Origin of the sequence: Paenibacillus sp. GCM10027630, from assembly GCF_042676305.1 — a bacterium.
GTDB lineage: Bacteria > Bacillota > Bacilli > Paenibacillales > NBRC-103111 > Paenibacillus_S.
This window is the reverse complement of the sequence record NZ_JBHTGY010000013.1, coordinates 57,672-115,342: the sequence shown is the minus strand read 5'-3', so window position 1 is coordinate 115,342 and position 57,671 is coordinate 57,672. Positions and strand designations below refer to the sequence as shown.

Below are 57,671 nucleotides of genomic sequence, written 5' to 3'. Positions count from 1 at the left end.
GCGAATCAAGTGATCAATAAATCCAATGAAATACCGCTTATGTTCTTTGGCGAACAACAATCTTTCGAGAATTGGCTTGACAACAATCATGACACTTCACCGGGAATCCGGTTGCAAATCGCGAAAAAAAATTCCGGCGTGGTTTCTGTATCCTATGATGAAGCACTTGAAATTACACTGTGTTACGGATGGGTTGACAGCCAGAAGGAAAAGTTGGATGAAAAAACGTGGGTTCAACGATTTACTCCGCGTAAGGCTAGGAGTATCTGGTCGAAAGTGAATAAAGAAAAAGCAGAGCTTCTTATCACAAATGGAAGAATGAAGCCCTCTGGATTCAAAGCGATTGAAGCTGCCAAAAAGAACGGACAATGGGATAAGGCCTATGAATCGCAAAGTATCGCCTCTTTACCTGAGGATTTTGCAATTGAACTGGAGCGTAATGTCAAGGCGAAGGCATTTTATGATACATTGGATAGACAAAATAAATATTCATTCCTTTTCAGAATCCATAATGCCAAGAAGCCAGAAACCCGGGCGAAACGAATTCAACAGTTTGTAACGATACTTGAAAAAGGCGAAAAAATTTATCCCTAATCAATCCTTATCGATTCTGAACTAAAGGGTAACGATAGTTCAATATCTATACCTTAAATTTAAGGGAGGTCACCGGCGGTTCACAGTGATCTACTTTATCTTGCGTCTTTTAATCCTTAGATTCTTGTATTTGAGTGATAGTGGTGCTCGCGGCGACTCCCTCGATGAGGCGCGCGAGAACGCAAAGGACCTAGTTATGATGGAGATCGAGCAAGGCCGGCAAAATCCCGGCGATACAGCGATTGTTGAAACGATTACATTCAGCGTCCCGCTTCAGAAGTAATGTAGCTCCAATCCCCCCGCCCCGGGAGATTGGGGCTTATTTTTTATTCCAACCGTGGGCATCGATCGTTCTATTTTTGTGAGTCTACTGACATCGTAGGAGCTTCTGTGTCATCCTCTTTTGCATATTCCATCATCAATGGAACTGCATCGTATAAGGAAGGGGCAATAAGATCAGCCGCCGCGGATGCGCCTTTGATAACATGTGGCGTTACTCCGTCTGACGGTGGTAACGCAAAGATGCCCTAGGAGTTAAGCTCTCACGAAACTGATGACATGCAAAAAGCCATTTGCTATGTCATTTATTATACGGACGGGATGGCCATGAAGTGGCGGTTTGACCGCGATGATTATTTTTCCACATCAAATGATTATGCTAATATCTGGTTTGCTTGTTTATCAAGCACTCTAAGAATTAAATCGTTATTATTTTCCCAAATAATGATTATATTCAGTTTCATATGGAACAAGGTTAATATTATATGGATGTTAATATCTTAATAAACGGATATTGACTGTAACGACCTTACCCCAATACATTTATCTTTGTAAGTGCTTTCATTATTGCTAAGAAGGGGGGTATGCAATTGCTCGTTATTTGTTATTGACAAAATTGAAAAAATCGATTGCAGAGAGGCTTTACACGAGCAGGCTTTCATTGAAGAAACGTACCTTTATGGTGTTTACAATGCTTGCCGTTTTTTCTCGAACGTGTTTACGTACCAACAGGCAGCCTCAGCTGGTGCACTGCGAAATGAATCACTACCTGGCTGAGTTTTTATTCTTGTGCCGCCAATTCGACAACAGCCATGGTGCCATACCGAAAGAGAACGCTTACAAAATATGAGTGAGGAGAATTTAAACTATGGTACGGCGAAAGATGAAAAAGAAAATCTTAGCAGGCTTATTAAGTGCTGCCATGATAGTCGGAAGTTTGACTGGGGGATTGATAACGGTGTCAGCGGCTGAACAGGAGGCCAACTTAAATGTTAAGAGTCAGGAGGCATTCGTTCCGGAAGCAGGGGACTCGCTTTTAGTGACAGCGAATAAGGACACATCATCGACAGTTACTGTGGCTGAATCGGTCTACGATGGGCTGGCTTTCCCCAGATACGCCTCGTTAGATCCGAATAGCGAGGAAGCAATTACCTTTGACGGCGCTACGGTAAGCTGGAACGGCAAAACCTGGACGCTGGGCGCCAACACAATCTTTTTGGATTGGCGCTTGACGGACGCGCAGCTGGCGGCGAGCAACGGCCACGCTTTCCGCTCCATACAGGATGCCAAATGGGGCACGACGCTTACGATGGGAACACCTGAAACAACCGACGACGTTGTCATCCCCAAGGGCCTTGTAAACGGCACGGAGGCCAGCCGTATGACGATTCTGACGGCCCCCGGCGTTTACTGGGTTGATAACCCGGACGATAATAACATTCGCCCGCTGCGTAACGCGAAGGACCCCGAAACTAATGATACCACTACAATGGGCAACGCCACGCCTATCGGTATGACGCTGACGACGAACTACCTTTATTTCTTCGGATTGAGCAGCGATTACAGCAAAGTGGTATACGCCTCCGCCCGCGGGCAGCAAGCGGGCGCAAACGGAAACTTCACGATGTTTAACCTTACGGGCACAGGCGGCGTGTGGACAGACAACGTCACATTCGCCAACTACACGAACATAGACTTGAACTTCCCGCTTAACAACAAAGCGCAGGCGTGGACAAGCGCGAACCCCACACTTGCCGCCAATATTCTCGGCCTTAAAGACGGCGGATTCAGCCGCCCTATGCGCAGCGAAACGAGGACGCAGGCTCAGCTGTTTATGGGCGCCAACGCTTCGGGCAGAGGCGGCATCTCTGTTAACAGCGCGTTTATGAGCCTCCACAATATGCTGGCCCTCGGCCAAGTCGTAATGATTAATTGCTATATCGTCGCGGGCGGCCATTCGGGCAACCCTTCTATCTATATGAATAGCGAACTGCACTTTTATATGACCCAATTCAACAGCGGCACCCAATTCTATAACAGCGATATCTATGTGGATCCGTTTGAGGTGAGCGTAAACGGCCTTGCCGCGGCGGATACATACATATCCGGGCTTAACGACGCGACTGACGTGAACAACGCGGTTATGGTTGATACGCGGATACATCGCGGCAATACGCTGCTTAACGGAACATCCGCGAACCCTGCGCCGCAAGGCGGTTTCAAAGCCCTGTTCAACTGGGCGGGCAAAGGACCTATGAACCCCGCCAGCCGTAATTACCAATCCAATGTGACGTTTGACGGCGCGCCTTACCTTGTGCAAGAAGCAATAACCCCGGGAGTCGCAATCAATATGACAGGCGACCTGCTTAAGGCGTATAAGCTTGAATCGAACGGTAAAGCTTACTACAACGTAAAAAATATCATAGGCACTACTAACTACACGGCGATTGCCGCTAAAATCGCGGAAGCCGCTTTAGTCGAGAGGAACAGCAACTTAAGGCAAGCTATGTATGATTCGCTTACCGGCGGCACGAACTATAACACAATCGCCACGAACGCTACGCTGACCCGCAGCGGCAGCGGAAACCTGCGTAAAGGCAGCGGCGCAAACGCGACGACCACGCTCACAGCCGCAGTGGCCACCGGGAAAACCAATCCCGGCGACTGGGAATTTTCCGCGTATTCCTATACCCACGAAGCGACGGGCATAAACAAGGCGACGAGCAAATTAATCACGGGCACGGATGTGATATCGCTCCAATCTACCGGCACAAACACAGCCACGGTCACGGCTAACTTAACAGGCGTTACGGACGATGTGAACCTGTATGTTATAGCAAGAAGCCCTTCCCTCGGAATCGCGCGCGGCATACCCCTGACTGTTGAGGCCGAATACCAAGCGACGCCTGTATTGGCTGCGGGGGTAAGTCTGCTTGACCCTGTGAACGGTGTAGCCAAAGTGAATTACACAATAACCGGCTTCACAGGCATGGGCGCGCAAGCGGGATTACTTGATAGAACCGTTGTTGACTGGTTCCGCGTCAACGCAGCCAACCCGGCGGTTAGAACCCCTGTAGCCGTCTCGCGTGACGGCAGCGGCCCCGTGAAGGATTATGCGGTAAACGAAGGCGACATAGGGTATTACTTGCAGGCCGAAATTTCGCCCAAATATAATCACAGCGAAGTCGGCGCCAAAACTACTTTGACTATGACTCGCGTAATCACGGCGGCGGACGTTAAGACCCGTTATTGGACCGACACAATCAAAGACGGCTTTACGGCCACAAGCGGCAAAGAAGTGATATGGTATGATCAGCCGCTTCTTGCCAATATTCCCACAGACAATCAAAATACGGCAATTCCCGGCACGATGATGATGGTGAACGGGTGGAGGAACGACGCGAAAGGCGGCAGCAACAACACCGTCACGTGGAATTTCTCCGGCATTGAACCGAAAGGCGGCGCAAGCGGAAACGCTGGACCCGCTGCAGCCACGTCTCGTTTGTTCTACGTGCCGCCCACCTATAGTGGCAAGTTCGGTGATATGATCGAGGAAGTAGGCCTTGTATCCAGCAAGGGCGGCTCCGGCTTCGGCAGCTCGCCAAGTTTCCTGGATATTTATATCAAAGCCGATACATTGAGCAACCCCGACCCCAACAGTTATATGAGGCAGAACAAAGATAATAGGGCTTATTCACCCGGTATTAAGAACGGGTACGGCTTGCGGATACAGCGCATGGACAATGCAGACGGGATTAGTAAATACGCACTGGCAGGCTCGAACACGGGCGGCGCCGGCGCCGGCACAAACGTGTTCCTTATGAAATTTAATAACGGCGAGGCATACGCCGACCCGGCAAGCTCACTCGGTACAGACTTCGGCACTAAGCTGGATCAAACTATTACCGACCTGCAAACCGGCGTAACTTACCCTAAAGGCCCCAGAGGCGCAATGACCAGTATTTATGATGGTATTGAGGGTATGGTTGACGACGTGCGCATAACGATAAGCATGATTCAAAAACCTGATGATCCGACCAAAGGCATTTTAAAGGCGATCGTCTATGCCAATGACGCGCAAGACGGCGTAACGCTTGGCGGCGAGGCTTATGGCTATATGAGCCACATAAAGCTGGAAGCGGAAGTTGACTGGAACGATTTCGGCGGCTTCGGCACCACATACGCCAGCAGCACCAACGCGCCTACCTCGCTTAACACCGCTAATATCAACTCCGCCATTTATACATCATGGAGGGCAGAGGCGGTTAAGGTAGTTGACGTGACCAACGTGACCAACGTGACCAACAGAAAGTCGAGTCGAAGCAGTGGGGGGAGCGCGACAACACCTGCGACGCCTACAGAACCAACGCCACCGATAGAAACGACGCCAACAGAAGCAGCACCATCGCAACCATCGACGAATCCTAGCACACAGCCGTCTTCTGAAGGTAAAAAATTCACCGATGTGGGCATAAATTATTCATGGGCAAAAGAAGCGATTGAGTTACTGGCTTCAAAGGGGATCATTCAAGGCACATCTGACACCACCTTTGATCCGGATAAAAAAATAACAAGAGCTGATTTTATCACCATGTTGGTTAGAGCGCTTGATATGAAAGCTGAGTTTAGCTCTAATTTCAACGATGTGAGCAGTAGTGATTATTATTACCAGGCTCTAGGTATTGCTAAACAACTTGGTATTGCCAGTGGAGTAGGGGATAACCTCTTTAATCCAAAACAAGAAATCTCCAGACAAGATATGATGGTACTGTGTGCAAGAGCGCTTCAATTATCAGAGAAGTTCAAGCTTACAGGAAATACCTCGGATCTTGCCAGCTATAGCGATAAAGGATCTGTTGCTTCTTACGCTGAAGAAGGTGTGGCTTCCATGGTGCATCAAGGAATTATAGAAGGAAATGGAGCTGGCCTCAATCCTCTCGGAAATGCTACAAGAGCGGAAACAGCGGTAATCATCTTTAGAATCCTTAAGAAATTGTAAAAAAGAAAGTTATAACTGTAAGATTAGTTATGAATAGGTGTTTCCATGGTTATGGAGGCTGTCCCACAAGGTTGGAAGGACCTGGGGCAGCCTCTTTGTCTATTTAAAAGTCTTCTTAAGATGTCCAGCACCTCAAAATATTCGAACTGGAGGTAACGGATGGGAATCGAATGGTAATTATTACAAGCTTGGTAAAAGTGACTGGGAAGCTTAAGGTTTAGTTCGTTAAAGTAACGGATAACGATAGTTCAATATAAAGGGTTCCGCATATTATACATGACTAATATGCGGAACCCTTTATTATGACTGAAATTTATAAATTTAGGTCTTGATAAACTAGGATAATTAAGTAGTAGAATGACGGCATCGCTAAACTAACGGGCAGTTTAACGCAAACAGGGGGTTGTTGTAACTTAGCAGCCGTTCTGTAAGGGTAGTTGAAATAGTTTAGAATTGTGTTGAGGACAGACAGACGTAATATAGTAAGAAGGAAACAAAATTTCCTAAAACAAAGGGAGGCAGGAGAACGTGTCGAACATGGACAAGGAGAACCAGGCTCTGGAGAAAGCGAAAATGGTGTATGAAACAGGCGAGATCATAAGAACCGATATCCTGGCGGGCCTGGATGCCGAGCGACGGTCGCTGGGCGTGCCGTCTGCCAGCGGTGACGTGGTCGTGGATCGCTCCACGGACGGATCGGAGTGCCGGATCGTGTTCGCCAGCCTACCGCCGGAGGAAACCGATAGCCTGATCCGCCGGGAGCTGGATGCCGCCGTCTCCGGCGGCTATAGCCTGGAGTGGAAGCACTACGGTCACGATACGCCAATCGACCTGCCCGAGCGGCTCGTCGCCGCCGGGTTCGAGGCCGAGGATGAGGAGGAAGTGTTGGTCCTGCCATTGGACGAGGCATCGCTGGCTGCCTTCGGTGACGGCGGCGAACACGAGATCAGGATCGTCCGAGAAGAGCGCGACCTGGTGGACTACGCCGAGGTGTCCCGCGAGATTGGCAGGCACAACGTGGAGGAGGAGCGGCGCGCGCTGGCCCTTAAGTTGAAGGAGAATCCGGACGAGATGAGCATCCACATTGCCTACGTTGACGGCGAGCCCGTCGCCTGTGGGCGGGTTTACTTCCGGCCCGGAGGGCCCTACGCCGAACTAGCCGGGGGTCGCACCAAGACCACACACCGGAGACGGGGACTGTTCACCGCGCTGGTCGCCTCGCGGTTGCAGGAAGCCCGTGATCGCGGCCGGACGCACGCCTTCGTCGACGCGCTGCCGACCTCCGCGCCGATCCTGCGCAAGCAGGGCTTCCAGTTCGTGACTCGGACGCAGCCGTTCGTGTTGGAGCAACCGCGGTGAGCGCCGATACTGATTGGGCAGAAAAGAGCGAGATGAAGATAACAAATACATCATTTTTAGAAGATCATCGGAACATGTTTCATCAAAATCAAGACCAGAATTAATTCAAGCAATTGGTGTGGATGGCACAAAAGGATATGTGCGAGCTACAGACTTGGAAACAAAAAGGCCCCAAACACCAGAGGAAGCAATTTCTAAACAACGTAGTATTGCTCCGGGAAGTGTTAAAGAAATTAAGTTATATGATGTGAATGGCGAAAAAGTAATTGGTTCATTCAATATATCTCTAAGGCCAGATGATGTGAAAGAATTTACGAAACCAGCTGATTCGAAAGAATCAACGAAATAAATCATTCATTGATGTAAGCGAGGGAAAGGTGTGAGGATATTTTCTCACACCTTTCCTACAAAATTCGTTCAAAGTCTAGAACTTTATTTTTTTGTTTCAGGATTACTATGTGCTACATTTTTTGGGTCAGTCTAAAACATATTTTTCATAACCTGAAGATTTACAAACGCGAAAACCGCGTTAAATCAACAATAGCGGTCTAACAATATATTTTAATTGGACAATTTTATTTTAATTAATTACATTAAGTGTTGTTCTTAAACATTGAAGGGTCCCGATGATGATTTCGATCTCATCGGGACCCTTTTTATAATGAGAGGTGAAATTTATAGGCAAGCTACAATGGGGATCGTATTAGATAGCATTTTAAATATACATAAAAATATTAAAGCGGATCTCAGTTGGTTAATGACAGGTAGTGAGCAAGATAACGTCCAAATGATCTCATCCTCAACTGAGCAATTAAAAAGAAATCACATTATTTGCGGCGTGATAATATGGAATTAGTGTATCAGTAGCCTGATAGATACATAACCTGATGGAAGAGGTGTTGAACATGCAAGACCGGAATTACACGATGGTGCAAGCAGGTCTGTTCGAGAAGCTGTTAAGCGTTACGGAAGCTCCTTCTAAGGGGAAACTTTTCTTGAAGGAGCCTCTTGGGTTAACCAGTATGGAGGTGTCGCTGAACCAGCTGCCTCCTGGGGGCGAGGTACCTTTCTATCACAAGCACAAAGAAAATGAGGAGTTGTACGTGTTTATTCGCGGTCAGGGGCAGGTTCAAGTTGACAGCGACATTCTCGAGGTGACAGAAGGAAGCTCCGTGCGCATCGCACCGCAAGGTGTGCGTACCCTGCGGAACACGTCCGAGACGGAGGATCTGTGCTTTATTGTCATCCAGGCCAAGGAACACAGCTTGACCCAATGGGTGATGACCGACGGCATTATTCTCGAAGAACCCGTGAAATGGTGATTTGAGCGAAGGGAACGAAGTCATTACCGAGCCGCTGACCTTAGGAACGGCACAAACCAGCTGTAACGGTTTTGCTGAACATGTTAGTACAAAGAACAACTAAACCATTGCCGGCAGAGAATGCTCTAGTTCGGACTGATTGAATCTATATACGTTATATTTTAGGGTTACCCCTTAGGTCGTTGAAGAACGGCTTGAGGGGTAGCCCTGTTTTATGATTCCAAGAAGATGAATAAAAGCTCTGTCTAGAATGATGCTGCATGCGAGGACAGAAAATTATGGTAATATTTATGTTGATAAATAGCAAAGCAATAACCATTCCTTTCCCTAAATATTGAGTATTTGGCTCGATGTGCCGGGGGTGGACGTAAGGGGACATTTTGGTGCTTAATCACTCAGCATTCGGTAAAAGTGTAGGAAGACAAACCATGTTAATACCTTTACTTTAGTAGGTTACAGACCCCATCTTGATGTTTATGAGCAGCGGCGAAAAATATTTTTGAAATTTGTTTGTGGTTATGTCGATTTCCCCGTTTGTGGTTCGTCGTCTTAATAGAAGGCGCGAAGTGTTACAATTGAAGGGGGCATACCTATGTATTCAGTAACTTCAAAAGACGGCACTAAAATCGCTTATGACAAAGTTGGTAAAGGGCGAGCACTTATATTGGTAGCAGGTGCTTTCAGCTATCGAAAATTCCCTGGACAGGTGCAGCTGGCTAATTTGTTGGCGGAGCACTTCATGGTATACAACTACGACCGTCGTGGTCGTGGTAATAGTGGGGACACAAAATCATATGATACAGCGCGTGAGATTGAAGACCTTACGGCAATGATTGACGAAGCGGGTGGATCGGCATATGTTTGGGGGTTGTCTTCTGGCGCGGTTCTTGCCCTACAGGCAGCGGCGAAAGGAGCTAACATTACGAAGCTGGCTCTACATGAACCTCCTTTTGTAGTCAATGCAGCGGATCGCAAGCCTCCTGAAGATTTCGTGCTGCACGTTACGAAGCTTATTGAAGTTAACCGCCGGGCCGAGGCTATCAAGTATTTTATGACTAAAGGTATGGGTGCCCCCTCAATCATTGTGAGCCTGATGCGTATGATGCCTGGTGTGTGGGCTAACCTCATGGCCGTTGCGCATACTCTCCCTTACGATGCGGCATTATTGGATGGCTTTTTGGAAGGAAAACCACTTCCAGCTAAACTCTGGGGCACAGTTATAGTGCCTACGCTGGTGCTTGAGGGCACCGAAAGTCCGACTGCACTACGACATGGCGCCCAGGCTCTGGCAAACGTGCTGCCCAATGCACAGCTGTTGAGTAAAAAGGGACTTGGACATACCAAGAAACTCGATGCAAAACGAATTTCGGCGGAGCTTGCAGCATTTTTTATGAGCAATCCCTAAGTAACTTTTTTGTTAGTCTATCGATTTATATACCATGGATTTGTCGAATACGTAGAAGTGGAGTTGCGGACGCGTTCATATCCATTAAGATTCATTAAAAAATAGGAGGAATACAAATGAGATTTATGATGATTGTGAAGGCTACAGCAGATTCTGAGGCGGGGGTTATGCCCAGTCAAGAGCTTATTAATGCAATGCAGAAATATAACGAGGAATTGGTGAAGGCCGGTGTTTTGCTCGCTGCCGACGGATTGCAGCCGAGCTCAAGCGGACTTCGGATTTCTTATCCGGAACCTGGAGGCAAACCGAAGCTTGTTGACGGGCCGTTCACGGAGGCCAAAGAAATAATTGCCGGTTATACGTTGATTGAGGTCAAATCCAGGGATGAAGCTATTGAATGGGCTCTACGCATGCCTGACCCTCATGGATTTGGTCAAGGGGAAATCGAACTCAGACAAGTATTCGAGATGGAAGACATAATGGTCAATCCCGAAACGCTTGCAAAGGAAGCGGAGCTTCGCAAACAAGTCGAGGAGCAGAAGAAGGCGTGAGTTTGTCCAATACCCATCGAACCATTAATACGATATGGAGAATAGAGTCAGCAAAGCTTATCGCGGGATTAACGAGAATGGTGCGGGATGTCGGTATTGCAGAGGATCTTGCACAAGATGCTTTGGTAATCGCCCTTGAACGGTGGCCGGAGAGCGGAATACCGGACAATCCGGGCGCCTGGTTGATGACGACGGCGAAGCGGCGTGCGATTGACAACATACGCAGAGCGAAGCGGCGCGATCAGAAGTACATAGAGATCGCACAGAGTATGGATTTATATACAGAGGACGACATAAATCAGGTTTTGGATGGGGAGATCAGTGACGATCTCCTTCGTCTGATCTTTATGACTTGTCATCCCGTACTATCGCAGGATGCCAGAGTCGCCTTGACGCTTCGCCTGTTATGCGGGCTCTCGACAGAGGAAATCGCGCGTTCCTTCCTCGCCGTCGAATCCACGATTGCTCAGCGGATTGTCCGTGCCAAGAGAACTCTTAACGCCGAAAAGGTTCCTTTCGAGATACCCGCCGGGGAGGAACTCAAGGACCGTCTGTCTGCGGTACTCGAGGTGATTTACCTTATGTTCAATGAAGGTTATTCAGCAACATCCGGAGCTCAATGGATCCGTCCGCTGCTGTGTCAGGAAGCGCTAAGACTGGGGCGTGTACTTGCCGAGATCGCCCCTCAAGAACCGGAGGTACACGGATTGGTTGCCCTCATGGAGATTCAATCCTCGAGGTTGAAAACAAGGGTGAATTCCAAGGGTGAGCCTATTCTACTCATGGATCAAAACCGGGCGCAATGGGATCATCTGCTAATCCGCCGCGGCTTGGCGGCACTGGAACGCAGCCGTAGGCTTGGAAGACCGCTAGGGCCATACTCGTTGCAGGCCGCGATTTCTGCGTGCCATGCGCAGGCACCCTCTGCAGACGAGACGGATTGGATTCGAATTTCCGCTCTTTACGAAGCGCTTTCGAGAGTATCTCCTTCGCCAATTGTCGAATTGAACCGGGCGGTCGCCATTTCCATGGCATTCGGTCCGGCTTATGGACTCCAGATTATCGACGAGCTGAATGCTGAGCCTGCTTTACAGGGTTATCATCTGCTGCCGAGTGTTCGCGGCGATTTTCTACTAAAGCTAGGGCGTAAGGATGAAGCCTGTATGGAATTTGAACGTGCCGCAGCTATGACCCGGAATAAACGTGAACAGGCGCTTTTGCTAAAACGTGCTGCTGAATGCAAGACTGAACCATTGTAAATTTTATAACCACCTTGTCGATTACTTGGTTTCCCATTCGTTGATTAAGTGAGGGAAGAGTAACGGCAGCCCATCCTGCCGCATGTCTTATTCCCACAAGGGGAGGAACGATAATGCGATTTTTGTTAATTATCAAGGCGACAGGGTATTCGGAGGCTGGAGTAAATCTCAGTCGAGAGCACAACGATGCAATGAAGAGTACAAGCAGCTTCTGGCCAAGAACGGTACGCTCCTTGCTGCAGAGAAGCTTCAGCCAAGCTCAACCGGAGTAAGGATCACGTATCCATCGCTCGGTGGAGAACTTGAAATACAGGCGGGGCCTTTTCCACATCAAGAGCTCATTTCCGAATATACCCTGATTGATGTGAATACGGAGAGTGAGGCACTGAGATGGGCGCTCTGTATGCCGGTTCCGGAAGGCCGGAGCGGGTTCGAAATCGAATTGAGGCGGCTCGAAGAGGAAAGCTCGGATGTTTTACGCGTACCAAGAAACCAGGCTATGGAAGCCGATTTGCAGGACCAGCTCGACATGTTCAATAAGATTGCCAAACCGTAATCTATCCATAAGGGGGAATATAAAATGAACCAAGAAATAACCGAATTTATTGAAGCTATAAAGGAACCTTGGCAGGCTGAACTGTCCGCTCAGCTTCGCGATAGAGTCCATCAGGCCATCCCGGATCCGCAATAGCTTTGCACTTTCACTTGAGGCCCCTTATTTCAATTTTTGGAAGGTAGAGGTATGGATTTGAACGTATGAAAGCAAGTAGGTTTCGATAGGCCTACGGTTCTTCGATTCGGTACAGATAGCCACTCAATGTATAGTATAGGGGGAAGTCTCTCTTGCAAGGGATGAGGATCCATCTAACATGAATCCCCCCTAAATAACGGAAAGTAGCCTTGAAAAATGTGCCATAGGTAATAATTTTTAACAATCTTATAAAGATATTAAACTCTATACCGTCCCGTTTCTACTTATAATGAAAGGGTTTACAGGATTTTGAAGCGGATAGGAAGTGATGAGCAGGTAGACAGTGAGATTATGACCGACGGAAGAATTCACTTTACTAGAAAAGGAGCCCGTATATGAGTGTTAAAGAGCTGAATAAGTATTTTAGAATGTTATGTCTATCAATTGTTTCTATAACTATGGTCTTAAGCGGCGCAATTTCCCCTGCATATGTGTATGCAACGGATACTGTTTTTACTCAAAAAGGTTCTGGCATTTTGGGGTGGCACGCCACACCGTACAGCTCGAGCTTTACCGAAGCGCGCATGAAATCAAATGCTGATTGGCTTGCAGCCAATTTCTTGGATTACGGATATGAATATATAAATGTCGATGGTTGGGTTGGCGATGCTACGAAGCATAACGCAAACGGGTATATTACTCATTATAAGAATGATTGGATGAATGATTGGAAATATTGGGCTGATTATGTGCATTCCAAAGGCTTGAAGTTGGGGATCTATTATAATCCTTCATGGCTTCATCAGGATATTGCCAATGACCCCGCTAATTTGAAGGTTGTAGGCACCAATATTCCTCTTAAAAGCATCATCAGGGATGATCCCAAATATATGCATCAAACGAGATATATGATCGATCCCGACACACCAGGCTCGAAGGAATACGTACAGGGAATGATCAAATATTACATTAGCCTAGGGGTAGATTTGCTTAAAATCGACTTCTTAAGGTATTACGAAAATGCATACGGACATGCGGCTGTGAAACAATTATATGATTGGATGAGGGAAGCCGCGGGCAATGATATCATTTTATATTATGCCAATACCAATAACGTAAATCACGCAGCTGATGAAGTAGTAACAGCCGATTTATTGAGAGCCAGCGAGGACTGGAGGACAGATACTACCCAACCAGGGGTGTGGTATCATACAAGCCTTCGTAATAGAGGCACGACTAGAGCGGATACATGGCCGCCAGCCTATAATCTATTCGACGGTCTCGTTTACTTATCCGATTTATCGGGGCCGGGCAAGGTTGTTCTGGATGGAGACTTTAGCGTAATGAGCTCGGGTGGTACGGATGCAGAAAAGAAAACAAGAATAAGTTTGTTAGCAATGGCTGGAAGCAGCATTTTTATAGGTGATAACTATCAAAATATGGCTAGTAATGATGGCTATTACAAAAATTTAGAAATTATTGATATGAATAAACGGGGTTTTGTAGGAAAACCGTTATCCAGAGATGTGAAGAGCCCATTAAGTCAAATATGGAAAGGTCAACTACCAGACGGTACGTGGGTCGTCGCTTTATTTAACAGGGAGGATACCGCACAAACGAGATCCATCGATTTCGCCAACGATTTGGGGCTTAGCGGCAGCTATCTGGTTAGTGATATGTGGTCTCATTCCATCATCGGAACCAAGACTTCATACAGTGAAAGCATTGAACCCCATGGCGTTAGACTCCTTAAAATATCGAAACTGTCGATGACACCGTATGGTTCGGTATTTTTTGGTTCGCAGCAAGTTACTTTGAACGCTGTTGATCCGCAGGCGGAAATACGTTATACGACAGATGGAAGCGAGCCGAATGCCAGCTCTTCCTTATATACGGGGAGCTTATCACTCAACCAATCCACGACATTGCGAGCAAAAATTATTAGTGGAACCGGGCAAGGCTATGAAGCGCAAGCGAGATTTATGGCTTCTAATTCGGATCCAATTCAGAGCATCGCATCGGGCATTACAAGCTTGACGGCTCCTGCCAAAGGCGCAACGAGTATAACGCTGCCGTCAGTGCCATCCGGATACACGATAAGAATCAAGAGCTCGGATCATACGAATGTCATTTCTACAGCCGGAACAATCACTCCTCCTTCCGCCAATACTACAGTGAATTTGGTACTGGAGGTAGCGCGGACAGCTGACGGTGTTACCAAGGATACCGGCACCATTTCGGTAATCGTACCGGGCACAAGTCAAGATTCAGGTTCATTTATCCTGTTTGAGGAGAAAGATTTTACATTATTAAATCCTTCCAATTTAGCAAAGAAGACCAATAAAGAAACCGCTGCAAGCGGGGGCGAGAATTTACAGATCACTTTTACAGCGCTCAAGGATCAATATGTTGAATTTACTGGAAATGTTCCAGCAGCCGGTACATACGAGGTCGTTTTTGGATATAAGAGAAATGATGCCAGAGGAATCTTTCAGACCTATGTGGATGGAGTGGCACTTGGCGCTCCAGTCGATCAATATGTGGCTACCGCTAATGCAGGCTATTTTTCCACTAGTCTTGGCAAACATACCTTTACTTCAGGAAATCATACTTTTAAATTTGAGATCGTAGGCAAAAACCCGGCAATGACGAAAACCAATGAATTTGTTATTGACTACATTAAATTAATTGCTGAACAAACCATTACGGAAATTCAACCGGTCAATGTCACCACAATACCCACAGTTGCTCCCGTATTGCCTTCAGTCGTAACCGCGGTATACAACGACAGCACTACTAAAGAGGTTCATGTAAAATGGGATAGTATCGCCCCAAGCCAGTATGCATCAGTAGGAAGCTTTACCGTACAGGGAGCCGTCTATAGCACAATGATTCCGGCAGTAGCCAACGTCACGGTAATGGAAGCGGACCCACAGACAATAGCCGATGCAATTACATCGATTCCTGCACCTGCAAAAGACGCCACACATTTGGTTATGCCAGTAGTACCAAAAGGATATACGATAGCAATTCAACAAACGTATGACCCATCCGTCATAGATGCCAATGGTACGATTTACCCGCCTGCTGCGGATACTGCCGTATCGCTGGTGTTTGAGGTAACTCGAACTTCCGACGGAGAGTCGGCAGCTACCGACATCATCGAAGTGATAGTACCGGCGAAAAGCGTAGTCGAGCAGACGGCAGCATCGGTTGCGGCTGGAATTACTTCGATTACAGCACCGGCGAAGGATGCTGGTGTGATAATGCTGCCAACCGTACCGGCAGGCTTTACGATAGCAATCAAAACTTCAAGCAACACAAGCGTTATTGGAACGAATGGGACGATTGTTCCTCCAACCGTACAAACAACAGTGAACCTAGTGTTGGAAGTAACAAGAACATCTGATGGTTCCAAAGCGAGCACTGCAGGAATTGCGGTAATAGTACCGGCCAAAAGTGTAGTCCAACAGACAGCAGCAGGAGTTGCAGCGACAATTACCGAGATTGCGGCACCCGCTAAGGATGTTACTGTGTTAACACTGCCGACGGTGCCCGAAGGCTTTGCTGTAGCTATCAAGACATCCAGCGATACGGGCATTATTGCACTTGATGGAACGATTGTTCCTCCAGTTGCAGATGCAACAGTGAATCTTGTATTGGAAGTAACGAGAACATCTGATAGTTCCAAAGCGAGCACTGCAAGCATTGCTGTGACTGTCGCTGCTAAGACCGTGGAAAGTCAACCTAATGTGCAGCATCGCAGCAATAAGGGCAGCAGTACTAGTTTGCCAGGCACTACTACCACTCCTGCCGCTAATAATGATGAACAACGAATAATCAAGGACGAAGAGCTGAAGCAATCGGTTTCGGATGGTAAAGTATCCATAACGGTTCCTTCTGCTGCCAAAGAAATCGTGCTTCCAGCCAAGATAGCTGATTGGATGGGAACCAATCCCTTGGTGATTCTAAAGGATAAGGTAAGCTTGAACATACCGACTGAGCTGATCCAACAGCTTACAAGTCTAGTACCTGAAGCCAATCGAACTGATGGCAGCATCGTATTGAAGGTTAGTCCGTTATCCGAAGCCGATGCACGAACAGTCATGGGACAAGCACTGAATGTCAGCCCAGCGGAGCTCAAACTTTCCGGGGAAGTATACAATCTGGGCATATCCTATGTGACCAAAGATGGTATAGCAACGAATTTAACCCAATTTAATCAGCCCATGACGATTCGTTTGAAAGTTGACCCTCTACTCAACACGAATTTGGCGGGGATCTACTACATTGCGGACAACGGCAAGATTGAATATGTCGGCGGAGAAGTTGTGAACGGAGAACTGGTCGCCGAAATTCATCATTTCAGTAAATATGCCGTTCTTGAATTTAAAAAGAGCTTTGCTGATGTACCTTCCAACCACTGGGCATTTAGCATTATACAAGAGTTAACGTCGAAGCATATTCTCGACAGCTCAGTGGCAAGCTTCGAGCCGGAGCGTACGGTTACTCGCGCTGAATTTACGGCGATGTTAGTGAGAGCGTTGAAACTGACCACACGCGGAGAGCTAAAGTTTACAGATGTACCTTCTAACGAATGGTATGCAGAACCCATTGCTATTGCGGTTAAATCAGGCATTGTTGCAGGTAAGAGCGAGCATACCTTCGCGCCCAATGCTCAAATTACACGTGAGGAAATGGTAGCGATGATTATGCGTGCCTATGAATCAATCAAGGGCCAACAGCTGGCAGGAGCCCATGTCACTTCGTTTGACGATGATTCGGAAATTGCCGATTGGGCCAAATCCGCTGTGAGAGCAGCCGCGTCGTTTCAATTAGTCAATGGGCGTGTACCGGGCCAATTCGTTCCCAAAGGCGTTTCATCCCGTGCGGAAGCCGCGGCAATTCTGAAAAGAATTTTGAAATAAACGTATAGGGTAATAAAACTATTTTTTTAATGAGTCGGGCATACTTTTTCATAAAACTGAACTAAGTCCATTGTGAGAGGGTGCCTCCTTAAGGGGCGCCTTCTTTCAAAATTATCCTGCAGATCGCATAAACGCTGCCACTATCTATATAAATAAATATGAAATTAAACAATCATATTAAAATATTATACGCCAAATGAACCTGCAAATCCTTATAATAGAACTATTACTGATAAAAGGGGGATTAGACATGCTACGCAAGACGAGGAAAACGGTTGCTTCGTTCCTGGCGTTATCGATGGTATTCTCGATGGCAACGACAGGATTAGCGGCAAATGCCGAGACAACAAAGACAATAGCGGCCTTAACTGACTCAACAGTAAAGGTAACATTCTCAGACATATCCAATCACTGGGCGTCCAAGGAGATCGGCAATTGGTCTCAAAAAGGAATTATCAATGGCTATGAAGACGGTACCTTCAAGCCTAACGTACCCATTTCCAGATCGGAATTTGTCTCCCTAGTGAACAGAGTTCTGGCTTATCCAACCGAGGGGACCCAGAGCTTTCCCGATGTATCCTCCAATGCCTGGTATGCCAAGGACATATCCAGAGCAGTAGCTGCAGGTATCGTATTTGGAGATGACAAGGGGAATTTCAAGCCGGAAGCACCAATCAGTCGGCAGGAAGCAGCGGTGATCCTCTCCAGAGCATTCGATTTAAAGGCTCAGGATAAAAAGGCGTCAGACCGGTTTACCGATGCAAGCAAAATCGCAAGCTGGAGCAAGGACAATGTCAACGCATTGCTTGAAGGCGGATATGTTTCAGGTCGCGAGGATGGCTCTTTCGATCCATTGGCCAATATCACAAGAGCCGAATTTGTGAAAATGATTGACAGCGTTGTTGGTGAATTGAAACATACAGCAAGTACCTACACTGGAAATGTGAACTCCAATTTGGTGATCAATACAAAAGACGTTAACCTGAAAAACATGACGATTTCAGGTGATTTGTTTATTACTCCTGGCGTTGGAGATGGCAACATTTCCATGGATAATGTCACAGTAAAAGGCCGTACCGTTGTTCGAGGCGGAGGCGAGCATAGTATTGTTATTAATAATTCTTCGTTGGCAGGAACGCTGCTCGTTATTAAAAATGATGGCAAAGTTCGTATCGTTATGCAAGGATCGTCTGATATACCCCATGTACAGCTGAACTCCGGTGCCAAATTGGAGACAGAAAATAAAACCGGCAAAGGCTTCGGGGATGTCCAAGTTATTGGGACTATTTCCGCGAATCAAGAAATTAAGCTGGATGGTAATTTTGCCGATGTTTCAGTTGAGGTCCCCGGCGTTACGGTCCAAGTTATAGATGGCTCCGTTGGTAAAATTGATGTGAAGGAGAATGCGGTTGGCTCAAATGTGAAAGTATTGAACGGGAATGTGAGTCAGCTCAATGTCCAATCGAAGGCGACGATTGATCTTTCGGGCGGTACAGTGGGCAATGTCGATATACAAAAATCGGCTGAGGGCACATCCGTGCAAATGGCTTCAGACTCGGCTGTTACGAACTTCAAAATAGACGCCCCAATCGAAGTCAAAGGAACAGGCAAAATTGAAACCGCTACAATTAATGTGGATGGTGTCAAGATAGAAACAAATCCGGCAAAAGTTGCCGTAGCGGATGGAGTTAAATCCAATGTTACCGCAGCACCAACGCCGACAGGAGGTTCTTCCAGAAGGAGCTCGAGCAATCCAACTGCCATAAGCAAAACGGCAGAAGAAGTTGCAGGAACAATTACGGCGATTGCGGCACCTGCGAAGGATGTTATTGCGTTAACACTGCCTACGGTACCGGAAGGCTTTGCCGTAGCAATTAAAGCCTCAAGTGATACAAGCATAATTGCTCTTGATGGGACGGTTTCTCCTCAAGCTGCAGATGCAACGGTGAATCTTGTATTGGAAGTAACAAGAGTATCCGATAGTACTAAAGCGAGCACGGCAAGCATTGCGGTAGTAGTGCCAGCGAAAAGCGTAGTACAGCAAACGGCAGAAGAAGTCGCGAAGGCAATTACTACGATTGCAGCACTCGCGAAGGATGCTGCTGCGTTAAAGCTGCCAAACGTGCCACCAGGCTTTACCGTAGCGATCAAGACTTCAAGCGATACAAGCGTAATTGCTCTTGATGGGACCGTTGCTCCACAAGCTGCAGATACAACAGTGAATCTCATATTGGAAGTGACGAGAGCCTCTGATAGTACTAAAGCGAATACGGCAAGCATTGCGGTAGTAGTGCCAGCGAAAAGCATAGTTCAACAAACAGCAGCAGAGGTTGCCGGGGCAATTACTACGATTGCAGCACCTGCAAAGGATGCTGCTGTGTTAACGCTGCCGACAGTACCGGCAGGTTTTACTGTAGCGATCAAGACTTCAAGCAACACAGGCGTTATTGCTCTTAATGGAACGATTGTTCCTCCAACAGCAGCAACAACGGTGAATCTTGTATTGGAGGTAACGAGAACATCCGATAGTTCCAAAGCGAGCACGGCAAGCATTGCGGTAGTAGTGTCAGCGAAAAGCGTAGTACAACAAACAGCAGCAGAGGTTGCCGGGGCAATTACTACGATTGCAGCGCCTGCGAAGGATGTTGTTGCGTTAACGCTGCCGACAGTACCGGCAGGTTTTACTGTAGCGATCAAGACTTCAAGCAACACAGGTGTTATTGCACTTAATGGAACGATTGTTCCTCCAACAGCAGCAACAACAGTGAATCTCGTATTGGAAGTAACGAGAACATCCGATAGTTCCAAAGCGAGCACGGCAAGCATTGCGGTAGTAGTGCCAGCGAAAAGCGTAGTACAACAAACAGCAGCAGAGGTTGCCGGGGCAATTACGACGATCGTAGCACCAGCGAAGGACGCAACTGCATTAACGCTGCCAGTCGTACCACCAGGTTTTACTATAGCGATCAAGACTTCAAGCGATCCAGGCGTAATCGCCCTTAATGGAACGATTGTTCCTCCAACAGCAGCAACAACAGTGAATCTTGTATTGGAGGTAACGAGAACATCCGATAGTTCCAAAGCGAGCACTGCAAGCATTGCGGTAATAGTGCCTGCAAAGAGCAGCGTGGTCGCAGGCGATACGGATATCCAATTGAAAGAATTAGGATATAACTATGTTAGTGATATTTCAGGAGATGTAATTAATATTACATCAGGGAACACCTATATTTATACAGTTGATACAGCTGAGGGTGCAGGCCTTACCACAATGACTGTAAAATCAGTGGAGGAACTGCTTAATCAAATCACTTCTAAGACTTCTAATCCTCAAACCTATGTAGTCAAGGGTGCAGGCGGGGCTAAAAAAATGTCTGATCCCGTAGCACAGGGTGACATTTTAACTGTAAGTGCAGGGCAAGCTTCTCGCGATTATACGGTAAATGTCATACAAGGCGCGTTAAGGGGGCAGATGCAGCTAATCAATAGCGTTATAACTGCAAATACGCAATCTGACGTCGTTTTGAATTTCTTTGCAGGAATGAGAAGTCCGGCAGTAGAGGTTGCACTTAAAGTTCCAAAGGGTATCAATGCCACTATGGACAACACAACGGTTAACGTAATTGGCAGAGGTAAGGTGAAGCTTTCAGGACTTGCCACACAATCTATAGGCAGAGTGGGGGCAGGATACCGATTCCAGCAGGTGGGTACAGTTAGTATTGATAACAATGCTGATGGAAGCCAGCTCATTACATTTAAGGGACTTGATCTAAGACCGGCCAATGGAGCAGATCTTCAAATTACCTTCGAAGGTGTGAAAGTAGCTGCTGGCAGCTATGGATTTGAAGCTTCTTACAAGACAGCTGAGCCGGAAGTGTTAACAAGCCCGTGGGGCGGAGTAAATTTAAGCGCAGTAAATACAATCAGTAATTTCAATAGAATATTGGATAAGAGCCTCACCTATAAGGAAAGCAGCGACACTTACACAAAGGCGAAGTTCAACTGGGGTGCAGCTAAAAATGCGGCTTCCATTAAGCTGATGCAATCAACGGATAAGGGAGTAACATGGACAGAAAGCAATGCTGCAGTTAGTGCTCAAAGTGAAGTCGTAGAGGTTGCAAACCTTACTCCGAATACAGAGTATTACTTTAAGCTTGCTATTGCTGGCGGCGAAAATAATGGAGACTCTAACCTTGCAAAATTTTATACAGGCAAATTCAATGCCAAGCTGATGGGTGCCAAAGGCGATGGTAAAGCTGATGAAACACAAGCCATTAATGATGCCATTATATACCTGAATTCATTAGGCGGTGGTACGCTGCTATTCGAAGGCGGTACTTTCAATGTGAGAACCGTTCATCTTCAAAGCAATGTATACCTTTATGTTAACAAGGATGCTACAATATCCGCTTTAAAAGGCGGAGATGCTCCGGAGACAACGTATTTCTCAGATAAAGGATACCGCTCGGGCACATCCGCAACGTCAACAGGTCCATACAAGGATCCGGAAAATTACTTGACGAAGCAAGACGTAGGTCATCATTACTTTAGAAACAGTATGTTTTTTGGGGAAAGATTAGATAATATCAAGATTATTGGAAATGGTAAAATCACAGGAAACGGGAATCTGCAGACCAGCGATGGAGTCATGGATAATAATCCGGACAGTCGTACAGACAAGATGGTTACGGTAAAGCTGTGTACAAATTTTGAATTTGGCGGTTTGGACAATGGGCTAGACCTGTGGTACGAAGAGACAAATTCACCTACGACTGACGAGCCTTATTATATCAAAAGCATTAACCCGGACGGTACAAATGAAGTTAAGCAAACGGACATCAGCAATATGCTAAGAGTGGATAGAGCAGGACATTTTGCAATGCTTGCAACCGGTACGGATTATATCAACACGCATGACTTTTATTATGATAAAGGTAGTGGCGGCGGCGCCAGAGATGTTTTTGACTATATGCAAAGCAGCTATGTTACAGCTAAAAATATTTATGCCAAAGGTACATCCGATGATATTGTAAAACCGGGCAGTGACTCCTCACTAGGCTTTACAAGACCTGCGACCGATTTCTACGTTCGTAATATTATCGGAGACACGAATTGCAATCTATTCCAAATTGGCAGTGAAACTGTAGACGATATTAAAAATGCCTATGTAGATAATATTTACGTACTGGCAGGAAATAAAGCAGGATTCTCTATTTCAACGAATGATGGCGGTCACATCGAAAATATTTATTTGAATTATGGGCAGACAGGTCCAATACACCATAAGGCACAAATGAAACGTACGCGGGCACCGTTCTTTATTTCTATTTCAAACAGGGGACGTGTGATCGGCGGCCAAGCTACAAGAATGAAGTTTACAGAGAATGGCTTGGTGAGAGACGAACTGTTAAGCACGAATGTAAATATCGGACTTGTAAGAAATGTATTCATTAAGGATGTTAATATTGAAGAGGTTTATCAAGGAAGTCAGTATGGCGACCCGTCCAAGAGATGGAAAGCATACGGCGGCAATCCTACGACTAAGGCAACGCCAATCATTGCAGGCTACAAGGTTGGTGAGGGCGGACCCACACTGCCGGATGGACGGAATATTGGCTATATTGAGAACCTCCACTTTGAAAATGTTGACGTGTTAGTAAAGGGCGGAAATAGCTTTGCGGACTCAGAAATTAGTCCTCCGGAGCTAGGTGTTGGTAAATACAACATTGGAGACATTGGGGAGCAGCCATCCTATGGCTTCTGGGCAAGACATGTGGACGGTCTTACTTTTACAAATGTTAACACAAAATTTGAGGTGAACGATGATCGATATGCCATCGTTCTGGATGATGTAAAGAACGCTACCATTGATAATATGAAAATGGTCAGTGGGACAGGTAACCCCAATGTTATACAGCTAAAGAATGCAAGTAATATAACGCTTAAGAATTCTTCTTATTTCAAGAATACGTGGGGCAATGAGCTTACTTCTCTTGCAGATCTAAGTAATGTAACGGTGACAAGTAAACAGACTTATCCGAATATAAAGGTGCAGGACCCGCATAATACTTTGATTCAATTAAAAGTAGCTGGTCACCCGAATCTAACTAATTTGGATAAAGCCACTAATGCAATTACGGCAACTTTGGGAACTACAGTAGCCGATATCATTACCCAACTAGAATCAACGGATGAGACGGTACAAACTTACTCGGTAACCGATTCGTCTAACGCAGTGAAGAATTCGGGAATGCTGGAGACGGGAGATATTCTTGTCGTAACCGCTCAAGATGGGATAACAAAGAAAAATTATAGTATTGTTGTTCCGCTCGAAATTTTGGTGGAAGGCGAATCACAGCTAACTTCAGTCATAAAAAGTATCCCTAGCATAACAACTTCATCCTCTTCAACCAATGGGATTTACTATCTACAAACGAATGCTGTGCCAATTGGGGAGTGGATTGAATTCAGTATTCCGGTTCCTTCGGCAGGCACCTATAATGTGTCTTATCAATATAAGACCAGTGCGACTGGAAGGGCTACCGTTCAGGCCTATGTTAACGGAGAGTCCAGGGGCATACCTGTCAACTTTAATAATACGACAGCCAATTTATTTATTCCGGTAGATCTGGGTCAGGTGACCTTGCCGGCTGCAGGCAGCTACCCGGTGAGATTTGTTGCAACTAGCGCCGGCTCGATCGTTATCGACTACATCAAGTTTACCAAGGTAACGGTGACCGCTCCATCAACGAACACGAATATTCAGCTGGCTACGAGCCATCCGAATGTGACGGCGGTCGATACAACGAATCATACAATTACAACGGTAAGCGGAACTACCGTAGCGCAAATCCTTGCACAGGTAAGTTCTACAGACAGTTCAACGCAGGCTTATACAGTGATGGATTCAGGAAACGCTGCGAAAAGCTCCGGAGTACTTGTTAGCGGGGATAAGTTGGTTGTCACTGCATCTGACGCAACGACGAAAGCAACTTATATTATCACCGTTGCAGCGAGTACTAATACGAATATTCAATTGTCATCAAGTCACCCCAACGTGACAGCGGTTGATAATGCGGCAAAAACCGTAAACGTAACTTCCAATTCAACAGTAGCGGATGTCAAATCTCAAATCGTATCATCCGACGGCTCTACACAAGCCTACTCTGTCACGGATGCAGGCAATGCCGCCAAAAATTCGGGTGCGCTTGTCACAGGTGATAAGTTAGTTATAACGGCTGCGGATGGAGCTGCTCAAGTTACTTATACGATCCATGTGGCACTGGCCGTTAGCAACAATACGAATGTTGTTCTGAACGCAACGCATCCTAATTTAAAAGCAGTGAATGCAGTATCCATTGTTATCGCAGCAAATACAACCGTTGCTGATCTGTTGGCACAAATTACTTCTGCTGATGGGTCGATTCAGAATTACGTTGTTACGAATTCGGGGAATACACCTAAGTTATCGACGGATGTGCTTGCAGCCGGTGATATTCTGAAGGTTACGGCAGCCGATGGGGTAGCGAGCAAGGAGTATTCCATAGCTTTGCCTACCACGAATTTGCAGCTGAATGCCGGCAATACGACAGTCATTGCTGTAAATAACACAGACCGAAGAATTGCAACATCAGGGGTCGCTACTGCAGTTACAACAATAGCTGGCCAGTTGAAATCTACAGACGGAACAACTCAAACGTATACGGTTACAAATGCAGCCGGAGGTGCACCTAAAACTAACGCTGTGAACGGGGATAAGTTAGTCGTAACTGCTGCAGACGGGACGACTACAGCCACTTATATCATTGCAATTAATGCATCACCTGCAGGCACCTATGCCCAGGTAAAAGCAGCAGGGCATCCTCATGTCACAACAGTGTATAATTCAGATCGGACCATTATTGCTAAAACAGGCATTACCGCAGCTAATCTCTTGGCTGAGATTGAATCTTCAGACGCGTTGACGCAAGCCTACTCCGTAACGGATGCAGTCTACGCTAGTAAGACCGGAAATACCCTTCTTCATACTGGGGATCTGTTGAAGGTAACATCACAGGATGCAACGGCAAACGTGTATTATACCGTTTACGTAGTGGACGTACTTTTCGATATAGATCCTGCAGGTACCTACACTACGTCTAACAGTAATACTAAGTCTACTGGAGCCGATGATACAGCTGGTAATCATGACCGCAACAGTGCAGTAAATAATACACATCTGCAGGTGAGTTTTCCTTCACCACCAGCTAATCAATACATCGAGTTTACGATTAATGTCCCTGCAAACGGTACCTATGATGTGATTTTTGGTTCCAAGAAAAGTAATTCGGGTAGAGCTGCTATGCAACTAACTGTCGATGGAGCCAACGTAGGTTCGGTAAATGAGATTGTGGGGACAACGGCACTCCAAGGGATGTACTTGACAAATGTCGGAAGCGTCAACTTGACCTCTGGCAACCACACGTTCAGGTTCACAATTGGAGGTCCTGCAAGTGGTCAATCCTTCGACTTTATTGGCCTTACCAAGACGAACTAAGTTGGTTTGTTGGCACAAGGATTTACCTTCAACATGATATATAGGATAGGGAACATCGATTGACCCAAATCATAAATAGAGGAGCGGGAATTGTCCCTGCTCCTTTATTTTTTTTGAAAGTGACTTCCCGACATTTGAAGGATGCTTCTCATATAGAAACAAGCATTTTAGGACATATAACTGTTAATGAACTTAAACACTCTGATAATGATATTTGATTCTCTATAAAGCCTAACTGCCTTAAAATTAAAGTATAGAAGCGGATTAAGTGAAATCCGAAAAGTCTTGAAGTGGAGGAAACCCAGTGAGTGCAAATCAATCAACCGTTGTAAACCGAGCGATAGTTAGAAAACAGAAGCAGCGCATTCAGTGGCTGCCTTACATCCTGATCGCGCCGGCGATTGTCCTGATTATTGTCTTTTTGTTCTATCCCGTAGGAAATGTGTTTTATTTCAGCTTGCAGAAGTTTAATCCTGCGAAAGCTTATGAGAATGGATTTGTAGGGCTCGACAATTTCAAAGCCATTTTCACGACTGACAAATTGTTTATTTCAACATTGTGGGTTTCGGCTAAATGGGTGTTCGTCGAGGTTGCTCTTCAGCTCATATTCGGGCTGGGAATCGCGCTCATGCTGAATCAAGCGTTTAAATTCCGCGGATTATTCAGATCGGCAGCGATATTGCCTTGGGCCATTTCAGGGGTCGTGACCTCCACCTTGTGGCAAATTTTATTCAACGAGCAAATAGGGCCGATCAACGATATTTTTATGAAGATTGGTCTTATCGATCATAAAATTGCGTGGCTCTCTGAAGTACATACGGCATTTCCCGCAATTGTAACCGCAGAGTTATGGAGAGGAATACCGTTCTTCACAATAGCACTTCTCGCCGGCCTGCAAACCATCCCTGGTGATTTGTATGAGTCAGCGGTAGTGGATGGAGCGGGGAGATGGAAATCGTTCATCCATATTACGCTTCCGTTTTTGAAAACGACCATTATATTAACGACATTGCTGCGAGCGGTCTGGGAGTTCAATAACGTCGATTTAATATTTGTAATGACCAACGGGACAGGCGGACCTATTGATTTAACGACAACACTCCCGATGTACATTGTTAAGCAAGCGATTGTCGCGCAGGACTTTGGTTACGGCTCGGCTCTAACCGTGATTGGCTTCATTATACTGCTGCTGTTTGCAGTGTTTTACCTGAAATTAAGCGGATATGGAAAGGAAGAGTAAGCATGAGAAACTCGCAAACCATGAAATCCCCCCCAATTCTTCCTAAGTTAATGGAAAGAACATGGCTATTGTATATACCGATGCTTCTGGCGATGATATTCACTTTATTCCCCTTATTCTGGGCGCTGGTCACCGCATTTAAGAGAGAGAGCGACATCACCAAGCTTCCCATCCAGTACTTGCCGTTGCCCGCTACTTTTAATAACTTCCTGATCGCCTGGAATAACGTAGGGTTCTCCAAGTATTTCGTCAACAGCTTAATAGTAGCGGCTTTGACTGTAATGATAGTGCTTGTGTGCTCCATCCTGGTAGGCTATGCCATCAGCCGATTTAAATTCAAAGGCAAGAAACTTTTCATGCTATTGCTGTTATGCACGCAGTTTATCCCAGGAGCCATGCTTCTTATTCCGATGTTCGAGATCTTCAGAGCCTTGCATTTAACCAGTAATTTAATGGCATTAGTCATTATTAACAGCACGTTCCAGCTTCCCTTCAATGCTATATTAATGAGCGGTTTTATTTCCAACATTCCTGAGCAGCTTGAAGAGGCGGCAATGGTAGATGGATGCAGTCGTTTGAAATCGGTTTTCTTGGTTATTTTCCCCATCCTGATGCCAGGTATTGTGGCGACAATGGTCTACACCTTCATCGGATCGTGGAATGAATTCTTATTTGCACTCATGCTGATTAGCAAAAAGGCGCTCTTCACATTGCCGGTTGGACTTCGTTATATGCAGGGTGAATATGACATTCAATACGGGGCATTGGCTGCGGGAAGCGTAATTGCTCTGCTGCCGGCGGCAATCTTGTTCGCCTATGTTCAAAAGTTTTTGGTGCAAGGGATAAGCGCAGGAGCTGTAAAAGGCTAATATGTTGGAACTAATTCTCTCCTCGGGTCTTTATTCGAAAAGGGATTTAGCATATATTAATATTATTAAGGAGATGTTAGCATGTACAAAAAGGGTCTAAAAATGTTAATGGTAATGGGTTCGGCCTTTTCGTTGACCTTATCGGGGTGCGGCACTGGCGGAGACGCAACTAGCACGGGGACGCCGGCACCGGCACCGGCGCCAGCAGCCCAAACCTCCAAGCCTGCAGAAAATGTGAAGATCACTTTTTGGGATGAGAATCCTGGCCCGAACCGAACTCCTTTTTATGAAGAGCTAATTAAGCGGTTCCAAGCAAAAAATCCGAACATCCAAGTTGAATACGTGGGTATCCCGGCAAGTGGCGCTAAACAAAAGTATGATGTTTCCATTGCAGCCAATGACATGCCCGATGTAGCCGGTATCAATATGGTGTGGTTATCCGATTTTGTGGCTAAAGGGGCCGTACAGGAACTTGATCCGTATTTCAAGGATTGGAGCGATAAAGACAAAATTGCTTCGAATATAGTTGATTTCGATCGAGGCTTAACTGCGGATAAGAAGCTGTATTATTTGCCGCATACGATGTTTCTCGACATCCTCTGGTATCGAACGGATTGGGTGAAGGATGCAGGTTTGAAAGCGCCAACAACCTGGGACGACTTCTTTACGGATGTCGACAAGTTGACTGATATTAAAAATAACCGTTACGGCTTCAGCATTCGTGGAGGGTCCGGAAGCATCAATCAGCTGACCTCTATGATTTATGCCTATTCCGGCATCGGTGAATATTTCACGCCTGATGGCAAAGCTACGGTTAGAGATCCGAAAATCACTGAGTTTTTAAATAAGTATGTAGCTTTATATAAAAAGAATACTCCTGTAAGTGACGTTACCAACAGCAATAAAGAAATGAACGCAACGTTTGACACCGGTACTTCGGCTATCATTCAACATAACTTTGGTTCTTACAATGATCATGTAACGAATCTGGGCAACAGCAAGTTTGCAGGTGTCATTCCACCCAAAGCGGCTAACGGCAAAAGAGTTGTAGTCCCGGTTGCCAACGGATTAGTGATGTTTAAAAACTCAAAGCATCCTCAGGAGGCATGGAAATTCTTAAGCTTCTTAATGAATGCAGAAAGCCAAACGTATTGGAATCAAAATATCGGCCAAATGCCTACCAACACGGATTCACTGAAAAGCGACTACGTGAAAAACACGCAGCATATTCAACAAGGCGCAGAAGTATTGGCTGATAAAGAAACGATTGCATTAAGTCTTCCTTCTCATCTGCCGGATTACACGAAGATTACAACTCAACAGTTGGAGCCTGACTTCCAAAGAGTGCTTACAGGCAAAATGACGGTTGACGAGTTCGTTAAAGGCTGGGCTACTTCGATGGAAAAAGCGAAAGCCGATTACGATGCTGCCATGAAGAAATAAATAGGATGGATTCATCACATTTGGGGTGAGCGGTCATTCGCTCTCCCTGAATGTTGTTATTTAGAGGGGGAGGATCACTGTGCCGGTATTTCGTTCATTAAAATCAACGATCCTTTGGTTATTTATCCCCATCATTATTGTGTTTGTACTGGTAACGGGTACGATATCTTTTATGCTGGCTTCACAGCAGCTTGAAGATAACGCTTTCACTAATTTGAATGACACGATTGCCCAAACGAAAAGCTTATTAAGTGATAAATTAACTGCTTTTATAGCGGAGCTTATAGGTCTGGAAAATAAATCCGAATGGATTTCCATTATGAATAAGACAGATGACCCGGGAGTGGCTCTGGAACCCGAAGACTACATTTTTATGAACAAAGCATTGGACTCTTATTTTGAACGCTATTCCATGCTGGACTCTGTTTTGTTTTATTACAATGAAGGAAGAGTATCTCAATACAAACAAAATAATTCGCTAATTTCAACCGTAGATATTTCTTTGGAAGATTACAGCCGAAAATTAGAAAGCGAACGCCTCTCTGTAATTAAATGGCTTAATATACATGATGAAATCAAGTTGGCTGCACCTCAGGTGATCAGTGTATATCGCATGTTCGGCAAAGATAAGTCGCGTACAAAGGGAATTTTCATGATGAGTTTGAAGAGCCGCTTTTTCAGCGATTTATTGAACAATGCTAAGATCAGTACAAACGGTTATTTATGTATCGTTAGCGATGACGGGGTTATGAGCTTTAAAAATGTAGAGGAGCGCTACGATATCGATAAAACGGTTCTGCAGAAGGAACTGATGATAGCCAAAGAGCCTTCAGGGCAAATCAATATTACGAATAAATATGGCGAAAAAATGCTGATCGTGTACGATACTTTAAGCCTTAATAAATGGAAAATCGCGGCCATCGTGCCGGAAAGCGAACTGTTTAACAAAGTGAATTCTATTGGACTGGTGATCGTTACTGTGATGCTGCTGGTGATTGTATTTGCCGCCGTCCTTTCCAATATTGTTGCTCATATCATCACAAAGCCTTTGATTAAATTAACCTATACCGTGAATCGCATTGAAGAGGGGAATTTGTCCATCCGCTATAAAACGTTCCCTTCTAATGAAATCGGCGTACTGAGCAGAGGGATTCAGGAGATGATGCTAAGAATTAATAATTTGTTAAAAGAAGTAAAGGAGGAGCAGGAGAAGAAGAGATCAGCGGAGCTGGCTGTTCTGCAGTCGCAGATCAAACCGCATTTTCTGTATAATACGTTATTTTCGATTAAACAGCTTTGTGAAATGGAAGAAAATAAGGATGCCGGTGAAATGGTGACGGCTTTATCTAACTTTTATCGCATGAGCATTAATAAAGGGAACGAAATTATCCCGATCTCCCAAGAAATCGAGCATATCCGAAATTATCTGTACATTCAGCAGATGCGGTATGGAGAAGATTTCACTTATGAAATCGACATTGAACGGGACATAATGAATTGCAATATTGTTAAGCTGACTTTACAGCCATTAGTTGAAAACGCTATCTATCACGGAATGAAGCAAAAACGCGGACAAGGCTTGATACGCATCTGGGGGGAATTAGCCAATCAGGAGGTGCGGTTGTATGTAGAGGATAACGGCAACGGGATGTCAGAAGAAGATGTGCAGGCGATTAATCGAAGTTTAAGGGATGAAGAGGATAACGGGAGTGTATTGGGCTTCGGCATTAGTAATGTAAATAAGCGGCTTCAGCTTAACTATGGAGCATCGTATGGGCTTTTATATGAGAATAGGCTTAGTGGCGGTATCATCGTGATGATAAAAATCCCGTTTTATGGATAACCACGAGGGGGAGCTATGATGATGAAGGTTGTAATTGTGGATGATGACAGCATTATTCGAAAAGGATTATCGCGTACAGTCCCATGGGAGCAGAATGGGTTTGCGCTCGTCGGTTCGGCTAGAGATGGGGAAGAAGCGTTGAGCCTCATAGCTGAAATGCGGCCTAATCTCCTGTTAACGGATATACGGATGCCCTTTATGGATGGTTTTCAATTGACGGAGGCTGTTAAAGAGAAATTTCCGGATATGAAAATTATTATGCTAACCAGCTTTGATGAGTTTGAGCTTGCCCATCGCGCGTTGAAATTGAAGGTTTTCGATTATTTATTGAAGCCTGTCGATACACAGCTTCTTCTGGATACGGCAAAAAGGGCGATGGCCGAGCTTGAATATGAGAGCGAAATGAAGCGGAAGGTTATTGAAGGAATGCCGCTGCTGCGACAAAGATTTTTTGGGAAACTAATTAAAGAGAACTTATCCGAGGACGAAATCCGTTCCCATAGCGAGCTTCTTAATTTCAGGCTGCCAAGAGCCAAATATGTAGTTATCCTGTTAACAGCAGATGATTACAGTTACCCTGATTATCAGAACCGATTCGGCAAAGAAATGTTGAAATATTGCATATTGAACGTAGCTGAGGAGACGGTGCAAAACAACTATGAGGGAATTGTTTTCGATTCGGAGGATGGTGAGATTGTCATCATTTATTACGGGAATGGGGAGCAGGATCTCATTGAGCAGACATTGAAAATAGCGGAGACGATTCGAGATAACGTAGAAAAATATTTAAAAACGACGGTGACGGTTGGTATCGGTTTTATTTATGACAACCCTGGCGATGTGTCCCGGTCTTATCGTGACGCGAAAGCAGCTATTGAATTCCGGCATATGATTGGCACGAATAGGGTGTTAACCGTTGGAGACACAGGGCTACCTCCTACCTGTTCAACCGAAATTATTTTAAATGGAATAGAGAGCGAGCTTGTTATGAAGGTAAAGCTGGGGCTGGAAAAGGAAGCTCATGCAATACTGGACAACATCGAGCAAAGAGTGCTTGAAATCAAATTCGTGTCATTGGTGCAAGTCCGGTTGATCGGGATTGAGATCAGTCTTCTTATGTTCAAAGAGCTGGAAGAGATCGTGAAACGAAATGTGAAATTTAAGGATAGTCTCGAGTCCTTCCATACTTACTATAATGAGTTAGAACGGTTCCAAACCGTTCAGGAAATCTTCAGCTCTATTCGTCAATTGATGGATCGCTTCATAGACATTACGAACCGTCAAAGGGAAATCCAAACGAAAAGTATGGTTCATAAAGCTATCGACTACATCGAGAGCAACTATGCAACAGAGGGTTTATCCCTACAGGAGGTCGCCCGTTTCGTACATATTAGCCCGACTTACTTGAGCATTCTGTTCAAGAAGGAGAAAAATATTACTTTCAGTGACTTTCTGCTGCAAATTCGCATGAAAGCAGCGACTGAATTGCTTCGAATGAGCGGTTTGAAATCCTATGAAGTAGCTGAGAAAGTGGGGTACAGCAATCCGCAATATTTCAGTCAATGTTTTAAGAAGTACACCGGGTTCTCACCAACCGATTATAAGAATAATGATCATTGAAGCTTAGGGCAGTCGGGATTCCGATTGTTTTTTTTGTTTTAAAATTAAGGTTTGCACACGTGAACATTGAACTGAAATGGAAATGCGATTATCAACTCTTTGAATTATATGGTAATAAATGGAAAATTTAATGATCTATAAAAAGCAAACCTTATTTCTAAATTTCATACATTGTAAGGGCTCCCATAAAAAGTCATAATGAAAGCATTCCAGTCAACAACCGAGGGGGATAAACAATGAAAAAGAAGAGTATGGCACTTCAAGCAGTTCTGGCAAGTACTCTCGCCGTCAGTCTGACCGCATGTGGAGCGGGAGCGGGTGATGGAAAAACGAGCAGCAGTACACCTGCCGCAACTCCGGCCAGCGGAGGCGGGCCGCAAGAGAAGAAGGTTGACAACATCACCATTACGTTCCAGAACATCTATCCTGATCCGACGGATCCGAAGAATAGTATGTTGAAGAAAATCGTGAACGATTACCAGTCGAAAAATCCGAACATCAAGATCGAACTGGACTCGCTGAACACGGACCAGCAAAAGCTGAAGCTCAAAACACAAGCCGCTTCCAAGGAAGTGCCTGACATTACTATCGTCAACCCATCGGCTCAGATGAAGCCGTTTGTCGATGCGGGCCTGTTTGCGCCGCTGAACGACATGGTAGCACAGAACGGCCTGAAGGACACGTTCCAGAGCGGCATTCTGGATTGGTATACGTTCAACAACAACCTCTATGCGCTGCCTGACGGCAACAACATCGCCGTTGTGTACTATAACAAGGAGCTGTTCAAGCAAGCCGGGGTCGAGATACCAAAAACCTTCGAAGAGATGGTTGACACCGTTAAGAAGCTGAAGGATAAGGGTATCCAACCGATGGCGATAGGGGAAAAGGATTCTTGGACCGGTTCCTTCCTGTTCATGAACGTACTGCTTCGTACCAATGGCGGTCCTGGCTTCCTGAAGGATGTCGTGGACGGCAAGAAGACATTCCAGGACCCTGCTTTTGTTGATGCCGTAACCAGCTTCCAGAACTTGATCCAAGCGGGAGCTTTCCAGGAGGGCGCTACTTCCTTCGACTATAACGCAGGCGAGAACTTATTCAAGACCGGTAAAGCAGCCATGTACTTTATGGGCAGCTGGGCGACCGGCGGGATCGAAACCTCCTCGGTTAACGGCAAAGTAGGCGTGTTCAAGTTCCCAACGGTTAATGGCAAAGGGAATCCGGATGAATTCATGCTTGCTCCAGGCAGCGGGTTTGCAATATCTGCGAACAGCAAGCATCTAAAGGAAACGAAGGATTTTCTCAACTACTTCATGCTGAACTTCCCGAAGGAAGCATTCGCCGTGAAGGGCGCGGTTGGCTTGGCACAGAAGGTCGATGGAGACTTCAAGGCGGCTGGTTATTCCGAGATGGCCATGGAGGTGCTGGGTCTCTTCAAGCAAGTGAAGGGCGGTGACCTTGCCTTCGATAACACGATGAATCCGGGAACGGCGCAAGGCCATCTGAGCAGCATCCAGAACCTGTTCGTGCAGAAGAAAGTGCCTGCGGATGTTGCCAAGGAGCATCAAACAGCTTACGAAACCAATAAAAAATAAACCGGCAGCCGAATCGGAATTTATCTTCAGCCCATGAGGCAAGGAGGTAAGTTCCGATTGCAATTCATAAGGAAGGAGGCTGAACAAAGTGAAGGTACTGCGAGTCTCCAAATGGACGATAGCCGCATTCGTGCTGCCTTGCCTGCTAATCTATATAAGTCTCGTGTTCGTTCCGATCCTCGTATCCTTGTACAGCGGATTGCTGGATTGGAACGGGATTGGCGAGTCAAAGTTCATAGGATTTGAAAATTTCCGCGTCTTATTATCCTCAGATCCAGTATTCTGGCCATCGGTACGCCGAACGCTGATGTTCGCCGTGTTTTCCATGGCGGAGATACCCGTTGCGCTATTTGTAGCCATTCTGCTCAGCCGATTCATCAAGAAGCCGAACTTTTGGGTGTCCAGCTACTTCTTGCCGGTGATTTTGTCGGTAGTCATCATCGGCCAGCTGTGGAAGACGATCTACAATCCCGCGGCTTTAGGCGGAATGCTGAACCAAGTGCTGGATATGATGAATCTGCACAGCTGGACAAGATCGTGGCTCACCGATCCTGCGATCGCTATGAACGCTCTCTACTTCGTTGCCCTATGGCAGTATTTGGGCTATCATACGCTGATTCAATTCACCGGCATTCAGAATATTCCCGCCGATATATATGAAGCGGCCCGTATTGATGGGGCCGAGGGACTGAAGGCGGATTGGCATATCACGTTCCCGATGAATATTCCGATCTTCAAAATTTCGATCGTTCTTGCTTTCATCGGCTCCCTGCAAGCATTTGATATGGTGATGGTCATGACAGGCGGCGGACCGGCGCATGCAACGGACGTCATCTCAACACATATGTATAACATGTCGTTCCTGTCGATGAAATATGGCTACGGCAGCGCCGTTGCGGTCTTTCTGGTCGTGCTGTGCCTGATTTCTACCGTTCTGATCAATACCGTATTCACCCGATTGGAAAACAAATTCTCGTAAGAGAGGAGTGTATTCATATGCAGGCAGCGCCAGGCACTGCTTCTATACAACCAGCCACCAGAGTCAGCCGCAAGCCGCTCTCTTTTGCGAAGATTATCGTTGTGTGCTTCTTGTCCATCCTCGTAGTTACGCAGGTGTATCCCCTGCTCTGGCTTTTTTTGTACTCGATGAAAAGTAATGAGGAGATTTTGTCAGGCGCCTTCTTCGCTCTCCCGGCTTCTCCGCAGTGGAAAAATTTTAGCGATGCCATTGAATCAGGACATTATTTTCTCTATTTGAAAAACAGCCTGCTCGTGACCACGGTTACGCTGGCAGGCGTACTGCTGCTCAGCTCGCTGGCATCATTCGCAATCAGCCGGTTCCGCTGGAAATATGGCCAGGCGGTTATGGTCATATTTCTCATCGGGCTGATGATTCCGCTGCAAGCGACTCTGCTGCCGCTGATGATCATCTTCAAGAACATGAATATTCTTAACACCCATTTGTCGCTCATTCTGCCGTATATCGCTTTCCAGACCCCGATAGCGATCTTCATTCTGAGTGGGTTTATGAAGTCGATTCCCAATGAGATTGAAGAATCGGCCATCATGGATGGCGCGGGCGTGCTGCGCATCTTTACAAGCATTCTGCTGCCAATCTCCGTGCCGCCGATGATGACGGTAAGCATTCTGACATTCATTAACATTTGGAATGAATATATTTTGGCTGCTACATTCATTTCATCAGAGAGGCTAAAGACGCTCCCGTTTGGCGTCAACAGCTTTGTCAGCCAATATTCGGTCAATTACGGAGCGATCGGGGCTTTCCTTGTCCTGGGGGCGCTGCCGGTCATCATCATTTATTTTCTGTTAGCTGATAAAATTACAAAAGGGATGATAGCGGGAGCGGTGAAAGGTTAATTCTCCGCCCTCCCTTTTTTTGTTCCCTATGATAAAATATGGTATAGGGCATGAGGAAAGGGGATTACAATGTGACACGGGGCCTGAATTCCATTCATAATCGCTTATTTCTACTATTCCTGGCTTGCATGCTGGTCTTGCTGTTCATTGTAAGCTTCTTGTATTATCAGAAAACGACGGAGATCATCCGTGGAAAAATCAATGATTTGGCCGAAAAAAATATCTCCCAAACAGTTGGATTGTTCGATCTCCTGCTGCAAGGCTATGACAGCGTCACCAAAGCGCTTAACAGCAACTACGAAATGCTGCGGCTGATTGAGAGCCGCGATGCGAACAAGGACCCGGACATCAGTTTTATTAATGAAAGAACGATTACCAATATAATTGGCGCCATCTACTATTCGCGGGATGATATCGTCGGCATCCACATCATTACCAATGGTGGGAAAAATTACAGCTACGAGCGGCGCTTTGCAGGGGTTTTGGATGCCAATTATTCCACCTCCCCCTGGTATCAGAAGCTTGTTGATTCTTCGGGTGAGATGGTCTGGCTCGGCCTTTTTCCCGGCTCAGTTATCAACCGGTTAGGTGAGGATCCGGTGTTCGTATTCGGGCGCAAGCTGTACGATCTGACCGATCACCGCATGATTGGCGTCATGCTGATCGAGACGAACCCCGGACCGATATTGGCTGCACTTTCCAATGTGACGATCAGCCCGAACAGCCGGGTGTACATCGTCGACAGCGCCGACCGGATGATCGCCTCCACAGAGAAGGATCAGATCAAGCTGCCCTCCTTCAGCGGCCTTCCCCGCCCGCAGGCTGAACATATCATCATCGACAACCGGACGGATCAGTTGATTGTTGCGGCCAAAGCGAAGATGTCGGACTGGACCGTGTTCGGCCTTACTCCGAAAGAGGACATCAATGCGGAGGTCATCAAAACAAGGGAATATCTTTTTTTCGTGATCATAGTGCTTGTAATTGGTTCAACCGTGCTGGCTACTATAGTTTCCCGCAGTATGTCCTCGCCTCTCAAGCTGCTCATTCGCGAGATGAGGCAGGTAGAGATGGGGAATTTCAAAGGCTTGGTCAATGTAAGGTCATTTGATGAGATCAACTATCTCGTAGCTTCCTTCAATCGAATGGTGCACCGTATGGATGAATTGATAGAACGGATCACTATGGCATCCATCAGTGAAAAAAACGCAGAGCTGCAAGCGCTGCAGTCTCAGGTCAATCCGCATTTTCTATACAACACGCTCGACATGATTTACTGGATGCTGGATGAACGGGAAAATGACAGGTTAGGGCGGGTGATTCTGGCCTTATCGCATATGTTCCGCTACAGCAGTGATTGGAAGGAAGCATCGAAGACGACGCTGCGGCAGGAGCTGGAGCAAATGCAGCATTACATGACCATTATCGAAAACCGTTTGGAAGGTAGGGTGCGGACGGAGATCCAGGTGGGCTCCGAGTGGCTGGATGTTCCGCTGCCGAAGATGACCATCCAGCCGATCATTGAGAACGCTATTAAATATGGGCTTGAACCGCTCCATGATCATTCAGGATTACTGCGCGTCTACACGGAGGCAACGGATGTCGAGCTTCGTATCGTTATGGAGGATAATGGAATTGGTATCCATGAGGAGGTTCTGGACCTGATCAGGGCATCGCTTGCGAACGATACGACGCTGACGTCATCAGGGTATCGCACATTAACCGGCTCCCATACAGCCGAATCCCCAACAAGTCGGGCCTTTCGCAACGGCGAAATCTCAGGAAACAGTTCAGCCCAAGGCGAAGCTGCCGATCACAGGGCAGGTAAAGTGCGCAGAGGCATAGGTTTGACCAATGTTCACCGCAGGATTGCTTTAATGTTCGGAGAATCCTACGGACTTCGCATCCACAGTACAGTAGGGAAAGGAACGACGGTAATTATTTCGATGCCGCTTCCTGGAAAGGAGCCAAAGCCGGATGATTCAGATCCTTATCGTTGATGATGAAACGGTTATTCGTGAAGGTATTCAGCGGACGCTGCATAATCGGTTTCCCCAATACCGGATTCACCACGCGGCTAATGCCGAGCAAGCGATTTCGCTGCTGCATGAGCATCGTATCCATATCGTATTGACGGATATTTTGATGCCCGGTATGACGGGACTGGAGCTGATGAACGTCTCCCGTCATCGGCATCCGCATCTTAAATGGGTTGTCATTTCGGCTTATTCCGAATTCGCTTATGCTCAGGAAGCTGTCCGTCTCGGAGCTAAGGATTATCTGCTTAAGCCTATCGGCAAGGAAATGCTCACTGAGATGATTGATAAGCTAAGCATGGAAATTGTCAAGGAAACCGAATTGACTGAAGAAGCAGAGGTGTTGAAGCGGAATCGCAAGTACTTGCAGGAAGCCGTTTTTCAACGGTTTGCGGCTGGACTTGATACGGGACGTATTGACATGGGACCGATCATCGACCAGCATCCGCACTTCCGTTTGATCATGGTCAAGATGGAATCCGACAAGCCTGTTCGCTTGGAGAACTTCATCATCGAGAATGTAATGGCAGAGCTGATCGAGCGCTACGGCAGAGGCTTTGTCACGGTCCATGACAGCCAGAGCTTACTTGGCCTGATCACGCTCCAGAACGAGGCGAGTCTGACTGAGCTGTTGTCCGAGCTGCGCACGCATCTTATCAAGTATTTGCGGGTGCCATTCCAGATTATGCATACCGAGAGGATTCAGCATTTCGAGGCCGTACCGGAGGAAGTGCAGCGTATGCGCCAAGCATCGACGATACAAATCTACGAGCATTACGTGAGTGGAGGGGATCGCGCGGTGGAGGTTGCACAGCAGTATATCCGCAGCCACTATCAGGAGGATCTTTCGCTGGAGAAGGTGGCAGCTATCGTTTATCTGAATCCGGTCTACTTCAGCCAGCTATTCAAGCAGAAGACCGGTCAAGGCTTCAAAGAGTATGTTATTCAGCTGCGATTGGATCAAGCGAAGCTGCTGTTAGCCAATCCGAAGCTAAAGCTTGCTGATATAGCCGAGCGAATCGGCTACAAGGATATGCGCCACTTTACCCAGGTGTTCCGCAAGAAATACGGCGTTACTCCTTCGGAATTTCGGCAGGGGTCCGGAGTGCATACGTTGGATTCGTGCTAGGAAATATGAATCCAAACAATTAAATGGAATAAGGGCAAGAAACTTCTGGGGAATCTCTCAGAGTTTCTTGCCTTCTTTTTTTGCGTTCTAACGTTATAGGGGAGATGTGGAAAATAAATGAACTTGATTTTATATAGACAATTAAATAAAATATCTATATATTAATAAACAAATAATAAATATATCTATAAAATAAGGAGGTGTTGACGTGAATGGACAAAAAGCTAAATAAAACGGAGACCGAGGATATTATAAAAAAATGATAGAAGGTAATCCGCTGTATGAGGCGGTTTACTCTAATACCATGAAAGGAAGTTATTATTTTGTTGAATAATCGCTATGTTAGAATCATCATCCTATCCCGTGTGCTTTTGCAGCTGGGGATTTGGGTAAGAAACTTTGCAATCCTTTTGTACGTGACCGATTTGACGAACAACGACCCCCAATATGTGTCGCTCATTTCGGTCGCGGAATTTGCACCGATCTTTATTTTTGGCCTTATCGGGGGGACATTCGCTGATCGATGGAGGCCGAAACGTACGATGGTTTGGTGTGATCTGCTATCGGCCGTATCGGTCTTTATAGTATTGATTTCCCTTATGTATGGATCCTGGTATTCCTTACTAATAGGCACGCTGATTTCCGCTGTTCTGTCGCAGTTCTCCCAGCCATCGGCTATGAAGCTGTTCAAGCAGCATGTGCCTGATGAGAAACTGCAAGGAGTCATGGCTATGTTTCAATCCCTGATCGCTGTATTTATGGTCATCGGACCGATGCTGGGTACTGTTGTCTATCAACAGTATGGGATCGAAATCTCATTAGCCATAACGGGAGTGATGTTCTTTGGATCTGCAATGGTACTAATGCTGCTTCCCCAGGACGCTAAAGCACCAAACATCACACTGACTCACAGTTTTAAACAAGAGCTGATAGAGGGGATTCGGTACCTATGGGCCAACCGTGTACTTCGAACATTGGGGATTACCTTTGCCGCTGCGGGGCTTGGAGTTGGTTTAATCCAACCCTTAGCGTTGTTTATTGTTATTGAAAATCTGGGACAGGATAAGCAGTTTCTACAATGGCTTCTAATGGCTAATGGCGCGGCTATGTTCATCGGTGGGGGCATCGTTATGGGGATTGCCAAGAAGGTGAAGCCGCAAGCTTTGCTTGCGACGGGCTTACTTGTCAGTGCCTTTTGCACGGTTGGGGTCGGTTGGTCAACGAGTATTACGCTAACGTTTATTTTGCAGGTGCTGAATGGATTATTTAATCCTTGCGTTCATATTGGCATTCAAACTCTTATTATGAGAAATACAGAAGCTGCGTTTGTTGGCAGGGTTGGAGGGGTCATTACACCGATATTTATGGGACTGATGGTAATCGGAATGTCTTTCTCAGGCTATTTAAAGGATGCTTTTTCCCTGCTTACGGTTTATGTCCTCAGTGGATTATTGTTGCTGATGGGTGTGCTGCTTCTGGTCCCGCTTTTTCAAAAAAGCCGGCATGCGGTTAACAAACAGGAGTCGCTAGCTAAATAACAGCGTATTCGTTATATGTTTACCTGGAAGCAGCTTGCTTCTTGTTATCACTTCCCTTAGGTACCGGCTGAAACGTTAACAGGATGACTGCGATAATGATGCCTAGACTGCCCAGGAGCTGGACGGTATCCATAGGTGTATGCAAGAATAGGGTGCCCACTAGCACGGCGGTTAACGGCTCTGCACTGCTTAGAATACTCGCCCGGGCAGCAGTAACAAATCGCAGGCTATCCAAGAACAAATAGAATGGGATGATAGTCCCGATTACTACAATAAACAGGAGCAGAGAATATAAGAATAAGGAGCCCTGATTCCAATCGAAAGTCCATGGAGGAGTAAACAGGCTTAATCCAATGCCTCCAATAATCATGCTCCAGCCAACAACGGGAACCGCTCCCCACGTGGCGAGCAACTTTCTAGGGTACAGGGTATAAAATGCCGCGGCTAATGCGGATAGAATTCCCCATACTAACGCTTCAATCGTAATGGACAGTGAATGGAGAGAACCGCTTGTAGTCATGAAGAAAATACCTGCCAGCGCTAATAGGAATGCGGCAAGCTCTTTAACGCCAGGCATCTTCTTCAAGCGCAACGATACAAAGACAATGATAAATACAGGCCCAAGATATTGCAGCAAGGTGGCAGTAGCCGCATTTCCATAGTGAATGGCTGCGAAAAAGGTATATTGAACGCCCAGCATCCCAATTATTCCGAATATTAGCAAAGTGAACCTGTCCTTTTTATCAGACCATATAGAAAAAGCGTTCGAGGTTCCTTTAAGTAGGCACTGCAGCAGGATCATAATAGTGCCAGCCGATAATAAACGAATAGCGACTAGCAAGCCTGGCGTTGATATGAAATAGTGGAAAAATAGCTGCGCCGCGATCCCCGATAAACCCCAACAGGTGGCGGCACTTAAAACCATAATAATTCCTTTATTCTTCATGCTGAATTCTCCTCTTGCTTAAATGCGATAACAAGATCATAACACCCTGGGATAGCATTAGGGAATATACAGACTTCACATTAACGAGCAGGAAATGGCTATTACTGCGACAAACTCAATTGTGAATAGATGCAAAAAGACAAGGCTCTGGTCATCATGACTGGAGCCATTTTTGCCTAAACACTGATAGTAATTGTCTGGAAAGGGGAGAATAAGCAAGTATTTCTCAGTCTTGAGCCAATTAGGGTCTGATTAATCTCGGAATATGGAAGTATACCGCATTGGATACATAAACAGGTATATGCTAAACTATTCATCATAGAATTTAATACATCATAAAATTATATACATCATAAAATAATAACAACCATACTGATTAACGGAGATAAGAACAACCATGGAAGGCGAGAAAAAGCAACATTCGGAGCAGTGGATTAAGCCATTTACGCAATATCTTCGTGAAAAAGGCAAGGAGGAAAGCACGGTAAAGCTGTATTCTATTGAAATCAGCCATTTTATTAATTGGCTGCAGCGAACGAATAAATCAATAACCTCAGTCGTTCAAGAGGATATATTCGCGAGCCGGGATGAGCTCTATATTCAAGGAAAACGGCTATCTACCATTAACAAATACGTCTCGATTCTGGCTTCCTTTTTTAAATGGGCTGGAGAGCAGGGCTTGGTAAAGGAGAATCCAGCGGCGAGCGCCCGCTATTTCACTCCGAAAAAGAGTGAGCTTCCCAAATGGTTATCCGATGTAGAAGAGGCACGTTTACTGGAATTAGCTGAGCAGGAGAGAAATCCATTTAAACGAAGCCGCAATCTCGCGTTAATTCATGTACTTCTGTTTGCAGGACTCCGGTTGGAAGAAGTATCGGAACTGCAGATTCAATCCGTGTTAGAGGCTGAGTTGGTTGTTTATCAAAAAGGGGAGGAAATAAGACGGGTCCCTATCCAGGAGCAGACACGGGTTCGCTTGATGGAATGGATAGAGCAGCGAAGACTGGCTAACAAAGAAACTTATAACAATAGCACACTGCTGTTTGTCACGGAGCGTTCAGGCTCTATGCAGCCGCGTGCCGTTCAATTTGTCATAGAAGGTTATTCAGAAAGGCTCGGCTTTGAAGTAAGCTGTCATGATTTACGGAATACGTACTGCCGCAGACTGGCTGTCCAAGGCACGCCAATTCTGCTTCTTAAGCGTTGGGCAGGACATAAATCATTCCTTACCTCTTACCAGTACTACGCAGAGCTGCAGTAAATTCTATTTAAGGATGTGATAAGGAAACCGTTCGTACAAAGGATTGAAACATCCCAACAGAAAGAAAGGTGAGTGCTCCTCATGATTCAAATGACGGGAGTTAACAAAGTCTATGACGATGGTTTTAAGGCTTTGAACAATGTGAACTTACATTTTAAGAAAGGAGAGATCACTGTACTTATTGGACCCAGCGGCTGCGGAAAAACGACAACCATGAAGCTGGTCAACCGATTGATTGAACCTACAGACGGGACTATCCTCATCGAAGGCCAAAGCATTATGGAAATGAACCCGGTAGAGCTGCGAAGGAAGATTGGTTATGTCATACAAAACATCGGTTTATTCCCCCATATGACGATAGCGAAAAATGTGGCTGTCGTTCCCTCCTTATTGAAGTGGGATAAGTCCCGAACAGAGGCAAGGGTTGATGAACTTCTTCGTTTAGTTAATATGCCCCCTGAAGTATTCGGATCCAGGTATCCTTCCGAGCTTAGCGGAGGTCAACAGCAGCGTGTCGGCGTAATCCGTGCTATGGCTGCTGATCCCGATATCATCCTGATGGATGAGCCTTTTAGCGCACTAGATCCCATTAGCCGTGAGCAGCTGCAGGATGAGCTCGTCCGATTGCAGCAGGAGTTGAAGAAAACGATTATTTTTGTTACCCATGACATGGATGAAGCGATCCGAATCGCGGATACGATTGTCCTTATGAAGGATGGGCAGGTGGTCCAACAGGGGAAACCGGAGCAAATATTAAGACATCCCGCAGATGATTTTGTCAAAAGCTTTATCGGTCAAAAACGGCTGCAGCAAGGCATGCTTCCAGAAGAAATGCCGAGGGTGGATGATGTTATGGTGGAAAGTCCGGCTACGGCGCTGCCAACAAGAGGACTCGCTGAAGCTATTCAGATTATGGAAAAACGCAGGGTCGATTCACTGTTTATCGTAGATGCTCAGAGCATTTTGAAAGGTGTCGTCTCGGTGTACCGGGTTCTCGATCAATATGATGGGGAAGGACAGACGGTTGCAGATGTGATGAGGCCTGTGGAGCATTCGGTATCAACAGGGACTCCATTAATATTGGCGCTTCAATTGATGAATAAGCATCAGCTGTCGAATATTCCTGTATTAGGTGAAGGAAATCGTTTTATTGGTCTGATTACTAGAGGTACCGTTGTTAGACATATGGCTGATCTGTATACATCCATGTCCATTAATACGGGGGGTGCCGCAGATGTCGGGTAGATCTTGGTGGGCAAGCTACGCTGAGTTTTTGAAGGATCGGTATCCGGATATAGGTGCAGCTGCTTTAGAGCATTTGTGGATTTCAGCTATCGCTGTTATTCTGGGGGGCTTGGTTGCGATTCCATTAGGAATTGCTTTGGCCAATACCCAAAATCGGTTTGTTAAATCATGCGTATTCGGCCTGGCCAATTTGTTTCAAACGATTCCAAGCCTGGCTCTGTTAGCTTTGTTGATCCCGATTATGGGGGTAGGCATGAAGCCTGCAATCTTTGCGCTGTTCCTGTACGCCCTGCTGCCTTTATTAAGAAATACTTATGCCGGATTTGAATCTGCTGATCAGAGCATTCTGGAGGCTGCTAAAGGTATGGGCTATGGATCTTTTCAAAGGATTGCATTCATTCAGCTGCCAATAGCATTGCCCTATATTTTATCGGGTATTCGAATGACAACGGTCTATATCATCAGCTGGACGACTCTAGCTTCGCTAATTGGCGGCGGTGGACTCGGGGTACTGATTTTTTCGGGAATTGGCGTTAATAAGCAGGAATTGATTTTTACAGGAGCGATTGCCGCAATAGTACTCGCTTTATTGGCAGACTATCTACTTGGCTTCATGGAGAGAATCGGTCAGAAAAGGAAGCGCCTGAATTCAGCTTTACCTTCAACAGTTTAAAATATACGGATCTTATAGGAGGAGTTCATGATTAGAGGAATCACAGGAACGATTGGAATACTGGTGTTGTCGATGTCCGTGTTATTAGCAGGATGCAGTAAAGGTAAAGGCGATACGATCAAAATTGGTGCTCAAACCTATACAGAGCCTAAAATTATTGCGGAAATGTACAAAGCGTTGGTGGAAGAACGGACTGAGTTGAAAGTGCAAGTAGTCCCTGATTTGGCTGCAAGTCCTGTCATCATTCAAGCAATGAAGAGCAAAGAGCTGGATATGGCAACCTTATATTCAGGTGAAATTTTTAATGGGTACTTCGAGATTGAACAAACGAAGGACCGTGCTAAAGTACTACAGCAAGCGCAAGCAGGTTTTGATAAGAGTATGGATTTCAAATGGTTTGATCCTTACGGCTTTGAGAACACCTATGCATTTACGGTACGCAAGGAGCTTGCTGATCAGTATAAATTAGAGAACATATCCGATCTGACAGATAAAGCCAAGGATATGAAAATCGGTGTGGACACAACTTGGCTGGAACGTGATAATGACGGCTACAAAGCTTTTATGAAGCATTACGGCGGTCTCTCCTTTGGGCAAACCCTTCCGATGGAAATCGGATTAGTATATGAAGCGGTATCGAATAAAAAGGTGGACATAGTGCTCGCTTACTCCACTGATGCAAGAATAAAGCAGTTTGAGTTAAAGACGTTGAAGGATGACAAGCAGTTTTTCCCTCCCTATGACGCTTCAGCGGTTATAAGAAAAGAAACGCTGCAGAAGCATCCAGAGCTCAATGATGTAATTCAACTGCTGGTCGGCAAGATAAACGCGGAAACCATGGTAGGCCTAAACTACGAGGTCGATGTGAAAAAGCGGAACGAAAAGGATGTAGCGGTGGAATTTTTGAAGAAAACGGGTTTACTAAAGTAAAATTAGAGGGGGTGTAAGATGGAAACGACAAATCCCAACCTTTTGATGCAGCTGATCACCTATGTATCCGATCATAGCGGACAATTGCTGGAGCTAACGTTGCAGCATATACTTATGGTGCTTTGCGGAATTGGTCTGGCTCTCATCATCGGCATACCTCTTGGAATTATAAGCGCCAGAAATAAGAGATGGAGTTCCATCATTTTGCCAGCCGCCAACGTGATACAGGTGTTTCCAAGCATAGCTTTACTAGCTATTTTGATGATAGTGTTCGGGCTAGGCTTTTATACGGTAGTCGTCGGACTGTTTCTATATTCTTTACTTCCTATTATACGGAACACATATGTCGGCTTGACGCAGGTTGACCGAAGTATTACGGATGCCGGTAAAGGAATGGGAATGAACCCGGTTCAGCTTTTGTGGAAGGTTCAATTACCGTTGTCTGTTCCATTTCTTCTAGCAGGATTACGTGTGGCGGCAGTTATAGCTATTGGTGTCGCTACTATGGCTCCTTTAATTGGAGGGGATGGGCTGGGGAGGGAGATTTACTCAGGAATTAACCTGCGAAATCCGGTTCGGATTTATGCTGGAGCGATTCCTGCGGCGCTTCTTGCTATTGCAGCAGATATAGGGCTAGGCAGATTACAGAACAAGTGGAAGGATTTATCCAGGCAATAAAGAATTGAAGAAAGGCTATATAGCGTAAGCGTAAGGAAGCTTAGTCATCGGTCGGTTTTACGGCTGGCTGACTGGGCTTTTTTGCGTATAATATCAGATTTAATAAGTTTTCAGCGGAGCTGAAGAAATCTGATATTGCAAGAAAAGCTACCGCTTAGACACGAATGTATCTTCATCGAAAGGGCTTCGATCAGAAGCTTTTCTTAGAAATAAGGGTTAGCTGGAATGATTTTGGTAAGAACTCGAGAAGCAGCGCGTAGTTTCAACAAGTCGTCAGGCGGGGGGAACAGGGATGCGCTATTTGGATATGCACACGTAAACATTCAAGTGAAACGGAAGTACGATCACTTATTTGCTTGAAATAAGGGCAATTCGGCAGCTTATAGACGAAATAACGGATCGTAGTTCCGTAGAATGATGAATTCGAAGGAATGTAAGACAAATAGAGGAATGACGTTCCGTAAGAGGAAATTATGAGCTAGAGGGTTGCACATGCACACAAGAAAACCGCCAGGAAACAATTTTCCCTGACGGTTTTCTTAAGGGACGAGAAAGTATAAGTTTGAGGGGTTCACCCAGTACTACAAAGAGATGTATGTCTTTGGAATACCGGATCGAAGAACGGTTAGGGAATAAGGAAGTAAGGCAAAGCACAGAGTAGAACAAAAGAGGGCATGGGTGTGGGGTGGAGGAGCGATAGCGTCCGCCCTGGTCGTCACCTCCGGTGACTGCTCGGGTATGCAACCTACCTTTGAAGCACGTGTTCCCACCGCTGCAAGCCTATAATTCGAGGGAACACGAGCTTCAACAGCGACCGGAATCCCACATCCATCCCTCCCCACGTACAAACGAAAGGGTACACCAAGGACGCCGCAAGGCGTTTTTCTTATAATAGCTTGTAGACGTTGCTTCTGCTGCACATAACAATGAATATTTAAAAAATATGCTGTGATTATGTGATTTGCTATTGACAGGGATGAGTAAATGATATATCTTTAATTTAAGATAATTAAATCAAAGACATCGCAGGAGGTGACTTAAAAATGCCAATCGAATTAGATAAGGAACATGCATCTTCGCTCAAGCTATTCGTTGTACTTTCCAAAGCTTATAGAACCGTGATGGACCGAGCTGTCAAGGATATGAAGGAATACGGCTTGTCACCTTCCGAATTTATGATTCTCGAAGTGTTGTATACGAAGGGGAAAATTCCTTTGCAGCAAATTGGGGAGAAGATATTGATTACGAGTGGAAGCATTACGTACAATATCGACAAGCTGGAAAAGAAAGGACTCCTGAAGCGCGTGCCTTGCAAAGATGACCGCAGGGTCATATTCGCTGAGATCACTACAGAAGGCAATGCCATGTTTGACCGTATTTTTCCTGATCATGCCGCTACTATCCATAGCTTAACCAAAGCTCTTTCTCAGGATGAAAAGCTGATAGCTGTCGAACTGCTTAAGAAATTAGGAAAAGGAGCAGAGGAGCAATAGCCATCTCGATGGCCGTTTTTCTCGCCCTATATCTTAAAATAAAGATTGTTAAATTAAAACTAAATGGAGGATGATTTTAATGATGGCATTTGGATTGTTATTGGTTCGTTTGGTAGTTGGGTTATTGTTTGCAGGACATGGAGCTCAGAAGCTGTTTGGCTGGTTTGGAGGCTATGGGCCTAAAGGAACAGGCGGTTGGATGGAATCGGTCGGTATTAAGCCGGGAGTAGCGATGGCGGTATTGGCTGGATTGATGGAGCTGATCGGTGGAGTGCTCTTTGCACTAGGGTTGTTTACTCCTCTAGCCGCTGTGCTTATCACGTTGACTATGCTTGGAGCCATTGCCAAAGTTCATGGGAAAAATGGGATTTGGTCAACAGCCAATGGTTACGAATATCCGCTCGTGCTCATTGTGATCGTAATTGGAATAGCTTTGACAGGTGCAGGAGCATATTCCTTGGATGGAATACTTAATTAATTCGAATACTCAATTAACAAGTAGGGAAAACAATAAAGGAGGAATTCAAAATGTCACTACAAACTACAGGTATTCACCATATCACTGCTTTTGCAAGAAATCCACAGGAGAATGTTGATTTTTATGCTGGTATTCTGGGTCTTCGTCTCGTTAAGAAAACAATTAACTTCGATGCTCCTGATGTATATCACTTGTATTTCGGCAACGAAGCGGGAAGCCCGGGAACTATTATTACGTTCTTTCCGTGGCCGGATTCCCGCAAAGGGAGAATTGGCGGAGGGCAAGTGGGTATTACCACTTATGTGGTACCGCCGGGCTCGCTTGCATTTTGGGAGAACAGATTGGAAAGCCACGGTGTCTCGGTTACGAAGGTAAGCCGTTTTTCAGAGCAATACTTGCAGTTCACAGATAATGAGGGCTTGCGTCTGGAGCTTGTCGAACGTGAAGAGGGGCCGCAGAGCAGCTGGTCATTCGATGGTATCACGGCAGATCAAGCGATCAAAGGGTTCGGAGGCGCTGTTCTCTTCAGCACCAACCCGATGAAAACTATGGATGTATTGCAGCATCTGCTCGGCCTGGAAAAAGTGGCAGAGGACGTTGCTTATGCCCGCTATCGGTCCAAAGGAGATATCGGCAACGTTATTGACGTACCGTTGGCTGTCATGGGCAGGGGCATCGACGGTGCAGGAACAGTTCATCATATCGCATGGCGTGCTTTGGATTTCGAACAACATACGGAATGGAGAAGCTCGGTGCAAGATTACGGCTATCGTCCAACCGAGATCATAGATCGTCAATATTTCAATGCTCTTTATTTCCGGGAGGCAGGCGGAATACTTTTTGAAATCGCTACGGATCCACCGGGCTTCGCTCATGACGAATCTGCAGAGACACTAGGCGAGAAATTGATGCTGCCGGAGTGGTTCGAGTCAGCGCGCTCTCAAATCGAAGCCAATCTGCTGCCTATCCAAGTTAGGGTATTGGAGGGGAAACAAGGATGAAGCATCTTTTTGAAAAGGGCAGCCGCCCAGAAGCTCCGACGTTAGTTCTATTTCACGGTACCGGAGGAACGGAACGAGATTTGCTGCCGCTGGGCAAACGAATTTCTTCGGAATCTTCGATACTTAGCCTTAGAGGAAATGTACTGGAAAATGGGATGCCACGTTTCTTCAGACGATTGGCAGAGGGTGTGTTTGACGAAGAAGATTTGATCTTCCGTACCAAGGAAGTGAATGACTTTCTGGATGAGGCTGCAACCCTCTACGGATTTGACCGCGGCAATCTAGTGGCGGTGGGATACTCCAATGGGGCCAATATTGCAGGCAGTCTGCTCTTCCATTATAAGCAGACGCTCAAAGGCGCTATTCTTCATCATCCTATGGTTCCGCGGAGAGGGATTCCGATTCCGGATTTGTCAGGTATACCGATTTTTATTGGTGCCGGGACTAACGACCCGATCTGTTCAGCCGGGGAGACCGAGGAGCTCCAAACGCTTCTTAGTGAGGCCGGCGCATCGGTTAAGGTACATTGGGAGCGTTTCGGTCATCAATTAACTTCTTCAGAGGTTGAGGCTGCGGCAGCTTGGTTTCACACAGAGAGCCAGCTTATTGCTGAGTGAAGTCCGGTTGGCTACTAAAGATCATGAAAGTAAGAAATAAAAGATGCGGCCAGACATGAAACAAGTCGGGCTGCATCTTTTTATTTGGTATAGATAGACAATGCCGGATGCTCTAATGGCTGAAGGATGAGGCGCTCTTTTACAATAATGAGTCGTAATGTCTTTTCCCATGCAAAATACGTCTGATCTGCACAACATCGCTCTTGACTACATAAAACACCAGATAGCCATGCACGGCTAAAACACGATAACCCTTCAACCGAAGCGTGGAATTTTTGGTCAAAGGGCATCGAAACAGCAGATCTCCAAGTGATGCGATCTGATCACTAATGTCATCATATAACTTGAAATCATCATAGGATGATTGTTCATTAAGATAATCGATGATTTCCTGTAAATCCCTCTTGGCAGCTGGGAAAATGAGCACTTTATATTTTTCCACGAATGTTTGACCTTAACTTCCGGGACACTTCCAAGAAGTCCTCTCCGATAGCGGCGTCAGCAATTTCAGCTTCAGCTTCGGACAACTTGCTATATAGTTCGATCAAGGCCTGCTGACGCTCATATTCCTCGATACTCATGACAACCATGTCACCAGTGCCATTCTTAGTTATAAATACAGGCTCACGCTCCCGGTGGCAAAATTCGGATATTTCATTCGCGTTATTACGCAAATCTGAAATCGGACGGATTGTAGGCATAATTGTTTACCTCCTTAGCGATGTTCTTATGGATATAATTGTAGCATAATTAAGAGCAAATTAAATGCTATATTAGGAGTGAATATTGCTGCAACCGATGATTGTATCAACCTTCTATTATACGCGGGTGCCATGAATGATTCGTTCCAAACTGATAACATACGCATGCTCGGTATCATAGACAGCTTGGATACTGTGTGCTGTTTGGAGAGCAACTGACAGTCGAATGAATCGAATCTGCAATATACAGCCATGTTCAAAAATTAATTTTTGATGATTTTTTACGTGAAAAAGTGATGATGGATTATGTGCGAAAAGTGGTTAAAAACCTTATTCCACAAGGGTTTTTCAGCTTTTTTTAGGAAGTTAAATAAAGATGATTGTTTGAAACGAAATAAGAAAGGTATACTTTTCTTAGCGCCAAAGACATTATGACAAGCAAGCTTGGACCTGATAGTTGGCAGCTTGTTTACAGACTAAATGTTACGCGCTTTCATTCCAAATTATTACATTTTAATCTGGAGCTAATGGATGTGATGCTGACTTTAAGTGGATTTGTTGGAAGCGCATTCAACGTTCAAGTTGATGGAATCCAATCTTCTGCATCTGTATTTTATGAAGTGGAGTCGGAGCAGCAAGATGAACACCGAAAGGTTTGGGTAACCTAAACCCTCAATATATACAGAAAGAAAAGGAGTCGTGGTATACAATGAAACATAAAAAGTGGATTGCAACTATGGGGTCTGTTACATTAGCAATGGGAGTTTTAGCTGCCTGCGGCAGCGGAGAACCTGCAAAAACAGCAACAAATGGGACATCGACAGCTCCTAAGGCAGAAGCTCCTAAAGTAGATACTACACCTTTGGACCTGTCTATGGTCTTTAAACAAGTAGGCGATATTCCAGCTAAAGGGAATGTAATTGAGCAAGCTCTTGAAAAAGGCACTAATACTAAACTAAACATCCAGTGGGTACCTGCTTCTACTTATGACGAGAAAATTAACGTAATGATCGCTGCTAACGAATTGCCAAAGGTTTTGATGGTTAGCTATGTGCCAACTGTTATTAATGCGATTCAGGGTGGACAATTCTGGGAAGTAGGTCCTTTACTTAAGGATTACAAAAACCTATCCGCACAGAACCCGCAGTATTACGAAAATATTAAGGTTGATGGCAAGCTTTATGGAATTCCGCAATTCCGTGAAATAGCGCGCCCAGCGTTTATTTTCCGTAAAGATATTTTAGATGCTAACGGAATGAAAATGCCTAAAACGCTGGATGAGTGGTATGAAATAGCTAAGAACCTGAGAAAAAATGATACTTATGCCTTTATGTTGGATAAAAAGTACAACGAAGGTCCATCGTCTCTATTGACTCGTTTTGCCGTAGCCCAAGGTGGAGTTAACCGTTGGGGCGCAGATGCCAATGGCAAGCTGACACCAGAGTTTTTGACACCACAATTTATGGATGTACTGAAATTGTTCAAGCGCCTTTATGCAGAGAAGCTTATCAATCAAGACTTCCCAGCTCTAGATGGCACAGAATTGGATAAAGCATTTGAGTCCGGTCGTTCGGTTCTTAAATTGAACGGCGTGGCGACAAACGCTGCGAATATCCAGGACCGTTTGGTTAAGGTAGTCCCTACAGCTCAGTTAGATGTTGTCCCTATGGAAGGACCTCAAGGATTTAAGGTTGCCGCACAAAATGGTTACAACGGCTTGCTGGTATTCCCGAAATCGACTGTGAAAACCGAAGCTGAACTGAAACGTATTTTGACATTCATGGATAAATTGTTGGATGCGGATATGTCCACCCTGCAAAAACGTGGTATCGAAGGCGTTCACTTCAAAAAAGCTGAAAACAATTTGGTTGAGTGGGTTGATTTGACTGCATTTAACCGTGAAGTTAAGCCATACCGCGATAGCTTGTTGAACTTTGAAACTTACAACGTACCTCAATTGAAAGATACTCCATTGGCAATGAAAGGTTACAAAATGGAGCCGGACAACTTGAAGTATGCTGTTCATAACCCAACTCTGACTCTATCTTCACAAACTTACTCGGAACGCGGTAAAGAACTGGATCAAATGATGTGGGATGCGCAAACTAATTACATCGTTGGTAAATTGGACGATGCCGGCTTTACAGCAGCGATCGACAAATGGCGTAAAGCAGGCGGCGACAACTTGATTAAAGAGTTCGAAGCAGCGATTGCCAAAAATAAAGCAGCTAAATAATAAAGCGTTACACGATACAACAAGTGAGCAGGATGGCTTAGCCATCCTGCTTTGCTGCGTGAATTTTTTAAAATAACAGGCCGGTTTTCCTTCTATGAGGGAAAGCCGGCTTTTTCCGGTCCTTGCATGAGAATGAGATGCTTGGAGAATTAATAATGAAGAGAGGATCAAAGCTCCATAATTCTACATCCGATATTTTTCTACCATGCTGCTTATGAAATTCCCCTTACTGAAATAGCTTCCTACTTATAGAATGAAAACAGAAACAAAACAAGGGGAGAGATATAACGATGAATAAAGCAATTAAAGTAGCTACAACAATGCTAGTATCCGCTTCTGTGCTTGCAGCATGCGGCGGCCAACCAGCAGCTGATAATAGTGGAGCAGGCGCATCAGTCGGCGCTTCCAAAGAGAAAGTAAAGCTTTCCGTGTGGCACAACTGGACAGGCCAGGATGCAAAAGGAATTGCAATGAGAAAAATTTTGGATGACTATAAAGCCCAGCATCCTGAAGTTGAACTTGAAGTAGAAGGACTTCCGACAGACGGCTTAAAAACTCGCCTGCGGACCGTTGCTGCTGCTAATGAGATGCCGGATCTGTTCGTTATGTGGCCGGATGCTATGACAAAGGAATTTGTTAATGGCGACCTCCTTCAGCCGATCGACGAATTTTTGAACTCCAAGCCGGAGTGGAAAAATAACTTCATCCCGAATGCTTTGGACGGATACACAGTGGACGGCAAAACTTATTCCGTTCCGATGAACCTGGCTCCAAGCTCATTCATCTATTATAATCAAGCTATTTTTGATAAATATGGCGTGAAAGTTCCAAAAACATGGGACGAGCTTAAAACCGCAATCGATACCTTCAATAAGAACAACGTCATTCCTATGGCGCTTGGTAACAAGGCAAACTGGGTGGCACAATCCACTATCTTCAGTACAATTGGTGATCGTGTAACAGGTACCGACTGGTTTATGAAAGCCGTTAAGCAGGACGGTGCAAAGTTTACAGATCCTGAATTCGTGAAAGCATTAACTGTGCTTCAAGATCTAGGCAAATCGAAGGCATTCCAAGACGGCTTTAACAGCATCGATGAAAACCAAATGATGCAACTTTACTTCCAAGGCAAAGCAGCTATGTTCATGGATGGTGGCTGGGCTCTTGCGAACCTGGTAAACAATGCGCCGAAGGAAGTTTTGGATACCACTCATATTACGGTTCTCCCAGCAGTCGATGGCGGTAAAGGAAATGCACAATCGACGGCAGGTGTTGTAGGAACAGGTATGGGTATGAGCAAGAAAGTAAGCGGCACAAAGAAAGAAGCGGCTAACGAACTGCTGTATGCTCTGGCCGGACCTGACGGACAAAAGGCTACATTGGGTAGCAGCACCTTGGTAAGCTACAAAATCGAAGTGGACAAATCCAAAGCACATCCTTTGTTTGTTGAACTGAACGAGCTTATGAAAAATGTGAAAATTGTTCCGGTATACGACTCTAAGCTGAGCTCTGCTGCAGTTGAAGTGACTAATAATGGTCTTCAAGAGCTTCTGAGTGGTGGCAATCCTGAAGCTATCGCGAAGAAAATACAAGATGCACAGGCGGGTGCTATTCGTAAGTAAGACGAATACCTCGGAATAGCAAGCCCTCCCTTGCGGGGGGCTGCTTATTTTTTGAAAAGGAAGTGATAATTGATGAATACCTTGCATGTACGACGTTTTGTTGTACTCGGCCTTCTGCCATCTTTATTAATTTATAGCTTGTTTGTTTTTGTACCGGTCATTTGGTCGGCTTATTACGGTTTTTTTGATTGGAAAGGTATTGGGGCTGCTCGATTTATTGGTTTGGACAATTATGTGGAGGTTCTTCATGATACAGTATTTTGGCGGGCGTTGAAAAACAACGTTATTTTTGTGCTTGCCTCTGTATTTGGACAATTACCGCTTGCTTTAATACTCGCTATTGTTTTGTTTAAGAGCAACCCTCTTCAACGGTTTCTGCGTTCAGCTGTTTTTATGCCGATGGTTATGTCGTCCGTTGTTATAGGGATGATTTGGTCGTACATTTATCATCCGCAGATCGGTATCCTTAACTTTTTGCTGGATTATCTCGGTTTGGGGAGCTGGAAGCTGCAGTGGTTGTCTGACCAGCACATAGCTATTTTTTCGTTGATTCCTCCGCTTACTTGGAGCTTTGTGGGCTTGTACCTCATTATTTTCGTGTCCGCGTTGCAAAATATTCCGGGAGAAATCCACGATGCGGCCCAGATTGACGGAGCTACTGGTGCTAGAAAGCTGGTTTCTATTACACTACCGATGATCTGGAGTACCGTACAGGTTGCCATCATTTTATGTATCTCAGGCAGCTTGAAGTCCTTCGACCTGGTGTATGTTATGACTAAAGGCGGTCCGGCCCACTCTACCGAGCTGCTCGCGACCTATATGTATAACTCTACGTTCTCATCGTACCGCTACGGGTATGGAAGCGCGATTTCGACTTCCATTATTATATTGAGTCTGCTCTTTATCGGAACGAGCCAATGGCTTACAAGCAGAAAATCCAAAACCGCATAGAAAGGAGGACGTGAGTATGAACAATTCAGCCGCATCTTATCAAAAAGCAAACGTACAATCACCTGCAAGCCATTCCTTGAAGAAATGGAGACAGGGCTTGTTTTGGCTTCTTCTGACTCTTTATGGTATTTTAACGCTATATCCATTATTTTGGTTGGTTATCAGTGCCTTTAAAACGAATGCGGAATTTATTAATACGCCTTTTTCTCTTCCGCACACGTGGCAGGTTGAAAACTTTGTTAAGGCTTGGCAAACGTCGAAAATGGGCGTGGCTTTCGTCAATTCGGTTATTGTATCGTTGGTGTCGCTGGCCCTTACATTATTTTTGTCTGCACTAGCGGCTTTCGTCATTGCAAGACTGAAATTTCGCTTCAAAGGCCTGATCTTAGGATTTTTCGTAGTAGGGATGCTTATTCCGATTCACAGCACCTTGGTACCATTATTTATTCTTATGAAGCAGCTCTCCATATTAAATACGTATTGGGCGCTGGTTCTTCCTTATACATCCTTCGCTCTGCCGACTGCTATTTTCGTGCTTACAGCCTACTTGTCATCCGTACCTAAGGAGATAGAAGAGGCAGCGTTTATTGACGGAACGGGGCTATGGGGTGTGTTTATGCGCATTATGCTGCCCATTTCCTTGCCGGCTCTCTCAACGGTTACGATTCTTAGCTTCTTGCACTTTTGGAATGACTTTTCTTTTGCTCTTGTTTTTATTAGTAAATCGAGTCTTAAAACACTTCCGCTCAGTATCGCGACCTTTGCAGATGGGTTTCAAACGGACTACAGCTTAACCTTGGCGGCTATGACGATTGCGGTCGTTCCTACCATAGTGGTCTATCTGATGTTCCAGGAGCAGGTAATGAAAGGCATGACGGCGGGAGCGGTCAAGGGTTAGTTATTCACTAGGCAGGGGGAAGGGATCGATGTTGCAATGGATGGGACATTCTTTACGGAGAAAGCTGTCCTTTATCATGCTTGTAACCTCGCTCATCCCCCTGTTATTTCTTGGGGGATTTGCGTTTAGCATCTCATCCAAAATTACTGAGGAAAAGACCGAGCAAGCGGGTATTGATACGCTGCGTCAGATGGATGGAAACCTTCGCTTCATTATTAAGGATGTCGAGAATATGTCTCTCTTTCTAATCGGCCAAAGTGACATCCAACAATATTTATCGAGTTCTGAGGAAGATATGAGCGCGCGGACGCGCATTCTTGCGTTTACGACAAATCTGGGCAGCTCCAAGGAGTACATTTCCAATATTATGATTTATCCGGAGAAAGCCAAGGACGCGTTATCCACTATTAATTTGTATGAATCGGATTTAAACAAGCAGTTGAACATTCGAGATGTTACAGATAAAATATGGACCGGTGTATACAGCGTGGAGAACTTTGCCGGGCGTAGGAATGTAATTTCGTTTATTCGTCCGCTGCGTAGTGTTAACAATTATGAGACCTTGGGCTGGATGGTCATCAGTCTGGATGAGAAGGTTATTTCCCGTTATTGGTCGGAGCCGAAGCTGGGAGATGGACAAGGGCAAGTGGCGCTTGTGAACGATAGGGGGATCATTCTGTCGGCAACCGATAAAAGCTGGCTTTCGCAGTCCTTCGAATCCTTGCTTCCAGGTGTTTCATCCCAAATGAAGCCGGATATGTACGGCAGCTTGAACGATGGTGAAGGGCATATGAAGAAAACGATATTGTATTATCGGGAGCCGCTCGTCG

The 57,671-nt window shown here is 45.6% G+C and carries 41 protein-coding genes (1 of these 41 only partly in view); 38 read left to right on the top strand and 3 right to left on the bottom strand.

All coding sequences use genetic code 11. The annotated features are described in order from the left end of the window. Positions 1–9: 9 nt before the first annotated feature. From ACFQ0C_RS07610 to ACFQ0C_RS07500, 23 genes are all read left to right on the top strand, one after another. Positions 10–594 carry a YdeI/OmpD-associated family protein gene (locus ACFQ0C_RS07610; RefSeq protein WP_379365505.1) on the top strand — a complete coding sequence of 195 codons (585 nt, stop codon included), beginning with the start codon at positions 10–12 and terminating at the stop codon, positions 592–594. 85 nt (positions 595–679) lie between these two features. Beyond that, positions 680–877, top strand: coding sequence for a hypothetical protein (locus ACFQ0C_RS07605; RefSeq protein ID WP_379365503.1), 198 nt, complete (start codon positions 680–682; stop codon positions 875–877). Between the two features lie 864 nt (positions 878–1,741). Then, a complete protein-coding gene (locus ACFQ0C_RS07600; RefSeq protein WP_379365501.1) occupies positions 1,742–5,872 on the top strand; it encodes an S-layer homology domain-containing protein in 4,131 nt (1,376 codons plus the stop codon). Positions 5,873–6,409: 537 nt separating this feature from the next. Next, the gene (locus ACFQ0C_RS07595; RefSeq protein WP_379365519.1) at positions 6,410–7,231 is read left to right on the top strand and encodes a GNAT family N-acetyltransferase; all 822 of its coding nucleotides are present in this window, start codon (positions 6,410–6,412) and stop codon (positions 7,229–7,231) included. Positions 7,232–7,244: 13 nt separating this feature from the next. Next, positions 7,245–7,580, top strand: coding sequence for a hypothetical protein (locus tag ACFQ0C_RS07590; protein ID WP_379365499.1), 336 nt, complete (start codon positions 7,245–7,247; stop codon positions 7,578–7,580). A 556-nt stretch (positions 7,581–8,136) separates the two neighbouring features. Beyond that, a complete protein-coding gene (locus ACFQ0C_RS07585; protein ID WP_379365497.1) occupies positions 8,137–8,553 on the top strand; it encodes a cupin domain-containing protein in 417 nt (138 codons plus the stop codon). Positions 8,554–9,145: 592 nt separating this feature from the next. Beyond that, complete coding sequence (locus ACFQ0C_RS07580; RefSeq protein ID WP_379365495.1) at positions 9,146–9,958, top strand: alpha/beta fold hydrolase; 813 nt, start codon at positions 9,146–9,148, stop codon at positions 9,956–9,958. Positions 9,959–10,074: 116 nt separating this feature from the next. Beyond that, entirely contained in the window at positions 10,075–10,509 is a 435-nt protein-coding gene (locus tag ACFQ0C_RS07575; protein WP_379365493.1) for a YciI family protein, read from the top strand. Then, a complete protein-coding gene (locus tag ACFQ0C_RS07570; protein WP_379365491.1) occupies positions 10,506–11,768 on the top strand; it encodes an RNA polymerase sigma factor in 1,263 nt (420 codons plus the stop codon). The genes ACFQ0C_RS07575 and ACFQ0C_RS07570 overlap by 4 nt, the downstream gene beginning before the upstream one ends. Before the next feature lie 82 nt (positions 11,769–11,850). After that, entirely contained in the window at positions 11,851–12,324 is a 474-nt protein-coding gene (locus tag ACFQ0C_RS07565) for a YciI family protein (RefSeq protein ID WP_379365489.1), read from the top strand. 530 nt (positions 12,325–12,854) lie between these two features. Further along, positions 12,855–17,387, top strand: coding sequence for an S-layer homology domain-containing protein (locus tag ACFQ0C_RS07560; protein ID WP_379365487.1), 4,533 nt, complete (start codon positions 12,855–12,857; stop codon positions 17,385–17,387). Between the two features lie 250 nt (positions 17,388–17,637). Further along, positions 17,638–25,923 (top strand): S-layer homology domain-containing protein, encoded by an 8,286-nt coding sequence (locus ACFQ0C_RS07555; RefSeq protein ID WP_379365485.1) that lies wholly within the window; start codon positions 17,638–17,640, stop codon positions 25,921–25,923. Positions 25,924–26,227: 304 nt separating this feature from the next. Then, positions 26,228–27,163 (top strand): carbohydrate ABC transporter permease, encoded by a 936-nt coding sequence (locus ACFQ0C_RS07550; RefSeq protein ID WP_379365483.1) that lies wholly within the window; start codon positions 26,228–26,230, stop codon positions 27,161–27,163. A 2-nt stretch (positions 27,164–27,165) separates the two neighbouring features. Then, positions 27,166–28,032: a carbohydrate ABC transporter permease gene (locus tag ACFQ0C_RS07545; RefSeq protein WP_258217997.1), complete on the top strand. Its 867-nt coding sequence runs from the start codon at positions 27,166–27,168 to the stop codon at positions 28,030–28,032. 81 nt (positions 28,033–28,113) lie between these two features. Beyond that, positions 28,114–29,475 carry an ABC transporter substrate-binding protein gene (locus ACFQ0C_RS07540; protein ID WP_379365481.1) on the top strand — a complete coding sequence of 454 codons (1,362 nt, stop codon included), beginning with the start codon at positions 28,114–28,116 and terminating at the stop codon, positions 29,473–29,475. A gap of 79 nt (positions 29,476–29,554) precedes the next feature. Continuing rightward, positions 29,555–31,318 (top strand): sensor histidine kinase, encoded by a 1,764-nt coding sequence (locus ACFQ0C_RS07535; RefSeq protein WP_379365479.1) that lies wholly within the window; start codon positions 29,555–29,557, stop codon positions 31,316–31,318. A 15-nt stretch (positions 31,319–31,333) separates the two neighbouring features. Beyond that, positions 31,334–32,938: a response regulator transcription factor gene (locus tag ACFQ0C_RS07530; protein WP_379365477.1), complete on the top strand. Its 1,605-nt coding sequence runs from the start codon at positions 31,334–31,336 to the stop codon at positions 32,936–32,938. Positions 32,939–33,174: 236 nt separating this feature from the next. Further along, complete coding sequence (locus ACFQ0C_RS07525; RefSeq protein ID WP_379365475.1) at positions 33,175–34,530, top strand: extracellular solute-binding protein; 1,356 nt, start codon at positions 33,175–33,177, stop codon at positions 34,528–34,530. Between the two features lie 88 nt (positions 34,531–34,618). Continuing rightward, the gene (locus ACFQ0C_RS07520; RefSeq protein ID WP_379365473.1) at positions 34,619–35,509 is read left to right on the top strand and encodes a carbohydrate ABC transporter permease; all 891 of its coding nucleotides are present in this window, start codon (positions 34,619–34,621) and stop codon (positions 35,507–35,509) included. Positions 35,510–35,526: 17 nt separating this feature from the next. Further along, positions 35,527–36,408 (top strand): carbohydrate ABC transporter permease, encoded by an 882-nt coding sequence (locus ACFQ0C_RS07515; protein WP_379365471.1) that lies wholly within the window; start codon positions 35,527–35,529, stop codon positions 36,406–36,408. 71 nt (positions 36,409–36,479) lie between these two features. Further along, positions 36,480–38,408 (top strand): sensor histidine kinase, encoded by a 1,929-nt coding sequence (locus ACFQ0C_RS07510; protein ID WP_379365469.1) that lies wholly within the window; start codon positions 36,480–36,482, stop codon positions 38,406–38,408. Then, positions 38,389–39,573 carry a response regulator gene (locus ACFQ0C_RS07505; RefSeq protein WP_379365517.1) on the top strand — a complete coding sequence of 395 codons (1,185 nt, stop codon included), beginning with the start codon at positions 38,389–38,391 and terminating at the stop codon, positions 39,571–39,573. The genes ACFQ0C_RS07510 and ACFQ0C_RS07505 overlap by 20 nt, the downstream gene beginning before the upstream one ends. A gap of 323 nt (positions 39,574–39,896) precedes the next feature. Next, positions 39,897–41,111: an MFS transporter gene (locus ACFQ0C_RS07500; RefSeq protein WP_379365467.1), complete on the top strand. Its 1,215-nt coding sequence runs from the start codon at positions 39,897–39,899 to the stop codon at positions 41,109–41,111. A gap of 19 nt (positions 41,112–41,130) precedes the next feature. Here ACFQ0C_RS07500 and ACFQ0C_RS07495 read toward each other — a convergent pair whose 3' ends face one another. Then, positions 41,131–42,057: a DMT family transporter gene (locus tag ACFQ0C_RS07495; RefSeq protein WP_379365465.1), complete on the bottom strand. Its 927-nt coding sequence runs from the start codon at positions 42,055–42,057 to the stop codon at positions 41,131–41,133. A 397-nt stretch (positions 42,058–42,454) separates the two neighbouring features. Here ACFQ0C_RS07495 and ACFQ0C_RS07490 point away from each other — a divergent pair, with 397 nt between their 5' ends. From ACFQ0C_RS07490 to ACFQ0C_RS07450, 9 genes are all read left to right on the top strand, one after another. Beyond that, positions 42,455–43,318 (top strand): tyrosine-type recombinase/integrase, encoded by an 864-nt coding sequence (locus ACFQ0C_RS07490; protein ID WP_379365463.1) that lies wholly within the window; start codon positions 42,455–42,457, stop codon positions 43,316–43,318. Positions 43,319–43,399: 81 nt separating this feature from the next. Further along, positions 43,400–44,563 carry a betaine/proline/choline family ABC transporter ATP-binding protein gene (locus tag ACFQ0C_RS07485; protein ID WP_379365461.1) on the top strand — a complete coding sequence of 388 codons (1,164 nt, stop codon included), beginning with the start codon at positions 43,400–43,402 and terminating at the stop codon, positions 44,561–44,563. Continuing rightward, positions 44,553–45,236 (top strand): ABC transporter permease, encoded by a 684-nt coding sequence (locus ACFQ0C_RS07480; RefSeq protein WP_379365459.1) that lies wholly within the window; start codon positions 44,553–44,555, stop codon positions 45,234–45,236. The genes ACFQ0C_RS07485 and ACFQ0C_RS07480 overlap by 11 nt, the downstream gene beginning before the upstream one ends. 27 nt (positions 45,237–45,263) lie before the next feature. Next, positions 45,264–46,166: a glycine betaine ABC transporter substrate-binding protein gene (locus ACFQ0C_RS07475; protein WP_379365457.1), complete on the top strand. Its 903-nt coding sequence runs from the start codon at positions 45,264–45,266 to the stop codon at positions 46,164–46,166. 18 nt (positions 46,167–46,184) lie between these two features. Next, complete coding sequence (locus tag ACFQ0C_RS07470) at positions 46,185–46,844, top strand: ABC transporter permease (protein WP_379365455.1); 660 nt, start codon at positions 46,185–46,187, stop codon at positions 46,842–46,844. 1,043 nt (positions 46,845–47,887) lie between these two features. Beyond that, complete coding sequence (locus tag ACFQ0C_RS07465) at positions 47,888–48,337, top strand: MarR family winged helix-turn-helix transcriptional regulator (protein WP_379365453.1); 450 nt, start codon at positions 47,888–47,890, stop codon at positions 48,335–48,337. Between the two features lie 79 nt (positions 48,338–48,416). Next, positions 48,417–48,815 (top strand): DoxX family protein, encoded by a 399-nt coding sequence (locus ACFQ0C_RS07460; RefSeq protein WP_379365451.1) that lies wholly within the window; start codon positions 48,417–48,419, stop codon positions 48,813–48,815. Between the two features lie 50 nt (positions 48,816–48,865). Further along, a complete protein-coding gene (locus ACFQ0C_RS07455; protein ID WP_379365449.1) occupies positions 48,866–49,816 on the top strand; it encodes a ring-cleaving dioxygenase in 951 nt (316 codons plus the stop codon). Continuing rightward, positions 49,813–50,433, top strand: a complete 621-nt coding sequence (locus tag ACFQ0C_RS07450; protein WP_379365447.1) for an alpha/beta hydrolase — start codon at positions 49,813–49,815, stop codon at positions 50,431–50,433. The genes ACFQ0C_RS07455 and ACFQ0C_RS07450 overlap by 4 nt, the downstream gene beginning before the upstream one ends. A 139-nt stretch (positions 50,434–50,572) precedes the next feature. On the opposite strand, the gene ACFQ0C_RS07445 is transcribed toward ACFQ0C_RS07450, so the two are convergent. Next, positions 50,573–50,875, bottom strand: a complete 303-nt coding sequence (locus ACFQ0C_RS07445) for a type II toxin-antitoxin system RelE/ParE family toxin (RefSeq protein ID WP_379365445.1) — start codon at positions 50,873–50,875, stop codon at positions 50,573–50,575. Then, on the bottom strand, positions 50,862–51,134 hold the full coding sequence (locus ACFQ0C_RS07440; RefSeq protein ID WP_379365443.1) for a type II toxin-antitoxin system Phd/YefM family antitoxin: 273 nt from the start codon (positions 51,132–51,134) through the stop codon (positions 50,862–50,864). Before ACFQ0C_RS07440 ends, ACFQ0C_RS07445 begins: the two co-directional genes overlap by 14 nt. 533 nt (positions 51,135–51,667) lie before the next feature. On the opposite strand from ACFQ0C_RS07440, the gene ACFQ0C_RS07435 reads away from it, so the two are divergent. From ACFQ0C_RS07435 to ACFQ0C_RS07410, 6 genes are all read left to right on the top strand, one after another. After that, the gene (locus tag ACFQ0C_RS07435) at positions 51,668–51,802 is read left to right on the top strand and encodes a hypothetical protein (RefSeq protein ID WP_379365441.1); all 135 of its coding nucleotides are present in this window, start codon (positions 51,668–51,670) and stop codon (positions 51,800–51,802) included. Between the two features lie 41 nt (positions 51,803–51,843). Then, positions 51,844–53,370, top strand: a complete 1,527-nt coding sequence (locus ACFQ0C_RS07430) for an extracellular solute-binding protein (RefSeq protein WP_379365439.1) — start codon at positions 51,844–51,846, stop codon at positions 53,368–53,370. A gap of 290 nt (positions 53,371–53,660) precedes the next feature. Beyond that, positions 53,661–54,992 (top strand): extracellular solute-binding protein, encoded by a 1,332-nt coding sequence (locus ACFQ0C_RS07425; RefSeq protein ID WP_379365437.1) that lies wholly within the window; start codon positions 53,661–53,663, stop codon positions 54,990–54,992. A gap of 72 nt (positions 54,993–55,064) precedes the next feature. Further along, entirely contained in the window at positions 55,065–55,943 is an 879-nt protein-coding gene (locus ACFQ0C_RS07420; protein ID WP_379365435.1) for a carbohydrate ABC transporter permease, read from the top strand. Between the two features lie 16 nt (positions 55,944–55,959). Beyond that, on the top strand, positions 55,960–56,841 hold the full coding sequence (locus ACFQ0C_RS07415; RefSeq protein ID WP_379365433.1) for a carbohydrate ABC transporter permease: 882 nt from the start codon (positions 55,960–55,962) through the stop codon (positions 56,839–56,841). Positions 56,842–56,869: 28 nt separating this feature from the next. Beyond that, on the top strand, positions 56,870–57,671 hold the 5' end (the start) of the coding sequence (locus tag ACFQ0C_RS07410) for a sensor histidine kinase (protein ID WP_379365431.1). The gene runs 971 nt beyond the window's last position; 802 of the gene's 1,773 nt are visible here — the first part of the coding sequence; it begins with the start codon at positions 56,870–56,872; its stop codon lies off the right edge, out of view.

Coding starts and splice junctions, on each gene's coding strand:
- ACFQ0C_RS07595 (WP_379365519.1), top strand. CDS start 6,410: ATGGACAAGGAGAACCAGGCTCTGGAGAAAGCGAAAATGGTGTATGAA.
- ACFQ0C_RS07545 (WP_258217997.1), top strand. CDS start 27,166: ATGAGAAACTCGCAAACCATGAAATCCCCCCCAATTCTTCCTAAGTTA.
- ACFQ0C_RS07485 (WP_379365461.1), top strand. CDS start 43,400: ATGATTCAAATGACGGGAGTTAACAAAGTCTATGACGATGGTTTTAAG.
- ACFQ0C_RS07600 (WP_379365501.1), top strand. CDS start 1,742: ATGGTACGGCGAAAGATGAAAAAGAAAATCTTAGCAGGCTTATTAAGT.
- ACFQ0C_RS07465 (WP_379365453.1), top strand. CDS start 47,888: ATGCCAATCGAATTAGATAAGGAACATGCATCTTCGCTCAAGCTATTC.
- ACFQ0C_RS07425 (WP_379365437.1), top strand. CDS start 53,661: ATGAATAAAGCAATTAAAGTAGCTACAACAATGCTAGTATCCGCTTCT.
- ACFQ0C_RS07440 (WP_379365443.1), bottom strand. CDS start 51,134: ATGCCTACAATCCGTCCGATTTCAGATTTGCGTAATAACGCGAATGAA.
- ACFQ0C_RS07530 (WP_379365477.1), top strand. CDS start 31,334: ATGATGATGAAGGTTGTAATTGTGGATGATGACAGCATTATTCGAAAA.
- ACFQ0C_RS07580 (WP_379365495.1), top strand. CDS start 9,146: ATGTATTCAGTAACTTCAAAAGACGGCACTAAAATCGCTTATGACAAA.
- ACFQ0C_RS07460 (WP_379365451.1), top strand. CDS start 48,417: ATGATGGCATTTGGATTGTTATTGGTTCGTTTGGTAGTTGGGTTATTG.
- ACFQ0C_RS07515 (WP_379365471.1), top strand. CDS start 35,527: ATGCAGGCAGCGCCAGGCACTGCTTCTATACAACCAGCCACCAGAGTC.
- ACFQ0C_RS07540 (WP_379365481.1), top strand. CDS start 28,114: ATGTACAAAAAGGGTCTAAAAATGTTAATGGTAATGGGTTCGGCCTTT.
- ACFQ0C_RS07475 (WP_379365457.1), top strand. CDS start 45,264: ATGATTAGAGGAATCACAGGAACGATTGGAATACTGGTGTTGTCGATG.
- ACFQ0C_RS07455 (WP_379365449.1), top strand. CDS start 48,866: ATGTCACTACAAACTACAGGTATTCACCATATCACTGCTTTTGCAAGA.
- ACFQ0C_RS07470 (WP_379365455.1), top strand. CDS start 46,185: ATGGAAACGACAAATCCCAACCTTTTGATGCAGCTGATCACCTATGTA.
- ACFQ0C_RS07450 (WP_379365447.1), top strand. CDS start 49,813: ATGAAGCATCTTTTTGAAAAGGGCAGCCGCCCAGAAGCTCCGACGTTA.
- ACFQ0C_RS07430 (WP_379365439.1), top strand. CDS start 51,844: ATGAAACATAAAAAGTGGATTGCAACTATGGGGTCTGTTACATTAGCA.
- ACFQ0C_RS07495 (WP_379365465.1), bottom strand. CDS start 42,057: ATGAAGAATAAAGGAATTATTATGGTTTTAAGTGCCGCCACCTGTTGG.
- ACFQ0C_RS07490 (WP_379365463.1), top strand. CDS start 42,455: ATGGAAGGCGAGAAAAAGCAACATTCGGAGCAGTGGATTAAGCCATTT.
- ACFQ0C_RS07585 (WP_379365497.1), top strand. CDS start 8,137: ATGCAAGACCGGAATTACACGATGGTGCAAGCAGGTCTGTTCGAGAAG.
- ACFQ0C_RS07565 (WP_379365489.1), top strand. CDS start 11,851: ATGTCTTATTCCCACAAGGGGAGGAACGATAATGCGATTTTTGTTAAT.
- ACFQ0C_RS07480 (WP_379365459.1), top strand. CDS start 44,553: ATGTCGGGTAGATCTTGGTGGGCAAGCTACGCTGAGTTTTTGAAGGAT.
- ACFQ0C_RS07575 (WP_379365493.1), top strand. CDS start 10,075: ATGAGATTTATGATGATTGTGAAGGCTACAGCAGATTCTGAGGCGGGG.
- ACFQ0C_RS07415 (WP_379365433.1), top strand. CDS start 55,960: ATGAACAATTCAGCCGCATCTTATCAAAAAGCAAACGTACAATCACCT.
- ACFQ0C_RS07555 (WP_379365485.1), top strand. CDS start 17,638: ATGCTACGCAAGACGAGGAAAACGGTTGCTTCGTTCCTGGCGTTATCG.
- ACFQ0C_RS07525 (WP_379365475.1), top strand. CDS start 33,175: ATGAAAAAGAAGAGTATGGCACTTCAAGCAGTTCTGGCAAGTACTCTC.
- ACFQ0C_RS07420 (WP_379365435.1), top strand. CDS start 55,065: ATGAATACCTTGCATGTACGACGTTTTGTTGTACTCGGCCTTCTGCCA.
- ACFQ0C_RS07560 (WP_379365487.1), top strand. CDS start 12,855: ATGAGTGTTAAAGAGCTGAATAAGTATTTTAGAATGTTATGTCTATCA.